The 56,668-nt window shown below is 62.7% G+C and carries 49 protein-coding genes (1 of these 49 cut by a window edge); 21 read left to right on the forward strand and 28 right to left on the reverse strand.

Annotated elements, in window-relative coordinates:
• Window positions 1-561, reverse strand: the 5' portion of a protein-coding gene (locus FHW92_RS00735; RefSeq protein ID WP_168601315.1) for an ABC transporter permease. Its footprint begins 231 nt before the window's first position; only the first 561 of its 792 coding nucleotides appear in the window; its start codon is at window positions 559-561; its stop codon lies off the left edge, out of view.
• Between the two features lie 284 nt (window positions 562-845).
• Between FHW92_RS00735 and FHW92_RS00740 the strand changes: the two genes are divergently transcribed.
• Entirely contained in the window at window positions 846-1,679 is an 834-nt protein-coding gene (locus tag FHW92_RS00740; protein ID WP_168601316.1) for a LysR substrate-binding domain-containing protein, read from the forward strand.
• A 108-nt stretch (window positions 1,680-1,787) separates the two neighbouring features.
• Complete coding sequence (locus FHW92_RS00745) at window positions 1,788-2,471, forward strand: peroxiredoxin-like family protein (protein ID WP_168601317.1); 684 nt, start codon at window positions 1,788-1,790, stop codon at window positions 2,469-2,471.
• 37 nt (window positions 2,472-2,508) lie between these two features.
• Here FHW92_RS00745 and FHW92_RS00750 read toward each other — a convergent pair whose 3' ends face one another.
• Complete coding sequence (locus FHW92_RS00750; protein ID WP_168601318.1) at window positions 2,509-3,240, reverse strand: c-type cytochrome; 732 nt, start codon at window positions 3,238-3,240, stop codon at window positions 2,509-2,511.
• A 175-nt stretch (window positions 3,241-3,415) separates the two neighbouring features.
• Between FHW92_RS00750 and FHW92_RS00755 the strand changes: the two genes are divergently transcribed.
• From FHW92_RS00755 to FHW92_RS00770, 4 genes are read left to right on the forward strand one after another with little or no spacing between them, the layout of a single operon-like run.
• Window positions 3,416-4,252: a hypothetical protein gene (locus tag FHW92_RS00755; RefSeq protein ID WP_168601319.1), complete on the forward strand. Its 837-nt coding sequence runs from the start codon at window positions 3,416-3,418 to the stop codon at window positions 4,250-4,252.
• A complete protein-coding gene (locus tag FHW92_RS00760) occupies window positions 4,249-4,677 on the forward strand; it encodes a DUF6152 family protein (protein ID WP_210428320.1) in 429 nt (142 codons plus the stop codon). Before FHW92_RS00755 ends, FHW92_RS00760 begins: the two co-directional genes overlap by 4 nt.
• Window positions 4,674-5,480, forward strand: a complete 807-nt coding sequence (locus tag FHW92_RS00765; protein ID WP_168601321.1) for a hypothetical protein — start codon at window positions 4,674-4,676, stop codon at window positions 5,478-5,480. Before FHW92_RS00760 ends, FHW92_RS00765 begins: the two co-directional genes overlap by 4 nt.
• Window positions 5,481-5,492: 12 nt before the next feature.
• On the forward strand, window positions 5,493-5,897 hold the full coding sequence (locus FHW92_RS00770; RefSeq protein WP_168601322.1) for a DUF6152 family protein: 405 nt from the start codon (window positions 5,493-5,495) through the stop codon (window positions 5,895-5,897).
• 92 nt (window positions 5,898-5,989) lie between these two features.
• Here the strand turns inward: FHW92_RS00770 and FHW92_RS00775 are convergent, their stop codons facing one another.
• From FHW92_RS00775 to FHW92_RS00790, 4 genes are all read right to left on the reverse strand, one after another.
• Window positions 5,990-6,466 carry a hypothetical protein gene (locus FHW92_RS00775; protein WP_168601323.1) on the reverse strand — a complete coding sequence of 159 codons (477 nt, stop codon included), beginning with the start codon at window positions 6,464-6,466 and terminating at the stop codon, window positions 5,990-5,992.
• Between the two features lie 39 nt (window positions 6,467-6,505).
• Window positions 6,506-7,012, reverse strand: coding sequence for a DUF6644 family protein (locus tag FHW92_RS00780; protein WP_168601324.1), 507 nt, complete (start codon window positions 7,010-7,012; stop codon window positions 6,506-6,508).
• 11 nt (window positions 7,013-7,023) lie between these two features.
• A complete protein-coding gene (locus tag FHW92_RS00785; protein WP_168601325.1) occupies window positions 7,024-9,525 on the reverse strand; it encodes a TonB-dependent receptor in 2,502 nt (833 codons plus the stop codon).
• Window positions 9,526-9,649: 124 nt separating this feature from the next.
• Window positions 9,650-9,877 (reverse strand): hypothetical protein, encoded by a 228-nt coding sequence (locus tag FHW92_RS00790; protein WP_168601326.1) that lies wholly within the window; start codon window positions 9,875-9,877, stop codon window positions 9,650-9,652.
• A 236-nt stretch (window positions 9,878-10,113) separates the two neighbouring features.
• On the opposite strand from FHW92_RS00790, the gene FHW92_RS00795 reads away from it, so the two are divergent.
• Entirely contained in the window at window positions 10,114-11,154 is a 1,041-nt protein-coding gene (locus FHW92_RS00795) for a nitronate monooxygenase (protein WP_168601327.1), read from the forward strand.
• Between the two features lie 9 nt (window positions 11,155-11,163).
• Here the strand turns inward: FHW92_RS00795 and FHW92_RS00800 are convergent, their stop codons facing one another.
• The 7 genes from FHW92_RS00800 to FHW92_RS00830 are packed head-to-tail and all read right to left on the reverse strand — an operon-like array spanning window position 11,164 to window position 19,440.
• Window positions 11,164-12,198 carry a diguanylate cyclase gene (locus FHW92_RS00800; RefSeq protein WP_168601328.1) on the reverse strand — a complete coding sequence of 345 codons (1,035 nt, stop codon included), beginning with the start codon at window positions 12,196-12,198 and terminating at the stop codon, window positions 11,164-11,166.
• Window positions 12,195-13,220: a chemotaxis response regulator protein-glutamate methylesterase gene (locus tag FHW92_RS00805; RefSeq protein ID WP_168601329.1), complete on the reverse strand. Its 1,026-nt coding sequence runs from the start codon at window positions 13,218-13,220 to the stop codon at window positions 12,195-12,197. The genes FHW92_RS00800 and FHW92_RS00805 overlap by 4 nt, the downstream gene beginning before the upstream one ends.
• Entirely contained in the window at window positions 13,217-15,481 is a 2,265-nt protein-coding gene (locus FHW92_RS00810) for a hybrid sensor histidine kinase/response regulator (protein WP_168601330.1), read from the reverse strand. Before FHW92_RS00810 ends, FHW92_RS00805 begins: the two co-directional genes overlap by 4 nt.
• Window positions 15,478-16,134: a chemotaxis protein CheW gene (locus FHW92_RS00815; protein WP_168601331.1), complete on the reverse strand. Its 657-nt coding sequence runs from the start codon at window positions 16,132-16,134 to the stop codon at window positions 15,478-15,480. The genes FHW92_RS00810 and FHW92_RS00815 overlap by 4 nt, the downstream gene beginning before the upstream one ends.
• The gene (locus FHW92_RS00820) at window positions 16,134-17,402 is read right to left on the reverse strand and encodes a protein-glutamate O-methyltransferase CheR (protein ID WP_168601332.1); all 1,269 of its coding nucleotides are present in this window, start codon (window positions 17,400-17,402) and stop codon (window positions 16,134-16,136) included. Before FHW92_RS00820 ends, FHW92_RS00815 begins: the two co-directional genes overlap by 1 nt.
• The gene (locus tag FHW92_RS00825) at window positions 17,399-17,827 is read right to left on the reverse strand and encodes a chemotaxis protein CheW (RefSeq protein WP_168601333.1); all 429 of its coding nucleotides are present in this window, start codon (window positions 17,825-17,827) and stop codon (window positions 17,399-17,401) included. Before FHW92_RS00825 ends, FHW92_RS00820 begins: the two co-directional genes overlap by 4 nt.
• A gap of 32 nt (window positions 17,828-17,859) precedes the next feature.
• Window positions 17,860-19,440, reverse strand: a complete 1,581-nt coding sequence (locus tag FHW92_RS00830; protein WP_168601334.1) for a methyl-accepting chemotaxis protein — start codon at window positions 19,438-19,440, stop codon at window positions 17,860-17,862.
• A gap of 263 nt (window positions 19,441-19,703) precedes the next feature.
• Here FHW92_RS00830 and FHW92_RS00835 point away from each other — a divergent pair, with 263 nt between their 5' ends.
• From FHW92_RS00835 to FHW92_RS00855, 5 genes are all read left to right on the forward strand, one after another.
• Window positions 19,704-21,611 (forward strand): EAL domain-containing protein, encoded by a 1,908-nt coding sequence (locus tag FHW92_RS00835; protein ID WP_168601335.1) that lies wholly within the window; start codon window positions 19,704-19,706, stop codon window positions 21,609-21,611.
• 194 nt (window positions 21,612-21,805) lie between these two features.
• Window positions 21,806-22,516, forward strand: a complete 711-nt coding sequence (locus tag FHW92_RS00840; RefSeq protein ID WP_168601336.1) for a CoA transferase subunit A — start codon at window positions 21,806-21,808, stop codon at window positions 22,514-22,516.
• Window positions 22,516-23,160 carry a 3-oxoacid CoA-transferase subunit B gene (locus FHW92_RS00845; RefSeq protein WP_168601337.1) on the forward strand — a complete coding sequence of 215 codons (645 nt, stop codon included), beginning with the start codon at window positions 22,516-22,518 and terminating at the stop codon, window positions 23,158-23,160. Before FHW92_RS00840 ends, FHW92_RS00845 begins: the two co-directional genes overlap by 1 nt.
• On the forward strand, window positions 23,157-24,359 hold the full coding sequence (pcaF, locus tag FHW92_RS00850; protein WP_168601338.1) for a 3-oxoadipyl-CoA thiolase: 1,203 nt from the start codon (window positions 23,157-23,159) through the stop codon (window positions 24,357-24,359). Before FHW92_RS00845 ends, pcaF begins: the two co-directional genes overlap by 4 nt.
• A 56-nt stretch (window positions 24,360-24,415) precedes the next feature.
• The gene (locus FHW92_RS00855) at window positions 24,416-25,186 is read left to right on the forward strand and encodes an IclR family transcriptional regulator C-terminal domain-containing protein (protein WP_168601339.1); all 771 of its coding nucleotides are present in this window, start codon (window positions 24,416-24,418) and stop codon (window positions 25,184-25,186) included.
• 56 nt (window positions 25,187-25,242) lie between these two features.
• Here FHW92_RS00855 and FHW92_RS00860 read toward each other — a convergent pair whose 3' ends face one another.
• The 3 genes from FHW92_RS00860 to FHW92_RS00870 all read right to left on the reverse strand — a co-directional run bounded on the left by FHW92_RS00860 (window position 25,243) and on the right by FHW92_RS00870 (window position 28,814).
• Entirely contained in the window at window positions 25,243-26,286 is a 1,044-nt protein-coding gene (locus FHW92_RS00860) for a ParB/RepB/Spo0J family partition protein (RefSeq protein WP_168601340.1), read from the reverse strand.
• 44 nt (window positions 26,287-26,330) lie between these two features.
• Window positions 26,331-27,533 carry an AAA family ATPase gene (locus FHW92_RS00865; protein ID WP_168601341.1) on the reverse strand — a complete coding sequence of 401 codons (1,203 nt, stop codon included), beginning with the start codon at window positions 27,531-27,533 and terminating at the stop codon, window positions 26,331-26,333.
• A gap of 195 nt (window positions 27,534-27,728) precedes the next feature.
• On the reverse strand, window positions 27,729-28,814 hold the full coding sequence (locus FHW92_RS00870; RefSeq protein ID WP_168602067.1) for a replication initiation protein: 1,086 nt from the start codon (window positions 28,812-28,814) through the stop codon (window positions 27,729-27,731).
• A gap of 770 nt (window positions 28,815-29,584) precedes the next feature.
• On the opposite strand from FHW92_RS00870, the gene FHW92_RS00875 reads away from it, so the two are divergent.
• Complete coding sequence (locus FHW92_RS00875; protein WP_168601342.1) at window positions 29,585-29,860, forward strand: HU family DNA-binding protein; 276 nt, start codon at window positions 29,585-29,587, stop codon at window positions 29,858-29,860.
• A 705-nt stretch (window positions 29,861-30,565) separates the two neighbouring features.
• Here the strand turns inward: FHW92_RS00875 and FHW92_RS00880 are convergent.
• The 4 genes from FHW92_RS00880 to FHW92_RS00895 all read right to left on the reverse strand — a co-directional run bounded on the left by FHW92_RS00880 (window position 30,566) and on the right by FHW92_RS00895 (window position 34,168).
• Window positions 30,566-31,615 (reverse strand): LacI family DNA-binding transcriptional regulator, encoded by a 1,050-nt coding sequence (locus FHW92_RS00880; protein ID WP_168601343.1) that lies wholly within the window; start codon window positions 31,613-31,615, stop codon window positions 30,566-30,568.
• A 58-nt stretch (window positions 31,616-31,673) separates the two neighbouring features.
• On the reverse strand, window positions 31,674-32,300 hold the full coding sequence (locus tag FHW92_RS00885) for a LysE family translocator (RefSeq protein WP_168601344.1): 627 nt from the start codon (window positions 32,298-32,300) through the stop codon (window positions 31,674-31,676).
• A 121-nt stretch (window positions 32,301-32,421) separates the two neighbouring features.
• Entirely contained in the window at window positions 32,422-32,877 is a 456-nt protein-coding gene (locus FHW92_RS00890; protein ID WP_168601345.1) for a DUF3237 domain-containing protein, read from the reverse strand.
• Window positions 32,861-34,168, reverse strand: a complete 1,308-nt coding sequence (locus FHW92_RS00895) for a flavin-dependent oxidoreductase (RefSeq protein ID WP_168601346.1) — start codon at window positions 34,166-34,168, stop codon at window positions 32,861-32,863. The genes FHW92_RS00890 and FHW92_RS00895 overlap by 17 nt, the downstream gene beginning before the upstream one ends.
• Window positions 34,169-34,354: 186 nt before the next feature.
• Between FHW92_RS00895 and FHW92_RS00900 the strand changes: the two genes are divergently transcribed.
• Entirely contained in the window at window positions 34,355-36,778 is a 2,424-nt protein-coding gene (locus tag FHW92_RS00900) for a TonB-dependent receptor (RefSeq protein WP_168601347.1), read from the forward strand.
• A 20-nt stretch (window positions 36,779-36,798) separates the two neighbouring features.
• Entirely contained in the window at window positions 36,799-37,692 is an 894-nt protein-coding gene (locus FHW92_RS00905) for a tyrosine-protein phosphatase (protein ID WP_168601348.1), read from the forward strand.
• Window positions 37,693-37,694: 2 nt separating this feature from the next.
• Here FHW92_RS00905 and FHW92_RS25505 read toward each other — a convergent pair whose 3' ends face one another.
• The 3 genes from FHW92_RS25505 to FHW92_RS00915 form a co-directional block, all read right to left on the reverse strand.
• On the reverse strand, window positions 37,695-38,930 hold the full coding sequence (locus tag FHW92_RS25505) for a PepSY-associated TM helix domain-containing protein (protein ID WP_172249111.1): 1,236 nt from the start codon (window positions 38,928-38,930) through the stop codon (window positions 37,695-37,697).
• A gap of 3 nt (window positions 38,931-38,933) precedes the next feature.
• Window positions 38,934-41,057, reverse strand: a complete 2,124-nt coding sequence (locus tag FHW92_RS25510) for a TonB-dependent siderophore receptor (protein ID WP_172249113.1) — start codon at window positions 41,055-41,057, stop codon at window positions 38,934-38,936.
• Between the two features lie 145 nt (window positions 41,058-41,202).
• On the reverse strand, window positions 41,203-42,255 hold the full coding sequence (locus FHW92_RS00915; RefSeq protein ID WP_210428321.1) for a LacI family DNA-binding transcriptional regulator: 1,053 nt from the start codon (window positions 42,253-42,255) through the stop codon (window positions 41,203-41,205).
• A 463-nt stretch (window positions 42,256-42,718) separates the two neighbouring features.
• On the opposite strand from FHW92_RS00915, the gene FHW92_RS00920 reads away from it, so the two are divergent.
• From FHW92_RS00920 to FHW92_RS00930, 3 genes are all read left to right on the forward strand, one after another.
• Window positions 42,719-44,962: a TonB-dependent receptor gene (locus tag FHW92_RS00920; protein ID WP_246869848.1), complete on the forward strand. Its 2,244-nt coding sequence runs from the start codon at window positions 42,719-42,721 to the stop codon at window positions 44,960-44,962.
• A gap of 113 nt (window positions 44,963-45,075) precedes the next feature.
• A complete protein-coding gene (locus tag FHW92_RS00925; RefSeq protein WP_168601351.1) occupies window positions 45,076-47,289 on the forward strand; it encodes a glycoside hydrolase family 3 C-terminal domain-containing protein in 2,214 nt (737 codons plus the stop codon).
• A 4-nt stretch (window positions 47,290-47,293) separates the two neighbouring features.
• Window positions 47,294-48,787: a carboxylesterase family protein gene (locus FHW92_RS00930; RefSeq protein WP_168601352.1), complete on the forward strand. Its 1,494-nt coding sequence runs from the start codon at window positions 47,294-47,296 to the stop codon at window positions 48,785-48,787.
• A 40-nt stretch (window positions 48,788-48,827) separates the two neighbouring features.
• Here FHW92_RS00930 and FHW92_RS00935 read toward each other — a convergent pair whose 3' ends face one another.
• Window positions 48,828-49,781, reverse strand: a complete 954-nt coding sequence (locus FHW92_RS00935) for a sugar phosphate isomerase/epimerase (protein WP_168601353.1) — start codon at window positions 49,779-49,781, stop codon at window positions 48,828-48,830.
• Between the two features lie 97 nt (window positions 49,782-49,878).
• Entirely contained in the window at window positions 49,879-50,841 is a 963-nt protein-coding gene (locus FHW92_RS00940) for a DMT family transporter (RefSeq protein ID WP_168601354.1), read from the reverse strand.
• Between the two features lie 117 nt (window positions 50,842-50,958).
• Here FHW92_RS00940 and FHW92_RS00945 point away from each other — a divergent pair, with 117 nt between their 5' ends.
• The gene (locus FHW92_RS00945; RefSeq protein WP_168601355.1) at window positions 50,959-51,432 is read left to right on the forward strand and encodes an Lrp/AsnC family transcriptional regulator; all 474 of its coding nucleotides are present in this window, start codon (window positions 50,959-50,961) and stop codon (window positions 51,430-51,432) included.
• A gap of 38 nt (window positions 51,433-51,470) precedes the next feature.
• Here the strand turns inward: FHW92_RS00945 and FHW92_RS00950 are convergent, their stop codons facing one another.
• On the reverse strand, window positions 51,471-53,090 hold the full coding sequence (locus FHW92_RS00950) for a GMC family oxidoreductase N-terminal domain-containing protein (RefSeq protein WP_168601356.1): 1,620 nt from the start codon (window positions 53,088-53,090) through the stop codon (window positions 51,471-51,473).
• A gap of 164 nt (window positions 53,091-53,254) precedes the next feature.
• On the opposite strand from FHW92_RS00950, the gene FHW92_RS00955 reads away from it, so the two are divergent.
• Window positions 53,255-53,635 carry a DUF6379 domain-containing protein gene (locus FHW92_RS00955; RefSeq protein ID WP_168601357.1) on the forward strand — a complete coding sequence of 127 codons (381 nt, stop codon included), beginning with the start codon at window positions 53,255-53,257 and terminating at the stop codon, window positions 53,633-53,635.
• Between the two features lie 19 nt (window positions 53,636-53,654).
• A complete protein-coding gene (locus FHW92_RS00960; RefSeq protein WP_168601358.1) occupies window positions 53,655-54,665 on the forward strand; it encodes a sugar phosphate isomerase/epimerase in 1,011 nt (336 codons plus the stop codon).
• A gap of 61 nt (window positions 54,666-54,726) precedes the next feature.
• Here FHW92_RS00960 and FHW92_RS00965 read toward each other — a convergent pair whose 3' ends face one another.
• Entirely contained in the window at window positions 54,727-55,383 is a 657-nt protein-coding gene (locus FHW92_RS00965) for a TetR/AcrR family transcriptional regulator (protein ID WP_168601359.1), read from the reverse strand.
• 54 nt (window positions 55,384-55,437) lie between these two features.
• Complete coding sequence (locus FHW92_RS00970) at window positions 55,438-56,652, reverse strand: MFS transporter (protein ID WP_168601360.1); 1,215 nt, start codon at window positions 56,650-56,652, stop codon at window positions 55,438-55,440.
• Between the last annotated feature and the right edge of the window lie 16 nt (window positions 56,653-56,668).

The raw sequence follows: 56,668 nt of genomic DNA on the forward strand, positions 1-56,668 counted from the left end.
CACCAGCAGCGAGGGCAAGGCGCCGGGCAGGATCACATGCCAGATCACTTCGGCGCGGCTGAGACCAAAGCTGCGCGCGCCCTCGATCAGGCGGACATCGACGCCGCGAATGCCCGAATAGAGGTTGAGATAGACCGGAAAGATCGAGGCAAAGGCGATCAGCGCCACCTTGGGCGTCTCGCCAATGCCGAACCACACGATGAACAAAGGTGTGAGCGCCAGCGTCGGGATGGTGCGCTTGATCTGCATGATGGGGTCGATGGCGGCCTCGCCCTGACGCGACAGCCCGGCGGCCAGCGCCAGCCCAATGCCGATCGACAGGCCGATCACCAGCCCCGCCGCCACGCGCAGGAACGAGACCCAAAGATTATCCGGCAATTCCCCGGTGGTCAGCATCTCGACCAGAGTGCCGATCACGGCAGAGGGCGCGGCCAGCGTGCTCTTGGGAATCAGGCCAAGGCGCGAGCCGCCCTCCCACAGAATGAGAAAGACCACGGGCGACACCCAATGGCCTGAAAACAAAGAGGCTAGGCGCCGGTGAAACTGGGTGGATCGGGGCATGATAAAGCTCGTCGTGGCGGGAAGAGCTTCACCAGAACCCTAAAACTCTACTCGATCAATTGAGTTATCGGCGCGACCTATAAGCATAGCTCATAAGGGACGTGGCGAGCGCAGATTGATCAAATTTAATTATTGTTTTTCAGTATTTTAAATCAAATCTGTGGCGCGAATAGATTTGCTTTTGCATGGCTTATCTCTACTATTTTGATTGACAATAAGCCCTCATGCATAACACCCGCATTCCCCCCGGCGGTCCGCCCGCCCACCATCTTCCGAGGACACCCATGCCCGTCAATTTGCCCACAAATCTGCTGCGCAGCTTCGTTGCCATTGTGGACACGGGCTCGATGCTCAACGCCTCGGAAAAGGTGTTCGTCACGCAAAGCGCGCTCTCGCTCCAGATCAAGCGGCTGGAGGAATTGCTGCAACAAAACCTGTTCCACCGCGAAGGCCGCCGCCTTTCCCTGACGCAGGCAGGCGAACTGATGCTCGATTATGCGCGCAAGGTGCTGATCCTGCATGACGAGGCGGTTTCGGCCATCACGGCGGGCCATTTTTCCGGCCCTGCGCGCATCGGCATGGTCCAGGATTTTGCCGAAACGCTGCTCTCTGGCCTGCTGGCGCAATTTGCCGAACTGCATCCCGATGCGCAGATCTATTCGCGCATCGCGGGCACCGCCGAATTGCTGGCCCAGCTTGAGCGACGCCAGCTTGACATCGTGCTGGGCTTTGCTGCCGCCAATGATCCCAACGCCATCGCCTATGCCGCGATGGAATGGTACGGTAAATCCGATCTGCTGCGCCAGAATGTGCTGCCCCTCGCCGTGCTCGAGCCGCCCTGCCGCTTTCGCGAGGCGGCGATCCGCACGCTGGAGGATGCGGGCGTGCCTTATCGCATCACGGTCGAAACGCCCAATCTGACCACCTTGCGCGCGGCGGTGGATGCGGGCCTTGGCATCACCTGCCGCACGCATCTCTTCCTCAGCGAAGAACCCTTGCAGATCGAGCATCTGGCCCCCCTGCCCCGCGTCTCCTGCGTGTTGCAAACCGCGAGCAGCCTCGACCCGGCCACGGCGCGCCTGGCGCAATTGGCGCGCGAGATCGTCGTCGCGCTCTAACCGCTTATGACAAATCTTAAACCCTCGCGCCCCGCTTCTCACTGTCCGCAGGGGCCGAGGCGGGATTATCGCTGAACGCCTCGAACCCGCAAAAAGAGGCAGATCAGCATGGCCCACCCCACCCTTCACCAACTCCCCACCCTCCACCAACTCTACGCCGAGCTTCAGGCCGAACGCGAACGCACATGGACGTCCGAGCAGCTTGAGCGCAATGCGGACCAGCGCCGCTCGCTGGCCGCACGTTTCGATCCTACCGCCTATCCCCAGCCCGGCGATACAATCGCACCTTTCACCCTGATCGATCAGGACGGCAACAGGCTGAGCCGCGACGAACTGATCGCCCATGGCCCGGCGGTGCTGGTGTTCTTCCGTTTTGCAGGCTGCCCGGCGTGCAATCTGGCGCTGCCGCACTACAACCGCACTTTGTGGCCTGCGCTCAAGGCCGCAGGCATTCCGCTGGTCGCGGTCAGCGCGCAAAATCCGGTGGATCGCGGCATCATCAACCGCCATGGCCTGACTTTTCCGGTGGCCGCCGATCCCGATTATGCGCTGGGCCGGGCGCTGGGCATCACCTTCCTGCCCGATGACCAACCTGCGGTGAAGCCGGGCGACAACTGGATCGGCGCGACCCTTGGCACCAACAGCTATGAGATCGACCAGCCCGCCGTGCTGATCCTGAACCGCGATGCCACTGTGCGCCGCCTGATCGTCAGCCCCGACTGGCTGGACCGGCCCGAGGGCGAGGCGATCCTCGAACGCCTGCCCGAAGCGCAGGCGGCCAACGCAGCCTGATGGCAAAGAGGGCGCGATCCTATGTCGCGCCCCTTTTTCAATTGTAATGCAGCGTTTTGGCCCGCGACAGCACATAGACTGACAGGATTTTGGCATCCGTCGCGCTGATCCTGCCCGCAAAGGCGGGCGAGGAATTGACCCTCCCCTCGCGCACGGTCTGCGCCACCGAGGCGCGATCCCGACCGAACAGCCATGTGCGCGGCCGCGTCAGATCCGCCGCCCCGGTCGCCGGATCGCCCCAGCCCTGCAGCGTGTGGCAATCATAGCACCCGCCCTCAACCTCGAACGTCTCCTTGCCCAGCGGAATCTGTTTGGCATCAAAGGGCTGACCGGAAAGTTTCAGGACATATTCGGTGACGGCGGCGATTTCGTCAGGCTCAAGGCTTTGCCCCACCCCGCGCGCGGGCATCGTGGGCCAGTTGCGCGTTTTGGGATCGGGAGCGCGGATGCCGTGCAGGATGGTCTGCTCGACATCGCTGGCCTTCATATTGAACGTGTCAATGTCCTCGCCGCCAAACAGCCAGCGGTCATCGGTCAAATCGGGCACATGCGCGCCGGGCGCCCCTTTCAGATCCGCGCCATGGCAGGACGCGCAATGCCGGGCAAACAGCGGCGGGGCCAGCCGGACCGCCTCGGCGCGCAGGGCGGGATCATCCCAGATCGCATCGGCCGAGGCTGCCTCCAGCGCGCCGCTGGGCCGATCCACGCCGCAGGCGGCCAGAGAAGCAAGGCCGACAAAGGCAAGCAGGGATCGGGCATGGTGCTTCATCGCAAATTCTTTCATGGCTTGGGCGGATGGTTGGGGATTGGCCCCGAAGGCTAGGGCGCAGACCCGGCACGTCCACCAAGTTTTCCTCATTAGCTTTGATGAAAATCTGAATTCACCTTGGGCGCGGGATCGCTAAACCCATAATCTCAATTATCCCGATAGAGTTTACCCGCCCATGCTCCTCCTAGCCTCGCTGCTGTCCGCGACCTTGACCGCCGCCGCGCCGCCCGAACCGGTCAACCCGGCCCCAACCCGCGCATCCCTGGCCGTCATTGCCGACCAGCCCGATCTGTCGGGCGTGTGGACGCCGGGGCCGCTGGACAAATACGCAGCCGGCAACAGCACCGAGCCGCAATGGCGCCCCGAAATCGCCCCCATCTATGCCCGGCTCAAACAGCTCGACGCCGAGGGCAAGCCGCAGAACATCTGGGTCAATTGCCTACCCGAGGGCCTGCCCTCAAGCTGGACCCAGACGCTCAATTCGGTCGAATTTCTGCAAACGCCGGGCCGCATCACCATTCTGGGCGAATTGGACGGCAACCGCCTGCGCCGGGTGTGGACCGACGGCCGCCCCCATCCCGCCGACCCGGACCCGACCTTTTCGGGCCATTCGATCGGCCATTGGGAGGGGCAGACGCTGGTGATCGACACGGTGGGTTTTCTGCGCCAAGTGTTCATTTCCACCGGGCAAGGCGTGGGCATACCCAACAATGGCGACATGCATGTGGTCGAGCGCATCACGCTGACCGGGCCTGATACGGCGCGGGTCGATCTGATGGTCGATGCGCCCCGTGTGCTGGCCGCGCCATGGCATGCCACCCGCCTGCTGACCCGCCACCGCGAGCGCAAGTTCGATCTGGTCGAAAGCTCATGCCGCCAGGGCGATTTTATCGAAAGCACCGACAAGGACGGCCTCGCCATCTTTGCCCCGCTGCCCAAGGACGAAGGCGGGGCCACCCTGCCGCCCGATCAGGCCGCCTTGAACGCAGCGCCCGCCAAGGAGAAGAAATGATGAGTTCTCGCCGCCTGTTGGGCAGCATCGTTGCGCTTTGTCTTGCGCTGGGCGGCGGATTGGCCCCCGCGATCGCGCATCACAGCTTCTCGATGTTCGACCCTGCCAAGCCGCTGCAATTCGAGGCCACGATCCAGTCATTCCAATGGACCGCGCCCCATGCCGTGCTCTGGGTTCAGGCCGGGCAGGTGGGCACTTATGCTCCGGGACTGTGGTCGCTGGAATTGCCCACCAGCCCGGCCAATCTGGCCAAGATGGGCTGGAGCCGCAATGTGGTGAAGCCGGGGGACAAGGTGATCGTTTCGATCAACCCGATCCGCGACGGCCGCCGCGCGGGCCAGTTCAAAAAACTGACCATTGCCGCCACGGGACAGGTGCTTGAAGCGCTCAACATCCCCGGCGCATCGCAGCAGCCGCCCAAATGATCCGCGCATCGCTGTTTGCGCTGGCGATGACGCTGGCCGCCCCCGCTTTGGCCGATGATCCGATCACGCCCGCCCCCACGGCCAAGGACTGGCTGGAGCTGGCCCATCGCCCGGACTGGAGCGGATCATGGTTCCCCGTGATCTCGGATCAATTCGCGCAGGTGGCCTCCAATCCGCCGCCGTGGAAGCCCGAGGTGCAAAAGCAGATCGACCATTGGGACGCCGAGGAAAAGGCGGGCCGCCCGCGCGGACTGCTGCTCGATTGCCTGCCCCATGGCGTACCGAGTTTTTACCTCATCACCCATAATTCCATCGAGATCCTCTCCACGCCGGGCCGCGTGACCATTCTGGGCGAGAGCGACGGCAACCGGCTGGTGCGGATCTGGACCGACGGGCGCAAACCCCCGGCCGATCCCGACCCCAGTTTCCACGGATATAATATCGGCGTCTGGCAGGGGGATACGCTGGCGGTCTCCACCACCGCGATCCTGCCCCAGACATGGCTGGCTGTCTCCGAAGCGGTGGGCATCGCGATTGGCGAGGGCGCGCATGTCGAGCAGAAATTCCACCTGATCGGGCCGGACACGCTGGCGGTCGATCTGACCATCAGCGCGCCCGCCGTTTTGACGCGGCCATGGCAGACCCGGCGCCTGTTCACCCGCAAGCGTGCGCGCAGCTATGAAATCGTCGAGGGCGTGTGCCGTCAGGGCGATTTTGAGGAAACGACCGACCCATGGGGCAACCCGGCATGGCGCCCGGTGGCGCAATCGGCCGATGGCAATGTGGTGGCCCCCGCGAAATAAGGAGCAATGGTGATGTTGAAAAAGATCATGTCCACAGGCGCGCTGGCCGCCGCGCTGGCCCTATCGGCCCCTTCGCTGGCGCATCACAGCTTTGCCATGTTCGACCAGACCAAAGTGGTCAATCTGCGCGGCACGATCAGCGCCTATCGCTGGGTCAACCCGCATGTCTCGCTGTTTGTCGATGTGCAGGACGGGCCGATCAAGCATGGCGTCTGGGCGGTGGAGCTGACCAGTCCCGGCAATCTGACCCGGCTGGGCTGGAGCCGCCAATCGCTCAAAGTGGGCGACAAGGTGGATGTCGAGGTCAACCCGCTGCGCGATGGCGCGCTGGGCGGGGGTTTTCGCAAGGCGACGATCTTGTCGACCGGGCAGGTTTTGCAGGCGCGGCTGGTCGAGATCGAGAAGCCGGGCGGCTGAATATGTAATCCCTCACGCGGCGCGGTTCTTCTCTTTCCCGCGCAGCGTCCCGCTTGGGGCGGATGCCGCACCGGCATCCGCCCCTTTTTTCGTCACAGCGTATAGCCGATCCAGCGCCCGGCAATCACAATGCCCAGCCACAGGGAAAGCGAGATCGCGCCCGAAATACGCGGGATCACCGAACCCGGCTCGGCCAGTTTGCTCTGGGCGAACAGATGGAACACCAGCGCATTGATCCCGGCCAGCGCCAGCAGGCTGAACTTGGCCGCGAACCAGAAGTTTTCCGAATAGCCAATCGGATTGGCGAAAAGCAGCACGCTGCCGCTGGCCAGCGCCAAGGCAAAGCCGACCAGCGTGAAAGGCACCAGCCGTTCAAGCACCTCCTGCGCCGTCCCGCGCGCCGGGCCAACCCCGATCAGCCGCAGATCGACCAGCGCGATCGAGCCGATCACCAGCGTCAGCGCCGCGACATGCAGCGCCTCGACCGTGCCGAACAACCAGTTTGAATCCGCCAGTTCCAGCGCCAGCGGGGTTTCCGAAAGCCACAGGGCCACAGATTGAAGAGACATTGGGATAACCTTTCAAAAACAGATGGCTCAGGCGCCAAATCAGGCAGGCGCCCCCGCCCAGGCATCGGCATAGGCGATCCAGCGCCCCGCATAGATCACGCCCAGCCAGACCAGAAGCGTGGCCACCGCCAGCACTCTTTGCGCAGGAGAAACCGCCACGCCGCCCGTGTTGAACCGCAGCGCCAGCGGCCCCTGCGCCCATGTGCCAATCGAGGCCGCCGTGGCCAGCGCCAGCTTGACCCAGAAGATGGTGCGGAACATCGCGCGGGTCGGCTCGCTGGCAATCAACAGCAGACCGGTAAACGCCAGCACGCCCAGCGCTCCCCACAGAATCGGCAGGAAACGCGCCGTCACCTGCTCCTGCGCCACATCGCGCTCCAGCAGGTTCAGCGCGCGCAGATGGATATGCAGCGAGGCGATCAGCACCCCCGCCACGGCCAGAATATGCACCACCTGAATGGCCGGAACCAGCCAGTCATGGCCGATGACCAGCGCCGAGAGCGAGGTCGTGCCCAGCCATGCGGCGAAATCGACGAGAAGGGACATGCCGGATCCTTTTAGAATTTGACGCCGAGGCGCGCGTAATAAAAACCGCCGCTCAGGCCGAAGGGGGCGAAATTGCCGTAAAGGCCCGAACCATCCGAGGCGACGATGCCGTTCTTGTCCGGGTAAACATCGAAGAGATTGTTGGCGCCCACCGCCAGCGAGACGCGGCGCGAGAGGTCATAACCCGCCTCCAGATCGGTGATGACCTTGGCGCCGAAAGTGCGGTCGCCCGAGGCGACATTGCTGCTTTCGGTATATTGGCCATAACGCGTCGCGCGCAGCAGACTATGCAGGCGACCCCAGCTCCAGTCGCCGGTCAGCACCACCTTGCTGCGCGGCGTGGCCACCATCAGATCGCGCTGGGCCTGACGCCCGAACAGCGTGACCGACAGGCCCGAGAGCGCGACAGGATTGGCGGCGATGCGGCGGATCTGCGTTTCATTATAGCTGTAGGCTGCGCTCAGGCGGAAATTGCCGATGGCCGCGGTGCGCCAATTATATTCGCCCACCACATCGACGCCGCGCGTGCGCGTGTCGATGGCATTGGTGAAGAATTGCGCGCTGTCCACCCCGGTGATGCCATTGGCGACCAGGATCGCCTTGATCGCGCTGCCGCCATTGGCCGCCGTGCCGAGGAATTCGGTTTTGACAATGCGATTGTCGACATCGATCTGATAAGCATCGACAGTCAGTCGCGCCCCGCCCCGTTCAAAAGTCAGGCCCGCGGTGAAGTTCAGCGACTTTTCCGGCCGCAGAGGCGTTGCGCCAAGGGCAATTGCCGCCGCACTGTCCACCGGCAGGAATTTCGAGGTGGTGGACAGGCGGTCATTGCCATTGACCGTCACCGTGTTCTGCGTGGTCGAAAAGGCGGTCTGGGCCAGCGATGGCGCGCGGAAGCCGGAATTCACCCCGCCGCGCAGGGCCAATCCGGGCGCGATTTCATAGCGGGTGGAGAATTTGCCCGAAACCGTATCGCCCGCGCTGTCGGTGTAATGTTCAAATCGGCCCGCAACGCCGACATACCACGCCTTGACCACATTGGTGGACAGATCGACATAGGCCGCGACATTGCCCCGGCTGATACTGCGCGCATCGGCGGGCGAGGTGCCGGTAAAGGACACCAGCCCCGGCGAGGGCGAACGGCCGCCATAAAGCGTGCCGAAAGGCGTGCTGTCGGCCGGGATGATATAGCCGCCGTCGCGATAGGAATCCGGTTCGCCCGCCTGATTCTGAAACCTTTCCCAGCGTTGTTCGACACCGAGAGCCACCGAGAGCGGCGCGGCCAGACCGACGGCGAAATCGCGGCTGAGGTCGAGATTGCTGACCCACAACGTCTGCTTCTGGCGGCCCATGAAGAAGCTGGTCTTGCTGCTCGGCCCCAGTGAGGGGTTAAGCGTGTTTTCCGCGCCCAGCCGGACATTGTCGGTGCCATAGCTGGTCGAAAGATCCGCCGCCCATCCGGCCAACTCGCCCTTCAGGCCCAGCGTCGCCTGATAATCCCATTCCCAGATCCGGCGATAGGCCTGAAAACCCGAAGGATAGACCTGCGGCAGCGAGGAAAGGCCCAGCGTGTTGGCCTGTCCGCCATAGCCGGTGGCGGCGGGAAAGATCGAACCGCGCGCATCCTTGATATCGCGATAGGAAAGGGTCGAGAACGTATAGGCCGTCACTCCGCCCAGCGGCAGTTCGGCGTTGAGCGAGGTGTTGATGATCTTGTCGCGGTTCGACCGGCCATAACCGCCCGCGATCAGATGGTTGGCGCTGGCCTCACGCGGATCGGGCGCGCCATTGACCAGCGGATAGATGGTGGGAACCGGCAGGGCCGAGCTTTTGGCCGCATCATGATATTTACCCTCGGCGGAGAGGTGGACAAAGCCGCCATCGCCCAAAGCCGCGCCCCATGAAAGGGTTTGCTGCAACAGCGCGCCGCCCTTTTCATAAAGCTGCCCGGCGGTCTGGGTGAATTCGCCGCCCTGTTTGCCTCCGTCGAGGATGATGTTGATCACGCCCGAAATCGCGTCCGAGCCATATTGCGCCGCCGCGCCATCGCGCAAAACCTCGATCCGGCCCACGCCTGCGGTGGAGATGAGGTCGATGTCCACCGGGGTCGATCCGCCCGACACGCGCGAGAGATTGTTGATCAGTGACGTCGTGTGGCGGCGTTTGCCGTTGACCAGCACCAGCAGATAATCGCCCGACAGGCCCCGGATCGAGATCGGGCGCACGCTGGCCGAGGTGCCGCCCCCACCCAGCGCAGGCATGGTCAGCGAGGGGATAAGATTGCCCAGAATTTCTTTCAGGCCCGTGCGGCCGGTGGCCTTCAATTCCTGCGGGCCGATCACGTCGATGGGAACCGGGCTGTCGGCCACGGTGCGGCGCGGGGCGCTGCGGGTGCCGGTCACGATGATCGGCGCGCCCTCAGGAGCATCATCGGCCTCCTCGGCATGGGCGGCCAGCGGAAGGGCCAGAGAAGCGCCGGCCAGCAAAGTCGGCAGCCATGAAATAGTACGCATAGGAACCCCCAATGATTATCGAGGGCAGCGATAGCGGGCGGGCGCCGCCGTGTTTAACAAGGATTTGGAATTTTCATTGATGAAATCAGATATTTAGATTTCTCAATCTGCTTATTGGCAATGCTCAACCATCGTCGTGCAAAAACCGCGTCAGGAAATGCTGGCCCAGCGATTGCACCGGGCTGGCCGAGGGCATGCGCAGCACATCAGGCCCGCCCACCATGCCAACGTGATGCAGGCCAGCTCCTCGGCCACCTCCGTCGCAGGCCCAGTTCCTGTCGCACAGCCAGCGCCGCGCGCGCCAGGCGTCAGGTAAAATCCGCGATCTGCGCGTGCTTGTCGGCAATCGCATGATCGGTGGCGGCAAAGGCAGGATAGGTCAGCGCAACGGCGATAATCCCGCCAAGAGGCAGATAACCATGTTTAGAAAATCGAGGAAACGCGATATCAACTCCGAAAATTCCTGTATTTTGTGTGATGGCGGGTAACCCATACCCATGATTTACATTAACGAGGATTACTAAAGCCGGTCGATTAATCGAAATATGATTTTATTTGTTATGTGTATTTGACGGCCTCAACTGCCCCATGGACCTGCTCACCCGCCTTGGCCTTTCGATCCCGCTTGTTCAGGCGCCCATGGCGGGCGTTTCCACGCCGGACATGGCGGCGGCGGTGTGCAATGCCGGGGCGCTGGGCTCGATTGGCGTGGGGGCCACCGATGCAGCGGGCGCACGCGCGATGATCCATGTCTTGCGGGCGCAGACCGGGGCGGCGTTCAACGTCAACCTCTTTGTCCATGAGACGCCCAAGCCCGATCCGGCGCGTGAAGCGGAATGGCTCGACACGCTGGCCCCGCTGTTTGCCAAATTTGGCGCGCCGGTGCCGCAGCGTTTGCGCATCATCTATCGCAGCTTTGCCGATGATCCCGATATGCTCGCCATGCTGCTGGCCGAGCGGCCCCCGGTGGTCAGCTTTCATTTCGGCCTGCCCGCGCCCGATGTGCTGAGCGCGCTGCGCGGGGCGGGATGTTTGCTGATGGCGAGCGCGACCAATCCTGCCGAAGCGGCCATCATCGAACGCGCCGGGATCGATGTCATCATCGCGCAGGGGATCGAAGCGGGCGGCCATCGCGGCATGTTCGATCCCGATGCGCCCGATGATGGGCTGGGCACTTTTGCCCTCACCCGGCTGCTGGTGCGGCAAACCCGCCTGCCGGTGATCGCGGCGGGGGGCATCATGGATGGCGCGGGGGTGCGCGCCGCGCTCGATCTGGGGGCGGCAGCGGCGCAATTGGGCACAGCCTTCATCGCCTGCCCCGAATCCAGCGCGGATGCCGCCTATCGCGCCGCATTGATGAGCGATGCGGCCCATCACACGCGCTTTACCTCGGCCATTTCGGGGCGCCCGGCGCGTTGTCTGGCCAACCGCTTTTCAACGCTGGATTGCAATGCGCGTCCGGCCGCCTACCCCATCGCCTATGATGCGGGCAAGGCGCTGAATGCGGCGGCCAGGCAGAAGGGCGAGTATGGGTTTGGCGCGCAATGGGCGGGGCAAGGCGCGCCGCTGGCCCGCGCCATGCCGGCGCGCGAATTGGTCGAGGCGATCCGCAGAGAAATGGCGACCTAAGAGTAACGCCTAGCTCTGGCCGCGATCAATCACCGCCCGGTTGCGGCCGGAGCGTTTGGCCTCGTAGAGCGCCTTGTCCGCCGCCTCCATCAGGGCGAGGCGACGGTCCTCGCGGTCGGGCTGGCAGCCTGCGCCGCCTACGCTGATCGTCACCCGGCCCGACACCGGCGAGGAGGAATGGGCCAGATCGAGCGCCTCGACCGCCTCCACCGCGCGCTGGGCCAGCATGGTCAGATGACCCAGCGGCGTGGCGGGCAGCACGACGACAAATTCCTCGCCGCCCAGCCGGACCACGAGATCCTTGGGCCGCCGAAACGCGGCCTGCACCGCCTGCGCCACCTTGCGCAGCACTTCATCCCCGGCCAGATGGCCATAGGTGTCGTTGAATTGCTTGAAATGGTCGATGTCGATGATGAGCAGCGACAAAGGCTGGCGATCACGCGCGGCCTGGCGCCATTCGGTCTCGAAATATTCGTCGAAATAGCGCCGGTTGCTCAGCCCCGTCAGCCCGTCGACATTGGTTAACCTTTGCAGCGCGAAATTGGCCTGCATCAGCTCCTGCTGGCTCTTGCGCAGCGCGCGATAGGCCTCATCGCGCTGAATCTGCGAGAGATAGGCCGCCGAATGATAGCGGATGCGCGCGATCAGCTCGATCCGGTCGGGCAATTTGACCAGATAGTCATTGGCCCCCGCGCGAAAGGCATCACTCTTGACGCTGGCTTCTTCCTTGGTGGACAACACGATGATCGGGGTGTTGCGCGTATGCGGATCGGCGCGATACTGGCGCACCAGATCCAGCCCGTTGACCGAGGGCATCACCAGATCCTGCAGGATCACCGTGGGCTGAACCGCGCGGGCAATCGCCAGAGCATCGAGCGGGTTCGAACAATAGTGAAACTCGATCCCCACCTCATCCAGCAGCGCGCGGCGCACCGCCTCGCCCACCATGATCTGGTCATCGACCAGCAAAACCATGATCGACTGGCTGGGCAACGGCGGTTCGGTTTCGTCGATATCGGGATCGACCGAGACCTGGGGGTTCATTCTGACAATCCTTTCGTCGAAAGCCGCAGGCCGGGAAGCTCGGTCAACCGACGCGCAATCTGTTCGAGGGGGAGCACTTCGCGCGCCGCGTCAAGCTGGAGCGCGGCCTTTGGCATACCATACACCGCGCTGGAAGCCTTATCCTGCGCAATGGTTAAATGACCTTTGTCGCGCAATTCCTTCAATCCACGTGCCCCGTCGGCCCCCATGCCGGTGAGCAACAGGCCGGTGAGCGCGCCCGGCCAGAACTGACCCGCGCTGCGAAAGAAAACATCGATGGAGGGGCGATAGGTGTGATCGGAAGGCTCGCTGGAATAACCAAGTCTTTCCGGTGACTTGAACACCAGATGATCGTCTGTTCCGGCCACCAGCACCTCGCCGGGGCGCACCCGGTCGCCCTCCTGCGCCAGACGCACCGAGAGCGCGGATTGATCGTTCAGCCATTGCGCCAGCCCCTGGGCGAAACGGGCATCGACATGCTGGACAATGACGATCCCGGCGGGAAATCCGGCAGGCAGTTCCTTGAGGATCGCCGCCAATGCCGCAGGGCCGCCCGCCGAGGCGCCAATGGCAATCAACTGGCTGGTGGCACCGCGTTCGATGCCTTTGGGCGCGGGCGCACTGCTGCCCGCCTCGATCAAGCGGCCCACCGCGTCGATCTTGGTCAGCAGCGGATGTTTGCCCGCCGTCGGCGCGCCATGCAGCAGGGGCGTATCGACCGCATCGAGCGCGCCCTTGCCCATCGCGGCAAAGACCTGCGCGGCATTGCTTTCAATATCCGATGTTGCCACCAGAATGGCGCAGGGCGCCTCGGCCATGATGCGGCGTGTGGCCTCCACCCCGTTCATGCGCGGCATCACCAGATCCATCAGGATAATGTCGGGCCGATCGCGCAGCGCCATCTCCACCGCCTCTACGCCATCGGCGGCGGTCCATGCCACCTGATGCTGGGGCGCCTGCGCCAAAACCCGGCGCAATGCCTCGACCGCCAGCGGCAAGTCATTGACGATACCAATTCTCATGCCGCGCTCTCCCCGATCAGGTCTATCACGGCATCAATCAGGGCGTCATTCTGGAAACTACCTTTGGTGAGGTAATAATCTGCCCCCACTTCCAGCCCGCGCCGGCGGTCCTCCTCGCGGTCCTTATAGGACAGGATCATCACCGGCATGGCCTTGAGCGCGGGATCATGGCGGATGCGGCGCACCAGTTCGATCCCATCCATGCGCGGCATGTCAATATCGCTGACCACCAGATCGAAGCCGCCATGGCGCAGCGCGTTCCAGCCATCCATGCCGTCAACCGCGACTTCGACATCATAACCGTGATGATCGAGCAATTTACGCTGTAATTCGCGCACGGTGAAGGAATCGTCCACCACCAGCACCCGCTTGCGCCTCGCCCCGGTCTCAACCCCGATTTCGCGCCCGACCGGTGCCAGACGGTCCGTCGCCGCCAGCTTTTCCAGCGAGCGCAGCATATCCTCGACATCGACAATCAGCAGCGGCGCGCCATCCTCGGTCAGCGAGGCGGCACTGATATCCTTGATCTTGCCCAGACGCGGGTCAAGCGGCTGCACCACCAGCTCGCGCCCGCCGGTAAAGCCGTCGACCACCAGCGCGAACATATGGTCGCCCGCCCCCAGCAGGACCACGCAAAGCTCCTCGGGCGCGCCCTCGGGCGGGACGCAGCCCAGCACCTGATGCGCGCCCACCAGCCCCACCGCATTGCCCTCGATCAGGATATGCTGGCGCCCCTCGACCGTGCGGACCTGATCGGCGGGCACTTTCATCGCGCCCGCAATATGGGCAAAGGGAAAGGCATAAGGCTCGCCGCCGATATCGACCAGCAAGGCGCGCACCACCGAGAGCGTCAGCGGCAATTCAAGCCGGAACCGCGTGCCCTCGCCATGGCGCGATATGATCCGCACCCGCCCGCGCACCTGGCGGATCATGTCCTGCACGATGTCCAGCCCCACGCCGCGCCCCGAAATCTCGGTAACGTCGCTTTTCATCGTAAAGCCGGGCAGGAAGAGGAATTCGAGCAATTCGGCTTCGCTCAGCCGCGCCGCCGTATCGGGGGCGGCCAATCCGCGCGCGATGATCGTGCGGCGGATGGCGGACAGGTCGATGCCCCGCCCATCGTCGGAAACGATGATCTGCAAGGCGCCCGCCTGATGGCTGGCCTCGACGCGAATGAACCCTTCGGCGGGCTTGCCCGCCGCGCGGCGCTCCTCGGGGCTTTCCATGCCATGGTCCAGCGCATTGCGCAGCAAATGGCCCAGCGGCGCGTCCAGCTTTTCCAGAATATCACGGTCAACCTGGGTGCGTTCGCCCAGGATTTCGAAGCGGACCTGTTTGCCCAATTCGCGCGCGATGTCGCGCACCATGCGGGGAAAAGCGGCCATGCCATCGGCAAAGGGCCGCATCCGCACCATAAGCGCCTGATTATACAGACGATGGGCCAGATTGGTCGTGCGGTGGTTCGAGGCTTCGAGTTCGTCCAGCCCGCCCGCCAGTTGCCGCCGACAATCAAACAGCCGCCGCCGCGCTTCTTCCAGCGCCGAAGTTGCCCGCTCATCCAGCAAATCGGCAGGCAGCGCCGCCTGCAAGGCGTCGATGGCCGCCGCCGCCTGATGATGCATCCGCTTGAGCCGCAAAAGCGATTGTTCGAGCGGGGCCAGACGCCGGGTTTCGACCAGCGATTCCCCGGCCATGTCGAGCAGGCGGTTGAGATTTTCCGCGCTGACACGCAGGGCACGGTCCCCCTCACCCAGCTTTTCGGGCAGGAGCCTTTCAGGCGCGGGCGCAGGCTGTATTTCGGACGGAATTTCAGGCACGGCGGCCACCATCACCGGCGGCGCAGGTTCCGGCTCGCTCGCCACGGGCGCCGCAGTCAGCGCGGCGGCAAAGCGCTCTGCATCGGCCTGCCAGATATCCTCGTCGAAATTCTCGCCCTCCCCCTGCCCGGCCAGCGCCGAGAGCAGGTCCACGCCGCTGAGCAGCAGGTCGATCTGGGCCGGAGCCAGACGCAGTTGCCCCCCCTGCGCCAGAACGAAAATATCCTCCATCGCATGGGCCACCGTCACCGCCGGATGAACACCCACAATCCGCGCCGCGCCCTTCAGCGAATGGGCCGCGCGCATGCAGCATTCCAGCATATCGCCCTGAGCCGGGTCCTTTTCCAGCGCCAGCAGGGCGTCGGTCAGGGCCTTGGTCTGCTCCTCGGCCTCGATCCGGAACAGATCGCGCAGCGAGAGCGATGAAGGATCCACATGCTTCATGCCAGAAAGCGCTCCATCGCGGCAAAGACCAGATCCTCATCCAGCCGCCCCACCTGCATCCCCTGCCAACCCAGCAGGCCGCGCGTATAGGCCGAGGCGGAGCGGGCCAGCGTGATCGGCACGGGGCGCAACCGGCGCGTGTCATGGTTGCGCAGATGCTGCACCTCATCAACGGGAAAGGCCAGACGGCGACCCTCATGGCGCACCACCACCAGCCGCCCATGGCCGCCCACAGCCATCGGCCCGATCAGCAACTGCGCAATGGAAACGCAGATCACCAGTTCGCCGCGCACATTGACCAGCCCCAGCAGGCCCGGATGCCCTCGATGCGGCAGCGTATGGACAGGGCGCAGGCGCAGGATCTCGTCCAGCACCAGCGTGGGCAGGGCGAACGATTCCGCGCCCAGCCGAAAAACCATCAGGGATTCCCCGGCGCCATGGCGGGCTTCCTCATCCGCCTTTGCCACCGGCGAGGCATCGTGATCCACCGGCAGATCGCGGTCGAGCAGCATCGCCGCCGCCTGCGAAAAGCGGGGGCAGTTCCGGCAATGGGAATGGCGCGGCAATTCGGGGCAGGACTTATCCCCCTGAATCCCTATCTTTTTCCAGCAGGCGTCAATATCGGGCCGGGCGGCGGAAGAAGGCTGCTCCATCAGTTCCTCCGTCCATCCTGACGGCGCATGCGCTCATCGATCAATCTGGCCCCGGCATGGTCGCCCTCGCGGCGCAGCAGGAGCGCAAGATGGCCCAGCGCCTCGACATTGCCCGGATCGAGATAGAGCACCTTGCGGTAGTAATGGGCCGCCGCCTTGCCCTGTCCCGCCGCATCGCTGATCAGGCCCAGCAGCAGCAAGGCATCGGGCGAGGCACCATTCGCGCGGATATGGGCCTGCGCGCCGCGCTCGGCTTCCTCAACCCGGCCATCGTCGGCCATCCGGCGCAGCGCGGCCAGATCGAGCGTTTCGGCGGGGCGATGTGTGCTTTGGCTCCGCGTGAGTTCGGGGCGCGGGGCGCGGACCTTTTCGATCACGTGCAAAGGCACCGGCCGTTTGGTCGCAGCGGGACGCAATGACGCTCGCGTGGGCGTCGCCACGGTCGCCGCGATGGGCGCGCAGACGGGCTCAACCTCAGGCGCTCGGCGAAAGGCAAAGGACATCGCCATGCCCGCCGATACAAAACCCTCCGCGCGCATCAACCCCGCCTCGGAATGGCCGACAAACAGGGTGCCATCGGGGGCAAGCAACCGGCGGAGCACGGCAATCGCCTGCTTTTGGCGAGGGATATCAAAATAAATCAGCATGTTGCGACAGAAGATAACATCAAATCCGCCCGCCTGCGCCATAAAGCCGGGGGCAAAGATATTGCCCTGGCTGAAGCGGACCGGGGCGCGGACCTCCTCGCGCAGGGTCCAGCCATGGGGGGCCGCATCGAAATAGCGGTCGCGGAAGGCGAGTTCGTGGCCGCGGAAGGAATTGCGGCCATAGCATCCGGCGCGCGCCGTATCGATGGCATGTTGGCTGATATCGACCGCTTCAATGCTGAAACGGTGCGGCTCGATCCCGCTCTCCATCAGCGCCATCGCCATCGTATAGGCTTCCTCGCCGGTCGAGCAGGGCAGGCTGAGCAGGCGCGCGCAGCGCTGGGGATCGGCGCGCAGGCGGGGGCCAAGAACATCGCGCTCCATCGCGCGAAAAGCCTGAGGATTGCGGAAAAACCACGTCTCAGGAACGACCACCGCCTCGACCAGTTGCTGCACCTCGGCGGAGGAGGCCTGCAACAGCCCCCAATAGGCATCGCCGTCGCGCAGGCCTGTTTCGCGGCGGCGCGCATCGACCGCGCGCTCAATCGCGCCCGGCCCGATGGAGGCCGCACTCAGACCCATCACCCGTTCGAGCAGATCGGCAAAGCGGGTGTCGGTCATGGATGGGCCTCAATGCGCAAGGTTCCATCCAGCATCGCCGGCGGCAACAGATCGGGCAGATCGACCCGCTGGATCAGCCCGTCAGGCCCTTTGGCAAAGGGCGCGAAATCCTCCGGTTCCAGCCGCAGCATAGCGGTGGCATTTTCCGCAATCATGCCCAGCAGCGCATCAGGCACCCCCGGATGGCGCACGATGATGATCCGCGTGGACAACCGCCGCCGCGCCGGACGGCCAAGATCGAGCAGGCACAGGTCGATCACCGGCACAAATTGCCCACGATATTCAAAACTCTGATCCGTGGGCAGGTCGGCCGTGTCCGGCCCCTGACGGATTGTGCGCAGGGGCGCCAGCGGCACGATCTCGACAATCCGCTCGGCCGCCAGCGCATAACTGCCCTCACCAATGCGGAAATGAAGAAAAAGCATGAGCGGCAAATCCTGTCGTTACGTGCCCCTCGTCATGCCGCCGTCAGCTTGAAACGGGCGATGCTACCGTGCAAATTGGTCGAGACATGATTGAGTTCTTCGATGGCCGAGGTCGACTGGCGCAGGGATTCCACGGTCTGCTGGGTCGCTTCGCTAAGTTGCACCAGCGCCTCGCTGATCTGTTCGGCGCCTGTGGCCTGGGTCTGCATCCCTTCGTTCACGCTTTCAAAACGCGGGGCCAGAGCCTGAACCTGCATGATGATTTCGGAGAATTTGTCGCCGATCGCATGAACATCGTGCTGACCCCGACGCACTTCCTCGGAGAATTTGTCCATGCCCATTACGCTGGCCGAAACGGCCGACTGGATATCCTTCACCATCTGTTCGATGTCATAGGTGGCAACGGCCGTCTGATCGGCCAGACGGCGGATTTCCGAGGAGACGACGGCAAAGCCGCGCCCATATTCACCCGCCTTTTCCGCCTCGATCGCGGCATTGAGAGAGAGCAGGTTGGTCTGATCGGCCACCTTGGTGATGGTGGTCACCACCTGATTGATATCACCCGCTTTTTCGTTCAGCACCGCCAGCTTGGCATTGATCGAATTGGCCGCTTCCATCACCTGCGCCATCGTGTCTTCCATCTCGGCCAGCCCGCTGCGCCCGCCCGAGGCCAGCGCGGCGGCGGCCTCGGAAACGGCGGCCACATCGGTCATGGTGCGCACCAGTTCCTTGGACGTGACGGCAATCTCGCGCGAGGTGGCGCCGATCTGGGTGGTGGTGGCAGCGACTTCGGCGGCGGTGGCCTGCTGCTGTTTCGATGTGGCGGCGATTTCGGTCATCGAGGTGCTGACGCGGATGCCCGAACGCTGCACCTGTCCGACCAGCTCCATCACCTCATCAGCCATGCGGTTGAAGCCGTCGCTCAGATCGCCCAGTTCATCGTCGCGCATGATCGGCATACGCTGGGTGAAATCGCCCTGACGCATCGTGTCCATCAGGCCGGTCAGGCGCTTGAGCGGGGGAATGATCGCCGAAAGCAGCAGGTAACCGGCCAGCAGGGCCACAGCCAGCGCGGTCAGGAAGCCGACCGTCATCGAATTCTGCAAGGACACGATCTGTCCGCCGATTTCGCCAATCCGTTCCACCGCGCGCTTCTGGTTGCCCTGCGCCAATGCGCCGGTATCGTCATAGGCGACCTTATAGCGCGAGAGCAGGACATCGGCCTGACCCTTGCCGGAATAAGCGTCCTGCTCGGCGCTGCGATAGGCGGCATAGTCGCGCTTGAAGTGGGCGAAAGCCTCGCGGTCGGTTTCGGTAAAGATCGTCGGCTCATAGGCCGCAATCATTGGTTCGACCGAGGACGGCGGAACGTCCGCGCGGTTGGCGCCCTTGCTCTGGCCGACAGCCTCGCGCGCCTTTAGGAAATCGGCCACCAGCGCATCCTTGAGCAGAGCGCTTTGGTAAAGCCCGGCCACAGCATCATTGTTCAGCGTAACGGCATGCTCCTCGGTCATCGCCAGACGCGAATGGGCATAGAGGCCGACCAGCAGGATCGTTGTCAAAATCCCCGCAAAACCGGCCAATATCAGGGTGCGAATATTAAACTTGACCATGATCACCCTCTCGAAGCGCAAGCGCAGACCCGGCGCCTGATGCAAATGACTGACTTCGGATGCCTGCCTTCATCTTGCGGCCCGGAAATCTTCCGGGTTTTGTCCCCGGCTAGCCCTATTGGCTAAAACCCCATTTTGGCTAAGATTGTCTTAATGCGGCGCCTGTTGCGTCGAATCCATGGCCTGCGGGAAGGGAATGATTAATCCTAATGACGATATGTTCCCTAGGCCGATGATGAAGAACCGTTGCGAGGGGGGCCCGAGTGATCGATCTCAGGGTTACGACGCTGGAACACATTGCCCGCGGCGACTCGCTCGACCGGGTGATGGACCATTTATGCCGGGCCTTTGAGGCCAATTTTCCCGAAGTCATCTGCTCGGTGCTGATGGTGGACCGGGGCGGTATGCTGCATCCGCTGGCCGCACCCAGCCTGCCTGATGGCTACAGCGCATCGCTCGACAATGTGGCCATCGGGCCCAATGTCGGCTCCTGCGGAACGGCCGCCTATATCCGCGCCCCGGTCGAGGTGCGCGATATTGCCGGCGATCCGCGCTGGGCCAATTTCCGCGATGCCGCGCTGCCGCTGGGACTGCGGGCATGCTGGTCCTCGCCCATTCTTGATCCTTCCGGCCTGGTGCTGGCCACTTTCGCGCTCTATTTCCACCAAAGCCGGGGGCCGACCGAGCGCGAACGGCAATTGGTCGAGATCTGCATCCATCTTTGCGAACTGGCCATGGCACGCCATCTGCGCGTGACCGAGCGCGAGCGCAGCGCCAATATGGATGCGCTGACCAACCTGCCCAATCGGCGCAGTTTTGAACAGACGCTGGAACATATCGATTGCGATACGCCCGGGTCCTGGGCGCTGATGCTGGTTGATCTGGACAATCTGAAGACCACCAACGACACGTTCGGCCATGAGGCGGGCGACCGGTTGCTGCAGGAAACGGCGGGGCGACTGGCCAAACTGGCCACGCCTGACCGGGCCTTTCGCATTGGCGGCGATGAATTTGCCATTTTGATCGTCGCGCCCGAGCGGCTTGAGGCTCTGGAGGCTTTTGCCCGCCATGTGCTGACGCATCTGGGCGGAACAATCGATTTCGCCACCTTCTCGATCCTGCCCGAGGCCACGATCGGCTTTGCCGCGCTCAGCGCTCTGGACCGCAGCGCGGACGACACAAGGCGCAATGCCGATCATGCGCTCTATCATGCAAAATCGGTCCATCGCGGCAGTTTTCGCCGCTATTCGCCCGAAATGAGCGATCCGGTGGCCGCCCGTCTCTCCTCGATCTCGGCGGTGCAGGCAGCGATGGCCGAAGGCCGCTTGCGCGCGTGGTATCAGCCCATTGTGCGGCTGGGCGACCGCCGCATCGTCGGGCTGGAGGCCCTTTGCCGGATGGTCACGCCCGAAGGCGCGATCATTCCCGCCAGCGCCTTTGCCGAAGCCACCCTTGCCCCGGGCATCGCCAGCCAATTGACCCGCGTGATGCTGGAAATGGTGGCGGCCGACCTGCGCCTGTGGCGTGACAGCGGCATTCCGCCCATTTCCATGGCGGTCAATGTCACGGCAACCGATCTGCGCGGAGCACGGCTTTTACCCGTCATCACGCAGGCCTTTGCCGGGGATCGCGATCTGATCGGGCAACTGGTGCTCGAGGTCAATGAAAGCGTCTATTTCGACCGCCACGACCGCCATATGGCCACCGCCATCGACGCGCTGCGCGAACAGGGCATCCGCATCGCGCTGGACGATTTCGGCACCGGCTATGCCTCGCTCACCCATTTGCTCGATTTCCCCTTTGACAGTCTCAAGATCGACAAATCCTTCATCGACCGGCTGACCGTCGACGATCTGAGCAGCACGATCATCGCCGCCTTGCTGGCCATTGCCGACAAACGGGGCGCGACCGTCACCGCCGAGGGGATCGAACATGCCCAGCAGGCCGCAAGATTAAGCGAGATGGGCTGTCCGTTTGGGCAAGGCTATCTCTTTGCCCCCGCCTCCGACCGTTCGGAAACAGCGCGCCTGTTGATCCGCCATGCCGCCAGCGGCCCCGTCAGCGCGCCCATGCCAATGATCGAGGTTCATCGCGGCCAGCCACCTTCCCCCGCCGGTTCTTTTCCCGCCGTCGAGGGCAAAGCGCAAAATAGCGCGGGAACGGCCCGCTAAGGCTTCCTGAAGCCCCGGGCCTACTGGCGCCCTAGCCACCCTCATTTCGCCTCCCTGCGCCTTCCTGAGCGCTTCAGGGAGGCTTTTTGCGTGGTCCGCACCTTCGGCGGAGTTTGACCGCGCGCCTCGAATCGATTATGAAACGATTATTGTTCTATATGTCCGATTATCGTTCACATTAGAGAGGTAACAAGGTGTCCGGAAAGATATTTCCCACCCCCGCAGCGGCTTTGGAGGGCCTGCTGTTTGACGGGATGACGATCATGTCGGGGGGCTTTGGCCTCTCCGGCAATCCAGAGAGCCTGATCCCGCAGATCCGCGCCAGCGGCGTGCGCAATCTGACGGTGATTTCGAACAATGCCGGGGCCGATGGCTTTGGTCTGTGGATGCTGCTGGAAAGCCGCCAGATCCGCAAAATGATCTCCTCCTATGTGGGCGAAAACAAATTGTTCGAGCAGCAGTACCTGAGCGGCGAGCTGGAACTGGAACTGACCCCGCAGGGCACGCTGGCCGAGCGCATCCGCGCAGGGGGCGCAGGCATCCCGGCCTTTTACACCAAGACCGGCGTCGGCACGGTGGTGGCCGAAGGCAAGCCGACCGAATTCTTCGAAGGCGAGGAATATGTCCGCGAAACATGGCTGCGCGCCGATGTCTCGATCATCAAGGCATGGCGAGCCGATCCGGCGGGCAATCTGATGTTCAACAAGACCGCGCGCAATTTCAACCCGAACATGGCCACCGCCGGGCGCGTCACCGTGGTCGAGGTCGAGGAGATCGTGCCGGAGGGAACCTTCGATCCCGATTGCATCCATACGCCGGGGATTTTCGTCGACCGCATCGTGCTGTCCACCATCAATGAAAAGCGCATCGAAAAACTGACCACCCGCAAGAAGGAGGCCGAGTAATGGTCTGGACCCGCGATGAAATGGCCGCCCGCGCGGCAAAGGAACTGCGCGACGGCTATTATGTGAACCTTGGCATCGGCATCCCGACGCTGGTGGCCAATTATGTGCCCGAGGGCGTCACGGTCACACTGCAATCGGAAAACGGGATGTTGGGCATCGGCCCCTTCCCCTATGAGGGCGAGGCGGACCCGGACCTCATCAATGCCGGCAAGCAGACCGTGACGGCGCTGCCTACCAGCAGCTTTTTTTCGAGCGCCGACAGTTTCGCGATGATCCGGGGCGGGCATATCGACATGGCCGTGCTGGGCGCGATGGAGGTGGCCGCCAATGGTGACCTCGCCAACTGGACCATTCCGGGCAAGATGGTGAAGGGCATGGGCGGGGCGATGGACCTTGTCGCCGGGGTCAAGCGCATCGTGGTGGTGATGGACCATTGCGCCAAGAACGGCAGCCCCAAGATCCTGGCGCAATGCACGCTGCCGCTGACGGGTCGGGGTGTGGTTGATCTCATCATCACCGATCTGGCCGTGATCGCGGTGGACAAGAAAGCGGGCGGGCTGACGCTGGTCGAATGCGCGCCGGGGGTTTCTGTCGATGATGTGGTGGCCAAGACCGGCGCGCCCTTGAAGGTAAGCGTATCATGAATCAGGCTTTTATCTGTGACGCGATCCGCACGCCCATCGGGCGGCTCAATGGTTCGCTTTCGACTGTCCGCGCCGACGACCTTGCCGCGATCCCTTTGCGTGCGCTTATGCTGCGCAACATGGGCGTGGATTGGGGCGCGGTGGATGACATCATCCTGGGCTGCGCCAATCAGGCAGGCGAGGACAATCGCAATCTGGCGCGCATGGCCGGGTTGCTCTCGGGCCTGCCCAAGGAAGTGCCGGGCACGACGGTCAACCGCCTGTGCGGATCGGGGTTGAATGCGGTCGGTCTGGCCGCTCAGGCGATCCGCAGCGGCGACGCTGACCTTATCATTGCGGGCGGCGCGGAAAGCATGACCCGCGCGCCCTATGTATTGGGCAAGGCGGGCAGCGCCTTTGGCCGCGATCAGAAGATCGAGGATACAACCCTTGGCTGGCGCTTCATCAATCCGGCAATGAAGGCGACATGGGGCGTCGATACGATGCCGCAGACGGCGGAGAATGTCGCCGCCGAATGGGGCGTCAGCCGCGAGGATCAGGACGCCTTTGCCTTGCACAGCCAGCAGAAATGCGCAGCGGCGCAAGCCAACGGGCGACTGGCGGCGGAAATCGTGCCGGTCGAAATTCCGCAGAAAAAGGGCGAACCCCTTGTTTTTACATCAGATGAACACCCCCGCGCGACCACGCTGGAGGCTTTGGCCCGATTGAAACCCGTGGTGCGCGCCGATGGCACCATCACGGCGGGCAATGCCAGCGGGCTTAACGACGGCGCCGCGGCGATGATTATCGCCAGCGAGCAGGCCGCGCAGAAACATGGTTTGACCCCGCGCGCGCGGGTCGTGGCCATGGCCAGCGCCGGTGTTGCGCCCCGCGTGATGGGCATCGGCCCGGTCGAGGCGGCGCGGCGTCTGTTCGCGCGCACCGGGCTGAGCATGGCGGATATGGATATTATCGAATTGAATGAAGCTTTTGCTGCGCAGGGTATCGCAACATTGCGCGATCTGGGCGTCGATATGCGCGATCCACGCGTCAATCCCAATGGCGGAGCGATTGCTTTGGGCCATCCTCTGGGCATGTCGGGCGCGCGCATCACGATAAGCGCGGTCGAGGAATTGCAGCGCACCGGCGGGCGCTATGCCCTCGCCTTCATGTGCGTGGGCGTGGGCCAAGGCATTGCCGCGATTGTCGAGCGCGTCTGAACCTCGACAGGTTGGGCGGGGGCTGTCATAGGCCCCTGCCTAAAGGAGAGGCGCGCATGAGCCAGTCAGACCCCGATTTCATGCAATCTCTGGCCCGCGGCCTGATGGTGATGGAGGCCTTTGTCGAACTCGGCCCGGATCAGTCCATCGCCAGCCTTGCCCGCCATACCGGCCTGCCGCGCGGAGTGGTCGCGCGTTGCCTGCATACGCTGGTGATGACGGGCTATGTAGCTCAGGATGAACGATCTTTTTCCGTGCGGCCCAAGGTTCTGGGGCTGGCGCGGGCCTATCTTTCGGATCGCTCGCTCTCGGCCATCGCCCAGCCTTTGCTCGAAAATCTGCGCGACAGGCTGGGGGAATCCTGTTCTCTTGGGGTGCTGGACGGGGCCGATGTGCTTTATGTCGCGCGTGCCTCGCGCAGCCGGATCATGGCGATCGGCCTGCATGTCGGCAGCCGCCTGCCTGCGTGGTGCACCTCCATGGGCCGTATTTTGCTCTCCAGCCTGCCGCCGGAGCAGCGCGAGACTTTGCTCCCCCCTGCCCCCCTGCCCGCGCGCACGCCCCATACAGTGGGCTCGCTGGAGGATCTGCGAACGCTGCTCGACGCAATTGCCCGCAATGGGGTGGCCATTGTCGATCAGGAGCTGGAAGTGGGGCTGCGTTCGGTTGCAGTGCCGGTGCGCAATGCCAAGGGTCAGGTGATCGCGGCGCTCAATGTCGGCGTCAACGCGATGGAGCACAGTGTCGAGCATTTGCGCTCAAACATAGCCCCTGCCCTGATGGAAACGGCGCGGATGGTGGGGCTGGCAAGCGCGTCGGGGCTGTAATTTCAAGCTCCTGCTCCGGAATGGCCCGCCCTTTGGCCATTCCGGGGTTCTACCGCTTAATCTTCCCAATAACGGTCAAGCAGATCGCGCAGCGCGGTCTCCACCTCTTCCTTGCTGCCCCCATCCTTGGGAAACAGCGTCAGGCTGATGCTCTTGCGATCCTTGCCCTCGATGCGCAGCAAGGGCACGCCAGCCCCATTTCGCAGGACAATCTGGTCCGATCCTGACCTCTTGGGGGCTTTGACCAGCGCGGTTTTCTTGCGCGCCTCGGCCTCTCTGTTGGCCACAACCCCAAAAGCGCGGATGATATCCGGCACGGTCGCGGGCAAATCTTCTTCGCCCATCCGGCGCCCTTCCCGAATCCGGCGCGCCTCGGCCAGCACTGCCGCGCGGCAGTCATCTTCCTTGAGCAGCGGCTTGATCGAGCCAATATGCGAGATTTTGAGCTCAAACGGATCGGCAAACGAGCCCAGAATGTCGCTGGGGAGGCGCGCCAGATCGAGATAGCGGCTCAGCCAGGCTTCGGACTGGTTCAAACGCTTGGCCATGTCCTTCTGGCGGCCATTATAATAAAGGCCCAGCGCCTGAAGATAATCCCGCGCGCGCTCGATATCGCTCAGGTCCTCACGCGCACGGTTTTCCAGATCCGAAACGCGGAACGCCTGCTCGTCGGTCAGATCGCGGATTTCCACCAGATAGCGGATTTCCGGGTGATTGTTGGCGCGCAGCCATTTGACGCACCAATGCCGCCGCGCACCGCAAATGACCTCGTAATCGTAATTCGGGTCATTATGGACGCGGCGCACAATAGCGGGCACTTCTTGCTTGCCCTGCGCCAGAATGCTCTCGATCAGATCCGAGCAGCGCGTTTCATTGAGCGCGGCATAATCGCGGTTATGGCGGATCCAAATGCGGCAGCGATCGGGATCGACCAGCTCCTGCGGATTGTTGACCACCGAGCCCGAGGCCAGTTCGGCAAGCCGGTTGTTGCGCCCCGAAAGCACGCCCACGCCAAGGCGCGAGGGACGGCTGTTTCCATCAGCAGCCGGTTCGACAACCGAGACCAGGTCGGCCATGAAGCTCTTGTTTTTCGAGCTCATTTACTCATTCCCTTCACAAATTGCAGGGCTGCAATTTTGGCGCATCACGCCAATCCTTCCTTGCGCAGACGGGCCAGATGGCTGGGCCATGTGCGGCGAATATCCACCTCGATTTCCCCGCAAACCCCATCCAGATAGGTCAGGCAGCGGTCGCGCACCTGCTTGCTGGTCATGGGACCCGAGAGTTCATAAACCGTCATCAGACGCGCCGTGGCATTGTCGATTTCGGCCGAGTCTTTGAGCGGCGTGCGGATCATCGCATTGCCGTAAAGCTGGCGCATCAGTTCGAGCAGACCGCGCTGCATCGACTTGTTTTCATCCACCTTGGACGCAACGAAACGCAGGAAAGCCAGCTGCGGCGCCAGATCATACTGCTGAAGATCCTGGATCGTTTCATCCAGCATCGCCAGAAACGCCGCGGTCGAGGAAAAGTCCATGACCGTGGGCGGCACCGGCACCACCAGTGCATTGGCCGCGCGGAGCACCGAAAGCGAGATCGCACCCAGCGCCGGCGGCGGATCGAGGATCACCACGTCATAGAGATCCTGAACCGACTGAATGCCCTGCGACAGACGGTTGAGCAGAGCCCCCTGCCCGCGCGCCATACGCGCCGCCAGTTCATATTCGGACTGGAACAGACGCAGGTTGGCCGGGATCAGATCGAGCCCATCGAAATGGGTCTTGCGGATCGCATATTCCAGCGTCGCGCGCTCGCCCTCGCGCAGGAAGGGATAGAGCGTATCCTCTTCGCCCAGATCGAGGTCGGGAACATAGCCGAACAGCGTGGTGGCTGACGCCTGGCTGTCGCAGTCGATCAGCAGCACCCGGTAGCCGTGAATCGCCAGATATTGCGCCAGATGGACCGAGAGCGTCGATTTGCCCACGCCGCCCTTGAAATTCTGGACCGCCAGAATCGAACAAGGATCCTCAGGCGCGCGCCAGGGGCGGGTGCCGAAAGTGCCGCGCATGTCGTTGAGCTGGGCCAGTGTATAGCCCAAACGGCGGTTGTTTTCCCCGCGCGGGGGTGCTTCAAGGCGGCCATCGCTCTCCGCCTCGCGAATCGCAGCCGTGGTGCGTCCGACCAGTTCGGCCGCCTTGCCGATCGGAAAGGACGGCTCACGCCTTTCCTCGGCCCGCATATCGCGCGCGGAAGAGCGTAGTTTTTCCAGAACTGAGGAAGAGCGATCAGCCAATGCGGCAACATCGAGCGCTTCTTCCATGCGAACTTCATCTAGCGCGGAAGCCATGTGTGCTCCTTTCGAAAGTTAAATGGCACCTGCCCGATTTTCACTTTTTCGTCAAGCATCCTGCATAATTCGCAAAGGCGGAAATCTGCGGCTTGTGAAGTGAAAGTGGCGAGGTCCATCCTGACCTCTTGGGGGCGATTTTGACGCCTTTATGCGCAAATTGCAGGGCTGCAATTGCCCCTTGTCGTGGAGTGCTTAGGGGCGCCCTCGTCGCGCAAGGAAAGCCTCGCAAAATCCGCGCCACGATTTTTCCAGCTTGGCACCGCGCAGCGAGCCGAGGCGATCGCCCATCTGCTGCCGATAGGCATCAGCAATCAGATCCATGTCCCAGCCGCCGCCATAGCGCAGCGCGACATCCCGAAAGGCACCCTCGGCCGTGCCGTAACGCAGCGAACCTTCGGGGAATTTTTCCCAAGGCGTCGCCGGTGCGGCGATAGTCCGCTTGGTCCGGACGGTCGCAGCGACCGGGGCAGCAATTCGCTCAACCTCACCCTCGCGGCGCGCCTTGCGCCCTGCGGAATGGCGCTCCAGTTCATCAACGGTCTGGATCTGGGCGGGGGCGTCCTTGGGGACGAAACGGAACTCGATCTCGGCAACGGCCCTGCCCCGGCGGATCTCTTTCCATTCCAGATTGTAATGGGCCAATTGGTCGATCTCGGATTGCGCCACGGTCAGCACCTTGCGTCGCAGCTGGGCAAAATCGCCATATTTATCAGGGTCGATGCCCAGCGCCGCACGCAGACCAAGAATATCCACGCGCCAGATCGGCTGACGCCTGTGGAGTCGCAAGGCCCCTTCCTCATAGAGCTTGAGCGCATAGGCCGAACGAAACCCCAGCACGGCCTGACGGTTCATCACCGAATAGGTCTGCGATTCCTGAATGAGGCGACGCGCATCCGGGGTAAAGCGCCACTCGATCCAGCCGGTCTCCTTGTCACCCTCCTCGACCTCTTCCCAAGAGGATTCGATCAGGCTGAAGCGTTTGGTCGCCTTGCGCCCGCGCCAGGACGTATCATCCTCGGCAAACAGGGTGCGGTGCAATTCCTCAAGCATATCAACGATACGCTCGTTGCCCTTGTGGCCGCGCCGGATATCAGCCTTGCGCAATTTATGCGAAGTGTCGCGCCACGCATCGCCCCCCGCCGTCAGGATCATCAGCGCCAACAGGCGAGAAGCGGTCAGGCTGAGCGACTGTCCCTTGACGAAGCGGACCTCGACCAGCTTGCCCGGCTTGGCAAATTCATCGCCGCCCTTGCGCGCCAGCGTGGCGGCCACGCGCATGGCGCGCGCGGTCACGGCCGCGCCATTGTCCTCGACGCCATAATCGCCTGCAATGTCCAGTTGCATTTCCTCAGCCATGAATCGGCGCCCTTGTTTCGCCGATTGATGCCTGACCTGACCAGCGGGGTCAAGTCAGGTCAGTTTAGCCCCCAAAAGGACAGGATAGAGTTTCATGGCCGCAAAAGGCGGTGACAATCGGCTTGTCCGATTCGTTTTCGAGAGCAAAGAATGGCGCAAAGGCAACCGAAAATGTATGCTTGCCTCGCAAAAATCACCAATTCCGATCCGCGCCCCCAAGAAGACAGGATACCCCATCAGGACAGCCAAGATCCCCCAGGAAGACAGGTTTCCGCCCCCACCAGGACAGGACAACGCCCCCATGCGGTCAGGAATTACCTAATAAACCATTGAAAAACCTTCGTTAAATCAGACTGAATCAAGAATCTTTAGAATCTGGAATCACCACGCCACCGCAAAAGCGGCGTCGTGCATCTATAAAATTATTTCTTTTCAAAGAGATGGTGGCGTCCAAGCAAAAAATTGCAGGGCTGCAATTTCGTACCGAACATCCGGAGGACCCATCAACACACAGCCGGCATTCCTGAAGTTTCCTCACCTCCCACACCCAGCAATGGCTCAAAATCCCATCAAATGAGCGCAAAACTGTGGATGTATCGCTCAAACAGCCCCAAAAACCCCAAATCTCCGATAGATCCCGACCGCAACACGCATTAGCAGGGGCCATCCATTTCACTTGAAGGACTAAAACCATGAACAATAGCGATCTCGCCGACAAGCTGGCTGCCTCGCAGGGCATCACCAAAGCTGACGCGCGCAAGTATGTGGATGCCGTTTTTGCCGCCATCGCCGATGCCGCCGCAGAAGGCGAAGAAGTTTCGCTCAACGGCTTTGGCAAGTTCAAGGTCAAGGAAAGCGCCGCACGCGAAGGCCGCAATCCGGCCACCGGCGACACGATCCAGATCGCCGCTTCCAAGAAGCTGGGCTTCACCGCTGCCAAGGCGGTCAAGGACAAGCTGAACGGCTAAGCCTGAAAGAGGGCAGGGGGGCATGGCTCCCCTGCCGCTCGACTGTCCCAAACAGGCCAGGTTTACGGCCAGACTGATCGGATCGCGCACCAGCCGTGCCGGCAGGACCGATCGAACTCCCAAACAGATTGCATTTTCGCCGAGCCGCCAAAACGGCAGCAAATTTCATTGCCGCTCGAAGCGAGCAGGCAAAACGTCAATCCAAACGCTCAGCAACTAAGATACAGGCGGGGGAAGGCGGCACTTTCGCTCCGCAGCACCACATTCTCCCAAGCTGAAAGACGAGCGTGCCGGTTTCACCGGCATGGGCAAAATCTCGGGATCGAGTTGAACAAGGAACTGGAGCGACACGGACCCTCATTTCAGCGATGATCCGCAGGTTCAGGAAAGGCTGGTGCCCAATCCGATGGCACGCCGCTCTGCGCCATATTTGCAAAGATGCGTGACCGCTCCCGCCTATCCTGACCTACAGGGGGCCAAATCGCCGCGCGCCGCTCAAAGTTATCAACCTCACACAGCCCTACCTGCTCTACGTAAATGCGATCGGGAAAGGGCGGGAGGAATGCAAAGGGATCAGAACAACCCTGCAGAGCGGCGGATTTGTCGCGCTCTTGTCTCGGCGATTTCCCACGCCTGGCCTCTATCCCGATTTTCGAAAGTCAGCGGTCTATCGAAACCCGACATCACCCCGCCACGCGCACACCTTCAACTGCAGACGGGCGCCACCGATTGGCGAATCTTCAATTCGTAGGCGATCCGCACAGTCCGCCCCTCCAGCCTTTTGTCCTCCAGCGTCGCGGCAATCAGCGTATCGGCGGCCAGACGCGCCATGGCGATGGTGGGCTGGCTGACAGTGGAAATGCGCGGCCATGTCGATTGCGAGATCAGCAGCCCGCCAAAACCGAAGATCGACAATTGCCCCGGCACGCTCAGGCCGCGCTCAAAGGCGGCGGCCAGAACACCCGCGGCCATTTCGTCATTGGCGGCAAAAATCGCGCTGGGCGGGGAGGGGGCATCGAGCAATTCGCCGCCCGCGCTTTGGCCGGAAGTGAAGGTGAAGGCACCCTGCGCCACCATCAGCGTCGCACCGGGCACTTGCGCCAGCGCTTCGCGTAATCCGTCGAGCCGCCCGGTATGCGCGAAATGCGAGGAAGGCCCGGTGATATAGCCCAACCGCCGGTGGCCCTGATCCAGCAGATAGGCGCCGATCTCGCGCCCCGCCGAACAATTGTCGATCACCAGACACAGGCCGCGCCCCAATTGCGTGCCGGGGTTCATCCGCGCATAGCGCACTTGGCGGGCGTCGAGTTCATCGAGCAACCAGCCCGTATCACACAGGGGCGGCATCAGCAGCAGTCCGTCGAAACTGACCGCGTCGAAACAGTCGGCCAGCCAGGCTTTGCCCGCTTCCTCGTTGCTGTTGTCGATATTCTCGGTGACAAGGTGAAAGCCGGCCGTCTGGCAGGATTGCAACATGCCGGTGATGATGTCGGCAATATAGCTGGGCAGGCGGTTGCCTTCATCAAGCGTCTGGATTTCCGCGCCGCTGCTGACCAGCAGGCCTAGAATGGAAGAACGCCCGCCGCGCAATTGCTGCGCAGCGCGATTGGGCTTGAAGTTCAGCTCGGCCATCGCCTGCTCGACCTTCACGCGGTATTCCTCGCCCACCTTGGGATGTTTGTTGAGCACCCGCGAAACGGTCTTGAACGAGACACCCGCGCGATTGGCGATGTCGATGATGGTGGGCCGGGACATGGCGTTTATGTGCAGGATGTTGGCGAGACGAACAAGATGCCGCGCCGAATTTACCGCATTATCGCGCCGAGGATGTCGCCAGTCTGAGGCCAAAGGCCACGAACAGTCCGCCCGTCAGCCGGTCGAGCACCGGCACCGCGCCGGGGCGGCGCAAGAAGCCTGAAAGCGGGACCGTTGCCGCAATCAGCAGCGCAAACCACACAAAGGCGAGCAGCACATGCACCCCGGCCAGAAAGAAAGTATAGGCCGCCACCGACACGCCCGCAGGCACGAATTGCGGCAGGAAGGTGATGTAGAACACGCCCATTTTTGGGTTGAGCAGATTGGTCAGAAAGCCCCGGCGAAAGCTATCCTGTCCTCTTGGGGGCGAAAAATCGCCGTTCATTTCCAGACTTTTGCGCGGGTGGATCAACAGTTTGACGCCCAGCCACAGCAAATAGGCCGCCCCGGCCAGCTTCACCGCCGTATAGGCCATTTGCGAAGCCTGCAGCAGCGCGCCCAGCCCCAGAGAGACCGCTCCGCCCCAGATCAGACAGCCCAGCGCGATCCCGACCGCCGCCATGGCCGCCGGTTTGCGCCCCTCGACGCTGGCCGTGCGCAGGACCATCACGGTGTCCAGCCCCGGCGTAATCGTCAGCAAGGCGGCGGAGGCGACAAAAGCGAGAAACAGGGGAAGATTGGCCATAAGCCGAGGCTAGTGCCGGATCGGGCTGCGATCAATCTTTCTCGTCATCCGGCGCGTGATAGGAAGGGGAGGGCGGGCCCCGGCGGATCATTCCGGCGCCACGCCCTCCTATGGCCTTATTTCAACCGATGCGGAAAATTTCCAGATGTACGGATGGGCCACGCTTGCCGCCGGTCGCCAGAAACAGCGAGCGGTTGACCCAATCATAATCGGGGTGTCCGCTTTCCAGCCGGATAAAGGTGCGCATGTAATAGTCGGCGAAGGGTACATCCTCGCCCCCGGCCGCGCGGGCAGCGACATCGGGGGCCATATGCCGGATACCCTGCGAGATCACCTCGACCACCGCCCCATCGTCGGTTTCAATGGCATAGCGCGCATCGAGCTGGGCCAGACCGCCCGCCTGAACCACCTGCCAATCGGCGCCGATGGGGAGGATACGCCCATTGATCCGCGCGCCCGTGGCCGTTCCACCCACGATTGGAATTATCCGCCGCGTGCCGCCCGGACATTCACCCATCTCATGCGGGCGCGTCAGTTCGATGGCGAGGGTGCAGACCGGTTCAAGCAACGGGGTCATGATCGAGCCTTTCTGCCACGCGCGCGCCCTCAGCAATAATCGGCGGCGCGGCGTTCAGCGCATCGCGGGCGAAACCGGCGGCGGTCTGATAGGCCAGCATGAATTGTTTGCGCTCGGCCTCGGGGATCACATCGTCAATATTGTCAAACGTCCCGCTGCAGCGTTCATCGACCAGATTGAGCAGACCGAACGGCCCGGCCCCGCGATTGCGCAGCGCCAATTGCCCCACCGGCCCGCACAATTCGGCGTCAAACGCGGCCAGAGCCTGCGCATTGACGCCATGCTCGATAAAGCACCGTCCCAAAGTGCGCGCATCGACAATCGCCTGCGAGGCGCCATTCGATCCGGTGGGATACATCGGATGGGCCGCATCGCCGATCAGCGCCACCGGCCCATCGACCCAGGTGGGGATCGGATCGCGGTCGATCATCGGGTTTTCATAGGCCACATCCGATTTGGCTAGCAGCGCGGGCAGATCGAGCCAGTCATAGACGAACCCGTCAAAATGATATGAGAAATCAGATAGTTCACATGGTCTGAACCAGCCGGTCTTGGTCCAGTCATGCGTGGCGTCATAGGTCTGTTCGGCGATCCAGTTGATATCGGCCAGACCATCCTCATCCGGCGCCGAGATCGGATAGATCACCACGCGATGCCGATGCGTGCCCAGGCCGACAAAGGATGATCCGGTGCGGATCGGCACACCCCGGGCCGTGCCGCGCCACATCAACGTCCCGCCCCAGCGGATCGGCGGCTGATCGGGGTGCATCTGCGCGCGCACGCTGGAATGGATGCCGTCCGCGCCGATCAGCAGCGCGCCATGTTCATCCACCACCGTGCCATCGGCCAGCGTGACATGGGCCACTACGCTGCCATCGGCCTGTTTGGTGTATCCGGTGACTTTCTGACCGAGCCGCACCGCGTCCTGCCCCAGCCGCTGGGCCACGTGGGCATAGAGCAGCAGGTGGAAACGCCCGCGATGCACCGCATACTGATGCCAGTGATAGCCCGCGCTCTTGCCGCGCGGCTCGCTGTAGATATCCTTGCCGTTGAGGCCCACCAGTGCCCATTCGCGCGCGGCGATGCCGACGGCATCCATCTCGGCCTCGCCAATGCCCAGCGCTTCGAGCTCGCGCACCGCATTGGGCTGCAGATTGATCCCCACGCCCAGCGGCCGCAGCTCGTTCGTGCTTTCAAACAGAGTGCAGGGAACCCCGATCTGGTGCAGCGTAAGCGCCAGTGCCAGCCCGCCGATGCCGCCGCCGGCGATCAGAACACGATTGTGTGTCATTGCATCCTCAAACTTAGAAAACTTGCGCGGACAGTGCTATTATCCGCAACATTCCTGCGCGGTAAACGAGGGTGACGGGCAAAGCAAAGCATTTGCTCGGTGACATTGAAATGTCATGGAAACGAACAACCCCTGTCATCTCCATCGGCAAAAGGCACCTTACGAATCATAAGGGGGTCTTGTTCGATGTTGTCTTCACGTCTGCTCGCGGCCAGCGCTCTGGCCGCGATTGTCGCCGCTTGTCCGCTGCATGCCGAAACCGCGCCCGCGGCCGATGCCGCAGCCATGGACGATGGTCTGGAAACCATCACCGTCACCGCGCAAAAGCGCAAGGAAGACCTGCAGACCACGCCGATCTCGATTTCGGTGCTGACGGCCACGGGTCTGGAAAACCGCCATGTCACCTCGCTGCTCGATCTTGGCGATGGCGCGATCCCCAGCCTCAAGGTGGCGCCATTCTTTTCGCGTCCGGGCGCGTTGATCGTCAACATTCGCGGCGTGGGCGTTCTGTCGGATTCGAACCAGCCCGCGCGCGATCAGGGCGTGGGCGTCTATGTCGACGGCGTGTATCAGGGCCGCGCGCAGGGTCTGGGCACCGCGCTGTTTGACGTTGAAAACATTGAAGTTCTGAAAGGTCCGCAGGGCACTCTGTTCGGCCGCAACACCGAAGGCGGCGCTGTCAATATCGTGACCAAGAAGCCCAGCGGCAAGCTGAAGATGAACGCCACGGCGGGCATGGGCAACTATGGCAGCAACAAGGCCGAGATCCACCTCGACCTGCCCGAATTTGCCAATATTTCGCTGAAAATCGACGCGGTGAAGGCGCATCGCGATCCGTTCGTGAAAAACCCGCTGCAGGGCCAGATGGGTTTCAACGCCTATGACAAGCGCGGTTTCCACGTCGAAGCGCTGTGGAAGCCTGCCGCCAATTTCACCGCCGATCTGTCCTATGACAATTCGCATGACGAGACGAGCACGCTTTATCAGCAGCAGATCTCGGCGGGCACCGGCCTTCCGGCGGCCAGCAGCGGCAGCGCCGCCGTCCCGGCCAACCTCACCGCCGCTCTGTTCAAGCTGGAGCCGCATCGCGCCTCGGTGGCGGCTGTCGGTGTGCCGCAGCAGCCCAGCGTGGGACAGGCCGAAGGCTTCCGCCTTGGTCTGGAATGGCAGGTTGCCCCGCATCTCAGCCTGCGTTCGATCAGCGCCTATCGCGACATGACGCAGACTCAATATGACAATGGCTCGGCCAGCACCTCGATGCAGCAGGGCTATACCTCGACCGCCACCTTCGCCAATTTCGCCTTTGGCCGCTACAGCCTCGCGCCGTTCCGCCAGAATCAGGTCAGCCAGGAATTTCAGGCAGTTGGCGAATTGCCGCGCCTGAAATATCAGGCCGGCGCGCTCTATTATGTCGAACGCGTGCAGGACAGCGCCCAAGCCTTCAACACCGTCCGCTTCAGCGATGCTGCGGGCAGCACCTATACGGTCCTCCCTCCCGATTACAACGCGCAGGTCGTTCAGCGCGCCAGCCATGTAAAAACCACCAGTACCGGCGTCTATGGTCAGGCGACCTATACACCGTCCGTTCTGAATGATGTTGCGCATCTGACGGTGGGCGCGCGCTGGACCAATGACAAGAAGAACGGCAGCCTGTTCCTCGTCAATGGCGCCGCGCCGATTGTTCCGGTCAATGGTGTGAACGTGCAGGCGCCTGTGCTGCTCAATGCTTCGTGGTCGCGGGTTGATCCGATGGTCAATCTGGCCATTGACGCCGCGCGCGACGTTCACCTCTATGGCAAGTGGAGCACCGGCTATCGTTCAGGCGGCGCCAATTCGCGCTCGCTGGCCTATCGCCAGTTCAATCCTGAAACGGTTTCGATGTTTGAAATCGGAGCCAAGACCGAATTTTTCGATCATCGCGCGCGTTTCAACGTGGCTGCCTATACCGGCTCATACAAAAATATTCAGCTTGATTTCAGTGGCTTGTATGAGGATGTCGTCAATGGCGTGCGCGTGGCCACCACCCGCACCACCACCGACACCGTCAACGCGCCCGGCACCGGCCATATCAAAGGCGTCGAGGCCGAACTGACGCTGGCTCCGGTCAAGGGCCTGACGCTCAGCGCCTCCTATGCCTATAATCATGTGTCGATCCCGGCCACGGTCAACCCGTTCCCGCAGACGGGCGGCGTGTTCATCACCGTGCCCGTGCCGATCTATCAGGTTTACACCCCCGAACATTCGGCCAGCGGTTCGCTCGATTATGAAATGCTGTTGGGCGGCGGCGATACCAAACTGCGCTTCCACCTCGATGGCAATTATGACTCGGGTTATTACGCCAATTACACCGACTCGAACTATGACACGCAAACCCGCGCCGTCCGCTTTGCCCAGCCCAAGGGCGATGCGGGTCTGGTGTTCAACGGCCGCATCGCTCTGGCCGACATCGAGGCGGCCAATACCGGCGCCAAGGTGACGATCGCGCTCTGGGCGCGCAATCTCTTCAATGAACAGCACCTGTTCTACAAATCGGGCACCGCCCAGGCCGGTGTCAGCGGTTTCTTCAACGATCCGCGCACCTTTGGCGGCGAAATCAACGTCAAGTTCTGATGAAAACGGAGGGAATGGCCATGCGCAACCGCGCTTCTTTCGCTTTGCTGGGCGCTTTGGCGCTGGCTTTTTCCTCCCATCCTGCGCTTCAGGCGCGGCCCGTTGCGGCTGCGTCTGTTGCCGCGCCTGCGGGCATCGCGCCCTCGCGCGTGGTGCCTTTGCAGGGCGGCCGCAATTTCCGCGATCTGGGCGGCTATCGCACGGGTGATGGGCGGATGGTCAAATGGGGTCTGCTCTATCGCTCGGGTTCGATGACCGGGCTGACCGCCGATGATTACGCCTCGCTGGAAAGGCGCGGCATTCGCGTGGTCTGCGATCTGCGCTCCACCGCCGAGCGGCAGGCCGAGCCGGTGAACTGGCCCCACGCGCTGCCTCGCGTGCTGGCCGACGATTATGTGATGGATAACGGGCAATTCCTGCCCAAGGGCGATCCGCGCAACTTCACCGCCGATCAGGTGCGCGGCGCGATGGCGTCTTCCTATCCGCGCCTGCTCACGCAATTCAACAGCCAGTATCAACGCATGTTTGGCGAATTGCTGGCGGGCCATGCGCCACTGGCCTTTAACTGCTCGGCGGGCAAGGATCGCACCGGCATTGGCGCGGCGTTGATCCTGACGGCGCTTGGCGTGCCGCGTGAGACGGTGATCGGCGATTATATGCTGTCGAACCAGACGCTTGACCCCGCTAAACTGATGGGCGGCAAGGCTATGGCCAACAGCCCCTTTGCTGCGTTGCCGCCCGAAGCGCTCAAGCTGTTGGTGGGCGTGGACCGTTCCTATATCGAGGCGGCCTTTGCCGTGATCGACGTGCATCAGGGTGGCGCCATGGGCTATCTGCGGGACGAACTGGGCCTTGGCGGCGGAGAAATCCAGCGCCTGCGCGGCCTCTATCTGACCCGCCGGTTAAGCAGCTGATTTTACGAAGATGGGCTGCGCGCCTTGCGCCCAATCCTGCCGCTGCGCTTTTTCATCCATATGACAATGCCGGTGATGCACAGCATCGTCACCATCGCCCCGATCATGCTGACCGCGATGCGCCATGCCGTGCCGCCGACATGGGCGGTGTGCAGAGCCTCAACCCATGTGGTGAAAGTGTTGGCGCCGTGCCGCCCGGTCGGGATGCGCGTGGCGCGCAAGGCCCCGCTGTCGCCGTCAAAGCCGACGAAGCTGCCCCCGCCATGGCGCGAAATATCGGCGCTGGAGGTGAAGCCATAGACATAGGCCCCGGTCGCCGGGATATACCAGAGATAGCGCTCGCCATCGCCGCGCAGCGCCAGATGGAAGCGCGAGGCTTCGGCGCGGGCCAGTTCCTCGCCATGCAGGAGCGCCTGATCGAAAGACAGGCGCGGCCTCCAGCGCGGCGCGGGCAGCAGGGCCGATTGATAGACCGCCCCATCATCTACCCCGCCCAGCGCCTGCACCACCGGACCATAGACCTGCGGCAGGTTGAACGAGACGCTGGACACCGCAAAGACCAGCAGCAGAGGCCAGATCCACAATCCGCCCGCGCGGTGCAGGTCGAAATTGAGCTTATAGCTTGAGGCCCCCCATCGCACCGCCCATGCCGGAGCCCAGCGGGAAAACCAGCCCTGCCGCGCAGGCGCCTTGGCCACCACGGGCAGCGTGAGATAGAAGCCGACAAAGCAATCCAGCACCCAGACCAGCGCCGCCAGCCCAAAGGCCAGCAGACCCCATTGCCCCAGCGCCAGACTGTAATGCAGGCGATAGGTAAAGGGCATCAGGTTCTTGATTCCCTGGGTAATATTGCCCCATTGGCGGCGGCCCAGCTCCGCCCCCGTATAGGGATCGATGAAAAGATCGTCCCATTCGGGCGCATCGGCGCGGGGCAGGCCGGTCTTAGGATCGGGCCATGTCAGATAGAGGCGCAGCGAATGGCCTTCCTCGACTGCCATGGGCACATAATCGATCCGCGCGCCCGGATAGCGCGCCAGCACGCGCCGCCGCAATTCCAGCGTGGAAAGCGGCGTCGCGCCGGGCGAGGGCGGGGCGGCCAGTTGCAGATCGGGCGCGGCGGCAACTTCCAGTTCGTCGATCCATGACAGGAAAATGCCGGTAAACCCCGCCACCGCCAGAAACAGCGCTAGCGTCAGCCCAGCCCAGCGATGCGCCACGACCCAGAATTGCCGCCCCATGGTTTAGAACGCCACCGAGATCGTGCCCGAAACGCTGCGCGGGGCGGCGTAAAAGCCCTGACCCCATTTCAGGCTGCCCAGATAGTGAGCATCGCCCACATTGCGCAGGTTGACGCTGGCGCGGACATGGGGTGCGACCAGCGCGCTGGCCATCAGATCGACCACGGCATAGGCATTTTGCGTGATGACCACCGGATCGCTGACCCCGCCATAGGCCACCACGGCGCTGTCGATGGTGCGCGTGGCATTTTGCCAGCGCAATTGCCCGCCCAGCTTGAGGTCATGAAAAGCCGGAATGCTGTAGGTCGTGGCCAGTTTCAGCGATTTTGTCGGCAGATAGGTGCGGGTGGGGGCGCCGTTTTGGTCATGCACCTCAAGGCCCGTATAGCCGCCGCTGATAGACCATTGCGGGGTGATCATGCCGGTGACTTCCAGTTCAAACCCGCGCGCAGTCGTGTCCACGCCCCGGTAATAGGTGGTGCCCACCCGGCCCGCATCGCCTACGCCAAACACGCCCGCCGCCTCGGCCAATCCGGTCTGGCGCGCGCGGAAAATCGCGGCGCTGGCATAGAGGCGTTTGTCGAACCATTCGCTCTTGATGCCCGCCTCAAGGCCGGTGCCCTTGGCGGGACTTAGACGCGCGTTGGTGACATCCACTTCCTTTTGCGGATTAAAGATGTCGGTATAGCTGGCATAGAGCGAGATATGGCGGTTTACGTCATAGACCGCGCCGACATAGGGGCTGAGCGCGGAATTGCGGCGGGTTTGATCGACACCGTAATTATAGCCCGAGGAGCGCAGCCAGATCGCGCTGGCCCCGAACACGCCTTTCAGCCGGTCGGTGATATTGGCATGGACCGCGCCATAGACGCGGGTGAGCGTGTCGCGGCTGTCCTCGGACAGAACTTCGGCGGCATAGGTGCCCTCGGCCGGATAAATGCCGTTGACGGCCCAGTCGGTGACCGAGGCATAGGAGGGATAGGACAGCGTGGATTGCGAGAATTCGCGGCCATGCATCGTGGCATGGGACACGCCCAGCGACACCTGATGCTCGCGCCCGAAGAGTTTGACCGGGCCGGAAGCCTGACCGTCAAAGAGATTTTGTTCATAGGGCGAGCGGTAGATGCCCGGCCAACCGCCCACGCCAAGCCCGGTTGCGGCATCGGGATAGCCAAATGCATAGAGCAGTTTTGCCCGCGAATCCCGCTTGTTATAGGTATAGCGCCCGCGCGCCTGCCAGCCATTGCGGCCCTTCCATTCCAGCTCGGCAAAGCCGGTCTGGTCGGTGACGTTCCAATAGGTCCATGGCGCGGAGGGACTGGCCGAGACGTCATAGGACACTCGCGCGCCATTGGTATAAAGCAGCGGCAGCGAGCCCCACAGCACGCCGCGCGCGTTATTCTCTTGCCGCGTATAGCCGGTGTTGATCGTCAGTTCGGGCGTCAGGTCATAAGAAAGCAGGGCGCCGTAAACATTGCGGTTCACATGGTTGTAGCGCAGATAGGAATCGCGCTGATCGTGGGCATAGATCAGGCGGATGGCCAGTTTGCCATCCTTGGTCAGCGCGCCCGAGACATCGCCGTCGACGCGCCACTGGTTCCAGCTTCCGCCCTGCACATTGGCCTTGAGGTGAAAGTCCTTGGTCGGGCGTTTGCGGACATAATTGATCGTGGCCGAAGGATTGCCCACGCCGGTCATCAGCGCATTGGCGCCGCGAATGGCTTCGACGCGTTCGTAAAGGATGGTGTCGGTTTCGCCATAGGCCGCGCCCCAGCGCAGCGGCAGACCGATGCCGTCGATCTGGAAATTGGTCACGTCAAACCCGCGCGAAGTATATTCGGTGCGGTCGGTTTCGACGCGCTCGACATTGATGCCGACGGCCTGGGCCAGCAGGTCGTTGACATTGGTGAGAGCGAAATCCTCGATGCGCTGGCGGTCGATCACGGTGACCGACTGCGGCGTTTCGCGCAGCGTCAGGGAAAGGCCGGTGGCCGAAGGGGTTTCTCGCTGGGCGCTGCCGGTGACGATGATCGAGTTGGCATCTTCGGTCGCGTTTTCTGCGGCAAGGGCAGGGGCGGCAAACACGCTGAGGGCAGCGGAGGACAGCAGGGCGAGACGCAGGGGCATGGCAACCTTTCGGGGAGACTATCTGTTGCCGAGACTCGCTATTGCAACTCACTCGCAATTTCAAGTTCAATTATGCAGGCGCAAAAAGACCCGCCCCCCATCGCGGCGCGCTAAAAAATGGCATGGAAAATCAAACGGTGCAGGTTCAGGCGGGCGCCGGACCCACCGAATCGCGCTCGATCAGCTCGAAATCCAGCTCAAGCTGGCGTGCGCCATCCTCGCGGTCGATCATCATCAGCGCGGCGGCTTCGGCCATCCCCTCGATGGGTTGAAACACCGTGGTCAGATAGGGCCATGTCGTGCGCGCTACCCAACTGTCGTCAAAACCGCAGATCGAGACATCACGCGGCACAGACAGGCCCAGTTGGCTGCACGCTACCATCACGCCTGCGGCCGAATCGTCATTGGTGGCGAAAATTGCGGTGGGTCTGTCGGCCGCGCCGAGCAGTTCGCGGCCCGCATGCATACCCCCTTCAAAGGCAAATCCGCCCACCGCTTCGGTAATGACGATGGCCGGGTCGATCTGATGCAGCCTTTCGACAAAGCCTTTGCGGCGGGTGTGGGCCGCGCCATGCTGCGGCGGCCCGTTGACCAGACCGATGCGGCGGTGGCCTTGTTGATGAAACAGGTCGGCAATGCGCGCGGCTGCGGCGGCATCGTCAATAGTGACCGACAGCGAGCGCTTGGCATCAAGGAAAGGCGCAAGGCGGGCATAGCGCGCGCCGTAAGTCTCCAGCAGGTCGAGCACACGCGGATCGTCGCTGATCGGGGGCGTCAGAACGAAACCGTCGCAGCGCGCATTGCGGAAAATCGCCTCCAGCGCGGATCGCAGCGTGGGCGTATCGGCGCTGGTGTCGATGGAATCGATGCGCAGGTGATATTGCCGCGCAACACAGGCACGATAGGCGCCCGCCAGCACCTTCATCGTGTAATTGGGGCTGGGATTGTCGAACAGCACGCTGATGGTGAAACTGCGCGCGCCCGCCAGCGAGCGCGCCGCCGTATCGGGCACATAGTTGAGCGCGGCAATCGCGGCCTCCACCCTGCCGCGCAACTCGGCCGAGACATGGGGCTCGTTGTTGATGACGCGCGACACGCTTTTGATCGCAACGCCGGCCGCCTTGGCCACATCGGCCATGGTGGCGTGCGCGGTGGCATGGGGGCGCGGGGCGGTGTCGATTTTGGTTTGAGTCATCATGCCTTGTTCCCGGATCCGACAGGCCGCCGCCGAGGGGGCGAGAGCGCCGGTCCGGTCCTGTTGCGTCGATTTTGTTGTGGGGGCGCTGTCCTGATTGTCAAGCATGGGCGGGCAGGATTCGTCCTTGCCCGGTGCTGCATTTGCGCTGTGCGGATGCAACACACAATCGATCACAAAAGTTAGGGTGAATAGCAATGCGCAAAGCACCTCGTTTCCGGGCGGGGTGAGGGATGAAAATGCGATATTTGGTTAAAGTTATGAAAAAATACGTATAAAAAACAACGGAATATTGTAAATGAAAATTATCCCTGTGCCCACGATGCCACACCAAAATCCTATTGTCGGAGCCTGCTTGACAGCGATGTCTGATTGAGGGACCAAGATAGACGAAACGACATGAGATCGTTTTCAAACATGGAGAGGGGCTATGAAGAAAAACGTCTTTGCAGGCGTTGCGTCAGCTATGGCTTTGGCCGCGGCAACCCAGGCTTATGCACAAACCACGCAGGTCACCGCCGATGGCGACATTATCGTGACCGCCACCCGCACCGAAACGCTTTTGTCCAAAACGCCCATCGCCATGACCGCCGTCAGCGGCGATCAGCTGGTGCAAAAGGGCATCACCAACACCACGCAGCTGGCTGACTCGGTGCCCAACGTGTCGATCGTGCGCGGCAACGGTCTGCAGATCACCATCCGCGGCGTGACCAGCACCGACGGCACCGAAAAGGGCGACCCTTCGGCCGCCTTCCTTGCCGACGGCATCTATCTGGCCCGTCCTCAGGCGCAGGAAGTCAGCTTCTTTGACGTCGAGCGCGTCGAAGTGCTGCGCGGGCCGCAGGGCACGCTCTATGGCCGCAACACCACGGCGGGCGTGGTCAATGTCATCACCGCCTCGCCCAAGCAGAAGTTCGGCGCCTCGGCCGACGCGTCCTATGAAAGCTTCAACCACTTCAATGCCGCCGCGATGCTCAACGTCCCGATCAGCGAAACGCTGGCGGTGCGCGGCGCGATGTCCTATGACCGCCGTGACAGCTTCGTCAACAAGGCCTCGACAGACAGCTACAGTTGGGGTCCGTTCAAGGATGTTTTCGCCGCCCGCCTTTCGGCGCTGTGGGAACCTACCAGCAATCTGAAAATCGTGGTTAAGGGCGATTATTCGCTGGACAAGGGCTATGGCGTCAATGCCGTACCTACCACCAATTTCTTTTCCAGCGCCGCCCCCTATCAGCTTTCCGCACCCGCCTATGTGATGTCGGACAGCAAGACTGCGCGTACCAGCAATCTGGTTGAGGCATGGCAAGGGCAAAACCACAACACCGGCAAGGGCGTGATGGGCCAGGCCGATTGGAACATCAGTGACGCGCTGACGCTGACCTACCTTGGTTCGTATCGCACCATGGACCGTTGGTCGCATGGCACTTCATACATTTCCTCCACCGCCGGTTCTCCCACCACCTTCACCGGCAAGTATTGGCAGACCAGCCATGAGGCAAGGCTCGCCTACAAATCAGGCGGTTTGTTCGTTCAGGCGGGCGGTTATTATTTCAAGGAAAAGTCCGGGATTGCCTTCTTTCTGTTGAATCCCGGCCTCTTCAGCAGCGGCCTTGCTCCCTTCAGCCAATTCGGCTTCCCCCAGGATCCCACGATTGCCATTTCAAAGGGCGCCTTTGGTCAGGCTTCGTACAATTTCACTCCCCAGCTTAAGCTGACCGCCGGCGTCCGCTACAGCACCGATGACAAGAGCCGTGTCGGGGCCACCGTCGGGGATATCGGCACCACCCGCATCATTTTCCAGACCAACAACGCCCATCGCACCTTTTCCAAAACCACCTGGCGCGTAGGGCTGGACTATGATCTGCCCGGTATCGGTTTGCTTTATGGCAGTGTGGCAACCGGTTACAAGGCGGGCGGCTTTAACGATGGCTGCGAAACCGGCACCGGCACCGGTTGCTCGCTCCCCGCTTCGGTGCTTTATTATCAACCTGAAACTCTCACTGCTTATGAAGTGGGTTTCAAAGTTCACACACCGGATAACAAGCTGCGCGTGAACGGTAACTACTTCCACTACGACTATAGTGGTCTGCAGATTTCCTCGGTTCAGAACGTCTGTGGCGGACCTTGCCAGGTGACATCCAATGCGGCGTCGGCCAAGGTTGATGGTGTTGAGTTGGAAGCGACCTTGAAGCCTGCTCCCAACCATGCCTTTGATGCGTCGGTCACGTTCCTCAATGCCCGTTATGGCGCCTTTACACCGATCATCGATCGCGGCGCGGGCTGGTCCACGGCCTATCCCGGCCAGTCGCGCTATGTGCCTTTCGACCTTACCGGACAGGCGCTTAACCGCAGCCCCAAATCCGTGGTTTCGTTGGGATACACGTTTACCCAGCCTTTGCGCGGCGGCGGCGAAATCTCGTTCAATGCCCGCACCCGCATTTCGTCCAGCTATGCTTTGACCGATACCGGCAGCGGCGTTTTCTATCGCCAGCCCAACTATACCAAGACGGATTTGTCGCTGAATTATACCGCTCCAAACAAGGCCTATTATGTGGGCGTATATGGGCGCAATTTGGAAAACCGGATTGTCCTGACGGGCGTTGGGTCGAACGGCAACCCCACCACCGCTGGCAGTGCAGGCGTAACTGCGGGCACGGCGGTGTTTGAGGATCCGCGCACTTTTGGTGTTCGCGCGGGGGTGAAATTCTAATATAAATCTAATACTTATCTGTTGCTGAACAGCCGCAGGCCACTTAATCCGGCTTGCGGCTGTTCTTGAGAAAAAATTCAATTACCGATCCACAGGAGTGGCAGGAGAAGACCATGAAAATCCAGTTTCAATGTCTCGCAGGCGTGGCCATCATCGCGATGGGATCGGCCATGGCCCATGCTGCTGCTCCCACGGCCGCCGATGTGGCGGCGGCCGATGCGCGCGCGGGGGCCACGGTCAAGGCGATGAAGGCCGAGGAAAAGACCATCCTGACCCATGGCATCATGCCGCTGCCGCTGATGCCCAACGCGCCCAAGCCGCCCGCCGAGGCGATTCCGGGTGCGGGCTATATCGCGGGCGTACCGCGTCTGGGCGTTCCGGCGCTCAAGGAAACCGATGCCTCGCTGGGCGTGGCCTATGTGGGCGGGATCCGCAAGGATGGCTCGACCGCGCTGCCATCGGGTCTGGCGCAGGCGGCCTCGTGGAACCCGGCGCTGCTGGAACAGGGCGGGGCGATGATCGGGTCCGAGGCGCGCGCCAAGGGCTTCAACGTGCTGCTGGCGGGCGGCGTCAATCTGACCCGCGATCCGCGCAACGGGCGCACCTTCGAATATCTTTCCGAAGATCCGCTGCTTTCGGGCATGCTGGTGGGCGCCGCGATCCGGGGCATCCAGTCGAACGGCATCATTTCGACCATCAAGCATTTCGCGCTGAACGGTCAGGAAACCGGCCGCAAATTCGTCGATATCCAGATTACCGATGCCAATGCGCGCGAGAGCGATCTGCTGGCTTTCAAGATCGGCATCGAACAGGGCCAGCCCCTGTCGGTGATGTGCGCCTATAACCGCGTCAACGGCGCGAACGCCTGCGACAATGACTATCTGCTCAACACGGTGCTGAAGATGGACTGGCGCTGGAAGGGCTTTGTCATGTCCGACTGGGGCGCGGTGCCGACGCTGGACACCGCGATCCACGGGCTGGATCAGCAGTCGGGCGCCGAACTCGACCCCAAGGTGTTTTTCACCGACGATCTGGCCGCCAAGGCCAAGGCCGATCCGAAATGGGCCGCGCGTCTCGATGACATGAACCGCCGCGTGCTGACCGCGATCTATGCCACCAACCTGGATAAGAATGACGCCAAGCCCGGCGTGAAGATCGACTTTGCCAAGAATGGCGAAGTGGCGCTCGAAGCCGCCAAGCAGGGCATCGTGCTGCTGAAAAACAACGGCAACCTGCTGCCGTTGGCCAAGACGGCCAAGCGTATTGCGGTGATCGGCGGTTATGCCGCTTCGGGCGTGCTGTCGGGCGGCGGATCGAGCCAGACTGACCCTGAAGGCGGCCCCAAGGCGTCGATCCCGCTGGGCGGCGATGGTCCGTGGGCAACCTTCTTCAGCCAGCATTATCATGGCGTTGCCCCCTTTGCCGCGATCAAGGCGCAGGCCAAGGACGCCAATGTCACCTATCGTGACGGCACGATCATCGCCGATGCGGTGGATCAGGCCAAGAAGGCCGATGTCGCCATCATCTTTGCCACCAAATGGTCGACCGAAGGGCAGGACCATGCCGATTTCAGCCTGCCCAATGGTCAGGACGCGCTGATCGCGGCGGTGGTTGCGGCCAATCCGCGCACGATCGTCGTGCTGGAAACCGGCAATCCGGTGGCCATGCCCTGGCTGGACAAGGTGCCCGCCGTGGTCGAGGCTTGGTATGGCGGCAGCCGCGGCGGCGATGCGATCGCCAGCGTCCTGTTTGGCGACACCAACCCCTCGGGCCGCCTGCCGATCACCTTCCCGGCCAGCGCTTCGCAATTGCCGCGTCCGGTGGTCGATGGCTATTGGGATATGGAAACCGACTTCATGGGCAATCCGCCCACCCCCGACACCAAACTGCTGGCCAATTACAATATCGAAGGCTCTGACGTGGGCTATCGCTGGTTCGCGCGCAAGGGCGAAAAACCGCTGTTCCCCTTCGGTTATGGCCTGAGCTACACCAGCTTTGCCGCCGATGGGCTGAGCGTGAAGGGCCTGACCGCCAGCTTTACGGTCAAGAACACCGGTGCGCGCGAAGGCGCCTATGTCGCCCAGCTTTACCTGACGCAGCGCGGCGACGAGGCCAAGCAGCGTCTGGCCGGTTTCGCCCGCGTCGAACTGAAGGCAGGTGAGGCCAAGCCCGTCACGCTGACCATCGACCCGCGCATTCTGGCCGACTGGACGGCCAAGGGTTGGAGCATCAAGGGCGGCCAGTACAGCTTTGCCCTTGGTCAGGACGCCGAGCATCTGGGCACGCCGGTCGCCACCAAAGTTGCCGCCAAGACGTGGAAGGATTGATCCCATGCGCAAATTTGTTTTGCTGGCCGCTGCGCTGATGGCTTCTGCCTCGGCCCATGCCGAAAACGTGACCGTGACAGGCGGCGCTGTGTCAGGCGTGGAGGCGCAGGGCGTCACCGCCTTCAAGGGCATCCCCTATGCCGCCGCGCCCACCGGGGCCAACCGCTGGCGCGCGCCCCAGCCTGTCGTGGCATGGCAGGGCGTGCACGACGGCAGCGCTTTTGGCCATGACTGCGCCCAGGCGCCGTTCCCGCCCGACGCCGCACCCATCACCACCACGCCTGCCGAGGACTGCCTCTACCTCAACGTGTGGAAACCCGCCTCGGCCAAGGCCGGGGACAAGTTGCCGGTGATGGTGTGGATCCATGGCGGCGGCTTTGTGAATGGCGGTTCGTCGCCGGGCGTCTATTCGGGGCAGAATTTCGCGCGCGATGGCGTGGTTTTCGTCAGCCTCAACTATCGCCTTGGCCGCTTTGGCTTCTTTGCCCATCCGGGTCTGGCCGCCGAAGGGCTGGGGGGCAATTTCGGCTTCCTGGACCAGATCGCGGCTCTGAAATGGGTGCAGGCCAATGTCGCCAAATTCGGCGGAGACGCTTCGCGCGTGACCGTGTTTGGCGAAAGCGCGGGCGGGATGAGCATGCATATGCTGCTCCAATCCCCTCTGGCGCGCGGGCTGTTCAGCCAGATCGTGATCGAGAGCGGCGGCGGGCGCAACGGCACCTTGCCCCAGCCGACGATGGCCAAGGCCGCGCTGGTGGGTTCCGAATTCGCCCCCGGGCTGACCGCCGCGCAATTGCGCGCTCTGCCCGAGGCGCAGGTGACGGGCAATCTGTCGATGTCGAGCATGGGCCAGAAGGGATATTCCGGACCGATGGTCGATGGGCGCACGATCCTTGGCGCGCCCGACGATGCGATTGCGGCGGGTCTGACCGCCGATGTGCCGGTGATCGTGGGCGCCAATTCGGCCGATGGCTTTGCCTTTGGCACGGATAAGGACAAGGTCTTTGCCCAGTTCGGGGCGGACGCCGATGCCGCGCGCAAGGTCTATGATGCCGATGGCACCAAGCCTGCGGGCCATATCGCCATGGGCATCAGCGCGGACAAGATGTTCATCGAACCCTCGCGCCATGTTGCCCGGTTGATGGCGGCGCGGGGCCAGAAGGTCTGGCTCTATCGCTTTGGCTATGCCGTGCCCAAAATGGCGCAGGCCATTGGCGGCGCGGCCCATGCCAGCGAACTGCCCTATGTGTTCGACACGGTCCCCGCGCGCAAGGGCGATGCGCCCTTGGCCGAGGAACAGCCGGTGGCGAGCCTGACGCATCGCTATTGGGTGAATTTTGCCAAGACCGGCAAGCCTGATGCCGCAGGCGTTCCGGCTTGGCCGCAGGCAACCGCCACCACGACCACGGTGCAATGGATCGACGGGAAAGGCGCAAGCCACACCGAAGATCCCTATACCGCGCGGCTGGATTTCACCGCCAGCAAGATCGGCGGGTAAGATCAAGGGGCGCCGGGTCAGACCGGCGCCCCTTTTCACATCAACGGAAACCGTTCTTCTTCAGGAAATCCGCGCTGCCCTTGATCGCGACCATCAGATCGTCGGCGCGGTCCTGTTCGACAAAGAAGTGCTCGACGCCGGTGGCCTCGGCGGTCTTGATGATGCCCTTCATGTCCAGATTGCCATCGCCCAGATAGGTCAGATATTTGAACAATTCGATCCACTGGGTGGAATCGCCGCCGTCATGGTCGAAGCGGTGGATGCCCTTCATGTCCTTCAGATGGACCATCTTGTAGCGGCCCTTGTAGCGGGTCAGATATTCCTTGGGATCGCCGCCCCCGGCAAAGTTCCAATAGACGTCGAGTTCGAGGAACACCGTCTTGGGATCGGTGGCGTCCAGCATGGTGCGCAGCGGGATCTTGCCATCGACCGGCATCAGGCCATAGCCGTGGTTGTGATAGCCAAAGCGCACGCCGTGGCGCGCGGCATCGGCGCCGATTTTGTTGAAGACATCGGCGGCGCGTTTGTAATCGTCAAATGTCTTGCGCATGTCGGCGGGCAGCGAGGGCAGCGTCACATAGGTCGAGCCCAGCGCATGGGCCGCTTCGGCCAGTCTGCCCATGCCGTCGCGCAGGGTGAAAATATCGGTGTGAAGCGAGGGGACCGTCAGGCCGTGGCGCTGCATGATGGTTTTGACCTGCGCAGCGGTATGGCCAAAGAAACCGCTGCCCGAAAAGCCGAGGCTGGGGGTGACGGCGGCCCAGCTCGCCTTGCCGCGATCGTCGCTGAAATCATAGGGACCGTACATTTCCAGTTCGCGGTAACCAAGCCCGGCCAGCATCGCGATGGTCTTTTCAAAATCCTGCGAGAGCATCTTGGCCACGGTCCAGAGCTGGATGCCGAAGGCGCGGCCCTTGGGCGCGGCCAAGGCTGGCGAAGCGGCGCTGAGCGCAGCCAAAGCGCCCGCACTTGCGAGGAAATTGCGTCTGTCCATGATTTCAGGTCCTCTGCTTGGTATCGTTTTCAAGTTCGCGCAAAGTCTCCCAAGGCCCCCTTTCGGTCAAGGCCGCATTCGTATCTTTGCCGGGATTTTATGCGCCCTCCCGCCCGTCCCCTCGGCCCCGGTGCGCGGCCAGACAGGCCGTGATGCTGGCCACCAGCAGGCCAAAGGCGCCCACTTCAGCCATGGTCGGCCAGCGCGCTTCCCACAGGAAGCCATAGAGCAGCGCAAAGAGCGTTTCGAACAGGATCATCTGGCCGACAAGGGTGAGGGGCAGCAGGCGGCTCGCCCGGTTCCAAAGCGCATTGCCCGCAATCGAGGCCAGCAGCGCCACCCCGCCCGAAACCAGCAGAAACCGCGTCCAGTCCGCGCCATCGTGATGCGCCACGCCGATGATCAGCGCCACCGGCACAAGGCAGAGCGCCTGCGCCCCGGTCATCACCCCGATCAGCAGGTTCCAGTCCTGCGCGCCGATCGTGTGCAGCCGCACCAGCCAGCGCGCATTGCCCACCGCATAGGCGGTCCATGAGATCAGCGCTCCGGTGGCGCAAGCCATGCCGATCAACTGATTGAACGAATGGCTGGCCACGGCCTGGCCCACCGCTTGCCACCCGATGCACAGTCCTCCGCCCGCGCAGAGCAGCAGCGAAGGCATCAGCCGGATCAGCGGCACCGCATCATGGTCGCGGCTGCCGATGATCGTCACGGCCACGGGCAGAAAGCCGATGATGAGCGAGGTCATCGCGATCCCGCCCATTTGGACGGCGGCGGACAGCAGGAAATAATAGACTGTATTGCCCGCCAGCGAGAGCCAGACCAGCGCGATCAGCCCCGATCCGCCGATATGATCCACAAGGCGGCGCAGGCGCGGCGCCACCGCAATCAGCGCGATCAGCCCATAGGCGATATAGCGTCCGATCGTGAGCTCAAGCGGGCGAAACATCCCCGCCAGTTCCGGCGCCAGAAACACCAGCCCCCATAGCGCCCCCGCGCCGATGCCGCAGCCGATGCCCAGCAGCGACACGCCGCGGCGCGAGGGAAGGGTGCGGACCATCTGCATAGGACTTGTTCTCGCCAAAAGGGATGGTGCGGGTTATATCATCACTGTGCTGGGTTGTTGGCGCAAATTTGGGCCATAAAATGCAACAAAAAATCACGCTGAGGCTCGCCGATGGCTAAATCACCCCGCCCGCTCGATGCTTTCGATCTGGCCATCCTGCGCATTGTTCAGCAGGACAACAAACGCCCCCAGCGCGAGATCGCCGAGGCGGTGAACCTGTCGGCGGCGGCCGTGCAAAGGCGGATTGCCGCGATGGAGGAGGCGGGCGTGATCGCCGCCAATGTGGCGCTGATCGCGCCCGATGCGGTGGCGCTGCCGATTACGGCGATTGTCGAGGTGCAATTGCGCGATGAACGCGCGGCCACGGTGGACGCGGCCAAAGCGTTGTTTTGCGCGGCGCCCGAGGTGCAGCAATGCTACTATGTCACCGGCGGCATCAGCTTTGTGCTGGTCATCATCAGCCCGGATATGCGCGCCTATGACACGCTGACGCGGCGGCTTTTTTCGGAAAGCGACCTGTTTGAAAGGTTTCGCACGCTGGTGGCGCTGGACCGGGTCAAGACCGGGATGATGCTGCCGATCTGACACCGCACCGGGGGAGGGGTCCCGATGCGGCGCCTTGATTACCGCGCGTCCTGAAGGATCAGTTCGGCCGCCCGCGCGGCCACGGCCATGGCCGGACCATTGGTGTTGCCCGAAACCGGCGAGGGCATGATCGAGCAATCGACCACGCGCAGCCCATCGACCCCGTGCACCCGGCAGCGCGCATCGGTGACCGAAGTGGCGCGGTCGGTGCCCATGCCGCAGGTGCCCATGCCATGTAGGCCCGGTTCGGCCATGGCGCGCACGGCGTCCACCAATTCGGCCTCGCTCTGGATGTGGTTGCCCGGCACGCGTTCATTGCCAACATAGGCCGAGAGCGCCTCGGCCCCGGCAAAGCGGCGCAGCAAGTGGAACAGTTCGATGGCCTTTTCCTGATCGAAGGGATCGGACCAGATCGCCGGATCGACCAGCGGCGAAACGCGGAAATCGGGCGAAGTCACCGTGATATGCCCCCGGCTGCGCGGGCGCAGGTGATAGGCCGAGAAGGTGATGCCGGGGCGATTGCTGATAGGGCTGCCGGGCTTTTCGGTCATTTCCTGCACCGTACGCATGGCAAAGGCGGCGGCGGCGAGCTGGAAATCGGGCCATTCGGGCGCGGTGCCCTTCGACGGCACCAGCACCGTGATCGGCAGGCCCACGCGCGCCAGCGGGCCGCTGCGCGTCAGGAAATAGCGCAAGGCGTTGGCATAGAGGCGCGGCGCGACATATTCGCGGTTGGTGCCGGGATTGTTGTGCAGGTCATAGGAGATGCCCATCTTCTGATGGTCGAACAGGTTGCGCCCCACCATCGCCAGATCCGATTGCACCGCAACGCCCAGACGCTGAAGCTCCGCCCCCGGACCCACGCCCGAGAGTTGCAGCATCTGGGGCGAGCCATAGACGCCCGCCGACAGGATCACCTCGCCGCGCGCATGGATGGTGACTTCGGCGCCATCGCGCTCGACAATCACGCCCTTCGCGCGGCCATTTTCGATGGTGATGCGTTTGACCGGATTGTTGGTCAGCACCGTCAGATTGGAACGGCTGCGGATGGGCGCGACGAACGCCTCATAGCTGGAGGCGCGTTGTCCGGTGCGGCTGACGGTATATTGGGTGCGGCCCGCCGCCGGGGCGCCCGGCGCGGTGATGTCATCGCTCCATGGCGCGCCGATCGAGGCGGCGGCCTGGGCGATGGCGTCGAACACGGGCGATTTGTAGGTCGAGGGGGTGATCTGCAATTCGCCGTCGCGGCCGCGCCCTGCATGGGCGCCGGGCGCGCGATAGGACTCGATGCTCTTGATGCAGCGCGCCATTTCGTCCCAGCCCCAGCCGGTCAGCCCGCGCGCGGCCCAGTCATTGTAATCCCCCGGCTGACCGGGCAGATACCATGTGCCGTTGATCGCCGACGAACCGCCAAGGCCACGGCCATAGGCCTGCATTTCCTTGCGGCGGCCGGGCTGCTGAACCACGGGATAGGCGCGGAAATAATCCGGCTTGCCCATGATTTTGACAAAGCCGCCCGCCATTTTGATGAAGGGATGCTGGTTGTCGCCGCCTTCTTCGATCAGCAGAACCTGATGGCGCGGATCGGCGCTGAGGCGGTTGGCCAGCACGCAGCCTGCCGAGCCTGCGCCCACGATGATATAGTCGAAACTGGCCATTTTTCCCCGCCCGAATCCCACAAATGATAATAGAACCTATATTCGCTTTCTTTCAGCACGACCCTTGACCCCCTGTCAAGCATCAATTAGAAGTGTAATTCCAATTATTCAAATCCGCCCCTCATCAGGGCCGTTGAAATCCAGCGATAAAGGGAGAGTGCGCTATGCTGCCTGTTGAACGAATCATCGGCGAGGAGGGCTTGTCGGCCACTCCGCGCGGGGCAAGACTGGCGATGCGCCTGCCCTGGTATCGCTCCTTGCCGTTCTCGACGGTCGAAGTGGCAGGCGTAACGCTGGATGGAGCGCCGGTCGATCTGGCCGATGCCGTTGTCGAATTCGACGACATCAGCTTTCCGCTGGCCAAGATGGGCGAGCAGACCAATGCGTTCTGGTTTGTGCGCGATAGCGCGTTTCTGGTCCTGCCGGGTGTCAATCTGGCGGCCGACAGCGAGCATGACGTCTCGCTGCTGCTGCATGTGAACCCGCCCTATATTCCGGGCATGAAGCGCGTGAACCCGCAAACCGCCACGCTGCGCGTCAACTGATCCGACAGGAGTTGCCACAATGACTGCCGCCAATGGCCCGCAGATGGGCGTTACCCTTTATTCCTTCACCAACGAATGGCTGACCCGCCAGTTCGAGCTGGACACGCTGCTGCGCGAGGTGGCCAAGCGCGATCTGGGGCCGAACATCGAGATCATCGGTTTTCAGAGCTTCAAGGAATTTCCCGATGTTTCGGACGATTTCGCCGCCTATTTCAAGGATCTGATCGCGGAAACCGGCCTGAACCCGGTGTCCTGCGCGATCAATTCGGATCGCTTTATGAAACCGGGCCAGCAGCCCATCGACGATGCGGATCTGGTCGAATATCACAAGCGCCAATTGCGCAGTGCCAAGAAACTGGGCTTCAAGCTGGCGCGCGGACAATTCGCGCTCCCTGCGCATCTGCTGCCCGAACTGGCGCCTTTCTGCGAAGATATCGGCATGCAGATGGGGGTTGAGGTTCACGCTCCGATGTGGGCGCGCCATCCGGCGGTGCTCGAATATCGCGAGATGTATGAAAAGCTGAACTCGCCCGCGCTGGGCTGGATTCCCGATTTCGGCGGCACGGCCCGCGCCATCCCGCCCAGCCTGCTGGACGCCGCGCGCGCCATCGGCACGCCCGAGGCGCTGATCGAGATCACCAAGGAAATCTGGGCCGAGGATGGCCCTTCCTATGTGAAAGCGGGCAAGCTGCGCGAGATCGCCGCAGCCAAGGGCTACGAGCAGGCGCATCTTCAGGCCTGCACGCTCTCCTTCTTCATCCTGTCGAACAATGATCCCAAGAGCTGGGCCGAGATGGTGGACCGCACGATCCATATCCACGGCAAGTTTTACGGCGTGAGCGACGAGGGCGTCGAAGAAGCGATCCCCTATGAGGAGATCCTGCCGCTGTTCCGCGATGGCGGTTTCACCGGCACGATCGTTTCGGAATGGGAAGGCCACGCCTATTGCACGGCAGACGCCTTTGAGCAGGTGCGCCGCCATCAGGCGATGTGCCGCCGCATTCTGGCCGAGGCGCCGGTTGCGGCCTGAGGCCGGGTTCGCCGGACAATCGAAGGGGCGGCGGGGGCATCACCCGCCGCCCATTTTCGTGTCAGGCCGAGCGCAGATAGGCGGTGCACATGCGCGCCAGCTCGCCCTTCAGACTGTCCCAGTCCTGCGTCGGGCTTGATTCACTGGTCGAACCCAGGCTGAGCCGCCGGGCCAGCGTGGCAAAGATGATCTGATAGGCCGAATGGGCGCGCAATTCGGGGTCATCCCCGCCGATTTCCGCGCGATACTCCAGAAAGGCCCGCATCGAGGCGGCCACAGCATCCTCGGCGGCCTGTTTGCCAAGGCCGGAAATCTGGACGTCCTGCTGCGCGCGCAACATGGCCAGGCGCAGCAGCGGCGCATGAAGACGCAGCACCTCTGCATAATCGGCGATGTAGTTTTCGACAAATTCGCCGATGTTCCGGCAATGGCGCAACAGCCGTTCGAGCATGGCGTCCTCGGCATCGCGCAGGTCCTGCATCGCCTGGACCAGCACCGCGCGCACCAGCGCATCCTTGCCCTCGAAACGCAGATAGATCGAGCCGATGGAAACCTGCCCTCGGCTGCTCACTTCCTGAAGCGTGAAGTCCTCATTGCCGCGCTCCAGCATCAATTCGCGCGCGGTGGCCTGCATCCGCTCCAGCGAGGCCTTGCTGCGGCCCTGCAAAGGCGCGCGGCTGAGGGGCAGGGGAGGGGGGGCGGGGGTTTCTTCGGACATCAAGGGCAACCTGCGTGGGACCGGCGGAAACCATGGCCCATAACCCCAATCGCCCTAGGCGCCAAACGGCTTTTGAAGCGCCGGTTTGCCGATCTGCATCGCCAGCAGGCCGCAGATGACAGCGCCGGCCAAGGCCGCCCCGCCCCCGGCCAGAAAAGCCATCTGCATCGAGCCCAAAGCTTGCGCTGCAAAGCCGACGATGATGGGCGAAATGGCCTGCCCCAGAAAGAAGGCGCTGGTCCAGATGCCCATGCCGCGCCCACGGTGAGCAAACGAGAATTTGGACTGCGCCCATGCGATCAGGGCCGGGACCGCCATCCCCGCGCCGGTCTGTTGCAGGATCAGCCCCGCCTGCATCGAGAGCACATTATGCGCCATGCCGATCCCGGCCAGCCCCAGCCCCAGCATCGCCAGAAAGCCGCCGATCTGCACCGCATTGCCATAGCGCGACAGGATGCGGAACAGCACCGATCCGGCCAGAATGAAGAAGCTGGGCACGAAGGTGGCCTTGCTGATCGCCATCGGGTCGCTCAGGCCCACCTCGTGCCAGGCGATGCTGCCATTCACGATGAACACGTAATAGAGCACCGAGGCAAACAGCGTCAGCGCCCCCACGGCCAGCGCCGCGCCCATCGGAAAAGCTTCGGCAGGCTGGCTGGCGACGGGATTTTCCGGCTTGGGCACTTTGGGTTCAAAGAGGAAGAAATACATCGAGACGAAGATGGGAAAGGCGACCAGATAGACGAGGAAGCCCCCGTTCCACCGCACCGCTGCCACGGCTGCCACCAGAATGAACACCAGAGGCTGAAAGAACGGCCCGACCAGACCTTGCAGCATCAGCCAGTTGCGCCGCCCGTCATCATCCCAATAATCGGCGATCAGCGTGTTGACGATGGTCAGGATGCCTGCCTCGCACACGCCCAGCAGGATGCGTGAGGCGATGATGGCGTCCAGATTTTCCATCAGGAAAGGTGCCGCGCCCACCACGCCATAGGCCAGCGTGCAGGCCAGCAGCAGCGGCCGCCGCCCATAGCGATCCGCCAGCGCCCCGGCAAAGGGCGCCAGCAGCGCGATGGCATAGCCCGGCGCCGTCACCATCGCGGGCACCCGGATTGCCGCATCGGGCAGATCCTTGAAATGGGCGATGATGGCCGCCACCACCGGAAACATCGCGATAATGGCAAAGACCGGCAGAAAGCCCGCCACGATCATCGTGAAACCCTGCGGCTTCAGGGTCAGGCCGCGATAGAATTGGCGCAAATAGAGCATCAGGCTTGCCTCATCC

This window comes from Novosphingobium sp. SG707, assembly GCF_012275515.1.
Lineage (GTDB): Bacteria > Pseudomonadota > Alphaproteobacteria > Sphingomonadales > Sphingomonadaceae > Novosphingobium.

What these genes read in the sequence shown, in the direction of transcription:
- FHW92_RS00740 (WP_168601316.1), top strand. Translation starts at nt 846, where the DNA reads ATGCCCGTCAATTTGCCCACAAATCTGCTGCGCAGCTTCGTTGCCATT.
- FHW92_RS00745 (WP_168601317.1), top strand. Translation starts at nt 1,788, where the DNA reads ATGGCCCACCCCACCCTTCACCAACTCCCCACCCTCCACCAACTCTAC.
- FHW92_RS00750 (WP_168601318.1), bottom strand. Translation starts at nt 3,240, where the DNA reads ATGAAGCACCATGCCCGATCCCTGCTTGCCTTTGTCGGCCTTGCTTCT.
- FHW92_RS00755 (WP_168601319.1), top strand. Translation starts at nt 3,416, where the DNA reads ATGCTCCTCCTAGCCTCGCTGCTGTCCGCGACCTTGACCGCCGCCGCG.
- FHW92_RS00760 (WP_210428320.1), top strand. Translation starts at nt 4,249, where the DNA reads ATGATGAGTTCTCGCCGCCTGTTGGGCAGCATCGTTGCGCTTTGTCTT.
- FHW92_RS00765 (WP_168601321.1), top strand. Translation starts at nt 4,674, where the DNA reads ATGATCCGCGCATCGCTGTTTGCGCTGGCGATGACGCTGGCCGCCCCC.
- FHW92_RS00770 (WP_168601322.1), top strand. Translation starts at nt 5,493, where the DNA reads ATGTTGAAAAAGATCATGTCCACAGGCGCGCTGGCCGCCGCGCTGGCC.
- FHW92_RS00775 (WP_168601323.1), bottom strand. Translation starts at nt 6,466, where the DNA reads ATGTCTCTTCAATCTGTGGCCCTGTGGCTTTCGGAAACCCCGCTGGCG.
- FHW92_RS00780 (WP_168601324.1), bottom strand. Translation starts at nt 7,012, where the DNA reads ATGTCCCTTCTCGTCGATTTCGCCGCATGGCTGGGCACGACCTCGCTC.
- FHW92_RS00785 (WP_168601325.1), bottom strand. Translation starts at nt 9,525, where the DNA reads ATGCGTACTATTTCATGGCTGCCGACTTTGCTGGCCGGCGCTTCTCTG.
- FHW92_RS00790 (WP_168601326.1), bottom strand. Translation starts at nt 9,877, where the DNA reads ATGCGATTGCCGACAAGCACGCGCAGATCGCGGATTTTACCTGACGCC.
- FHW92_RS00795 (WP_168601327.1), top strand. Translation starts at nt 10,114, where the DNA reads ATGGACCTGCTCACCCGCCTTGGCCTTTCGATCCCGCTTGTTCAGGCG.
- FHW92_RS00800 (WP_168601328.1), bottom strand. Translation starts at nt 12,198, where the DNA reads ATGAACCCCCAGGTCTCGGTCGATCCCGATATCGACGAAACCGAACCG.
- FHW92_RS00805 (WP_168601329.1), bottom strand. Translation starts at nt 13,220, where the DNA reads ATGAGAATTGGTATCGTCAATGACTTGCCGCTGGCGGTCGAGGCATTG.
- FHW92_RS00810 (WP_168601330.1), bottom strand. Translation starts at nt 15,481, where the DNA reads ATGAAGCATGTGGATCCTTCATCGCTCTCGCTGCGCGATCTGTTCCGG.
- FHW92_RS00815 (WP_168601331.1), bottom strand. Translation starts at nt 16,134, where the DNA reads ATGGAGCAGCCTTCTTCCGCCGCCCGGCCCGATATTGACGCCTGCTGG.
- FHW92_RS00820 (WP_168601332.1), bottom strand. Translation starts at nt 17,402, where the DNA reads ATGACCGACACCCGCTTTGCCGATCTGCTCGAACGGGTGATGGGTCTG.
- FHW92_RS00825 (WP_168601333.1), bottom strand. Translation starts at nt 17,827, where the DNA reads ATGCTTTTTCTTCATTTCCGCATTGGTGAGGGCAGTTATGCGCTGGCG.
- FHW92_RS00830 (WP_168601334.1), bottom strand. Translation starts at nt 19,440, where the DNA reads ATGGTCAAGTTTAATATTCGCACCCTGATATTGGCCGGTTTTGCGGGG.
- FHW92_RS00845 (WP_168601337.1), top strand. Translation starts at nt 22,516, where the DNA reads ATGGTCTGGACCCGCGATGAAATGGCCGCCCGCGCGGCAAAGGAACTG.
- pcaF (WP_168601338.1), top strand. Translation starts at nt 23,157, where the DNA reads ATGAATCAGGCTTTTATCTGTGACGCGATCCGCACGCCCATCGGGCGG.
- FHW92_RS00855 (WP_168601339.1), top strand. Translation starts at nt 24,416, where the DNA reads ATGAGCCAGTCAGACCCCGATTTCATGCAATCTCTGGCCCGCGGCCTG.
- FHW92_RS00860 (WP_168601340.1), bottom strand. Translation starts at nt 26,286, where the DNA reads ATGAGCTCGAAAAACAAGAGCTTCATGGCCGACCTGGTCTCGGTTGTC.
- FHW92_RS00865 (WP_168601341.1), bottom strand. Translation starts at nt 27,533, where the DNA reads ATGGCTTCCGCGCTAGATGAAGTTCGCATGGAAGAAGCGCTCGATGTT.
- FHW92_RS00870 (WP_168602067.1), bottom strand. Translation starts at nt 28,814, where the DNA reads ATGCGCGTGGCCGCCACGCTGGCGCGCAAGGGCGGCGATGAATTTGCC.
- FHW92_RS00875 (WP_168601342.1), top strand. Translation starts at nt 29,585, where the DNA reads ATGAACAATAGCGATCTCGCCGACAAGCTGGCTGCCTCGCAGGGCATC.
- FHW92_RS00880 (WP_168601343.1), bottom strand. Translation starts at nt 31,615, where the DNA reads ATGTCCCGGCCCACCATCATCGACATCGCCAATCGCGCGGGTGTCTCG.
- FHW92_RS00885 (WP_168601344.1), bottom strand. Translation starts at nt 32,300, where the DNA reads ATGGCCAATCTTCCCCTGTTTCTCGCTTTTGTCGCCTCCGCCGCCTTG.
- FHW92_RS00890 (WP_168601345.1), bottom strand. Translation starts at nt 32,877, where the DNA reads ATGACCCCGTTGCTTGAACCGGTCTGCACCCTCGCCATCGAACTGACG.
- FHW92_RS00895 (WP_168601346.1), bottom strand. Translation starts at nt 34,168, where the DNA reads ATGACACACAATCGTGTTCTGATCGCCGGCGGCGGCATCGGCGGGCTG.
- FHW92_RS00900 (WP_168601347.1), top strand. Translation starts at nt 34,355, where the DNA reads ATGTTGTCTTCACGTCTGCTCGCGGCCAGCGCTCTGGCCGCGATTGTC.
- FHW92_RS00905 (WP_168601348.1), top strand. Translation starts at nt 36,799, where the DNA reads ATGCGCAACCGCGCTTCTTTCGCTTTGCTGGGCGCTTTGGCGCTGGCT.
- FHW92_RS25505 (WP_172249111.1), bottom strand. Translation starts at nt 38,930, where the DNA reads ATGGGGCGGCAATTCTGGGTCGTGGCGCATCGCTGGGCTGGGCTGACG.
- FHW92_RS25510 (WP_172249113.1), bottom strand. Translation starts at nt 41,057, where the DNA reads ATGCCCCTGCGTCTCGCCCTGCTGTCCTCCGCTGCCCTCAGCGTGTTT.
- FHW92_RS00915 (WP_210428321.1), bottom strand. Translation starts at nt 42,255, where the DNA reads ATGATGACTCAAACCAAAATCGACACCGCCCCGCGCCCCCATGCCACC.
- FHW92_RS00920 (WP_246869848.1), top strand. Translation starts at nt 42,719, where the DNA reads ATGGCTTTGGCCGCGGCAACCCAGGCTTATGCACAAACCACGCAGGTC.
- FHW92_RS00925 (WP_168601351.1), top strand. Translation starts at nt 45,076, where the DNA reads ATGAAAATCCAGTTTCAATGTCTCGCAGGCGTGGCCATCATCGCGATG.
- FHW92_RS00930 (WP_168601352.1), top strand. Translation starts at nt 47,294, where the DNA reads ATGCGCAAATTTGTTTTGCTGGCCGCTGCGCTGATGGCTTCTGCCTCG.
- FHW92_RS00935 (WP_168601353.1), bottom strand. Translation starts at nt 49,781, where the DNA reads ATGGACAGACGCAATTTCCTCGCAAGTGCGGGCGCTTTGGCTGCGCTC.
- FHW92_RS00940 (WP_168601354.1), bottom strand. Translation starts at nt 50,841, where the DNA reads ATGGTCCGCACCCTTCCCTCGCGCCGCGGCGTGTCGCTGCTGGGCATC.
- FHW92_RS00945 (WP_168601355.1), top strand. Translation starts at nt 50,959, where the DNA reads ATGGCTAAATCACCCCGCCCGCTCGATGCTTTCGATCTGGCCATCCTG.
- FHW92_RS00950 (WP_168601356.1), bottom strand. Translation starts at nt 53,090, where the DNA reads ATGGCCAGTTTCGACTATATCATCGTGGGCGCAGGCTCGGCAGGCTGC.
- FHW92_RS00955 (WP_168601357.1), top strand. Translation starts at nt 53,255, where the DNA reads ATGCTGCCTGTTGAACGAATCATCGGCGAGGAGGGCTTGTCGGCCACT.
- FHW92_RS00960 (WP_168601358.1), top strand. Translation starts at nt 53,655, where the DNA reads ATGACTGCCGCCAATGGCCCGCAGATGGGCGTTACCCTTTATTCCTTC.
- FHW92_RS00965 (WP_168601359.1), bottom strand. Translation starts at nt 55,383, where the DNA reads ATGTCCGAAGAAACCCCCGCCCCCCCTCCCCTGCCCCTCAGCCGCGCG.
- FHW92_RS00970 (WP_168601360.1), bottom strand. Translation starts at nt 56,652, where the DNA reads ATGCTCTATTTGCGCCAATTCTATCGCGGCCTGACCCTGAAGCCGCAG.